The sequence below is a fragment of the Luteibacter pinisoli genome (assembly GCF_006385595.1).
In the GTDB taxonomy this organism is placed as follows: Bacteria; Pseudomonadota; Gammaproteobacteria; order Xanthomonadales; family Rhodanobacteraceae; genus Luteibacter; species Luteibacter pinisoli.
Genome location: NZ_CP041046.1, coordinates 4263194 through 4320864, shown reverse-complemented (window position 1 = coordinate 4320864; position 57671 = coordinate 4263194). Strand labels below are relative to the sequence as shown.

Genomic DNA, 57671 nt, shown 5'->3' with positions numbered 1-57671 from the left:
TCGGGCACCACGCCGCGCGCATAGCCTTCCGGCGTCAGGCGCAGGTCCGCGTTGTCCTCGCGCAGGTGCAGGCGGTACTCGGCGCGCGAGGTGAACATGCGGTACGGCTCGATGGTGCCGTTGGTGGTGAGGTCGTCGATCAGCACGCCCACGTAAGCTTCGTCGCGGCGCGGATACCACGGCGCCTCGCCACGCACGGCAAGCGCCGCGTTCATGCCAGCGATGAGGCCTTGCGCGCCCGCTTCCTCGTAGCCGGTGGTGCCGTTGATCTGGCCGGCGAAATACAGGCCCGGCACGCCCTTGGTCTCCAGCCACGGCTGCAGCCCGCGCGGATCGAAATAGTCGTATTCGATCGCGTAGCCGGGCCGGGTGATGTGCGCGTTGGCGAAGCCGGGGATCGAGCGGACCAGGGCGTACTGCACGTCGAACGGCAGCGAGGTGGAGATGCCGTTCGGGTAAATCTCGAACGTATCCAGGCCTTCCGGTTCGACGAAGATCTGGTGCGAGAGCTTGTCGGCGAAGCGCACCACCTTGTCCTCGATGGACGGGCAGTAGCGCGGGCCCACGCCCTCGATCTGGCCGCTGTACAGCGGCGAGCGATCCAGCGAACCACGGATCAGTTCGTGGGTCGCTTCGGTGGTGTGGGTGATCCAGCAGCTCACCTGGCGCGGATGGTCCGCCGCCGAGCCCATGAAGGAGAAGTGCGGCATCGGGTCGTCGCCGGGCTGCTCCTCGAGCACGCTGAAGTCGATGCTGCGGCTGTCGATGCGCGGCGGCGTCCCGGTTTTCAGCCGGTCGGCGGCCACCGGCAGCTCGCGCAGTTTCGCGGCCAGCGTGGACGCCGGCGGATCCCCTGCGCGGCCGCCGGCGTATTGCGCCGGGCCGATATGGATCTTTCCGGCGAGGAAGGTGCCGGCGGTGAGCACGACGGCCGGCGCGTGGAAGTCCAGGCCCATCTGCGTGCGTACGCCGATCACCCGGCCGTTTTCCAGCAGCAGGTCGTCCACGGCCTGCTGGAACAGGCTCAGGTTGGGCTGGGTTTCCACGATGTGGCGGATGGCGGCCTTGTACAGCGCACGGTCCGCCTGGCAGCGCGTGGCGCGCACGGCCGGGCCCTTCGAGGCATTGAGCGTGCGCCACTGGATGCCGGCCAGGTCCGCCGCGCGGCCCATGGCGCCGCCCAGCGCATCGATTTCCTTGACCAGGTGGCCCTTGCCGATGCCGCCGATGGCCGGGTTGCAGCTCATCTGGCCGATGGTTTCGATGTTGTGGCTGAGCAGGAGCGTGCGCGCGCCGACGCGGGCCGCGGCCAGCGCGGCTTCGGTGCCGGCGTGGCCGCCACCGACCACGATCACGTCGTAGGTTTGTTGATGAAGCATGGGAGGGGCCGCGAGCAGGGGACCAGGCTGGTCATTTTAGCGCCAGTTGGGCACGCCGATGCGGCGCATCAATCGCCGCGTATACGCAAGGTTGGCACGGATGCTGCTTGACTTACAGGGCACTTCCACCGGGCAGACGCTGCGCGACATACGCGCGCCGAGATTGAGCGACAGGGGTTCGATCGCGTGCCGGGGGAAGGAAGCAGGATGTGGGCAAGGATGCCCCATTCGGTTCTGCGAATGAGATCTGGCGCCCGGCGGTCTCAGGAACAGGGGGAATCCAGGATGACCGTGCTGCCGGGCGCCAGAAACCGAAGTGATTGGCACGAATAGCCGCGGCCCCTGCCGCGGCTTTTTTCGTTGAAGCCAACACTACACCGATCGGATGAACTGTGTGTGACTTTTTTGTCAAACATCGGCTCTATTTCGGCAATTGGTGACGCTGAGCGTCAGTTTTTGATACCTGCGTCACCCCAGTGCAACTCGGGCCAGGATGTCCGTCAAATCGCGTGACAGGTCCTTGCGCGCGGCGAGTTCTGCGACTACGGCGTGGGCCGCTTCGCGCCGGGTGGCTTCCAGCCGTTTCCAGCCGTTGAACGCGGTCGCCACGCGGGCGGCCACCTGCGGGTTCAACGCATCGATCGCCACCAGGCGATCCCCGAGCCAGCGATACGCCGCGCCGTCCGCGCGATGGAAGCCGGTGGGGTTGGCCCGGGCGAACGTGCCAAGCAGGGCCTGCACCCGGTTCGGATTCTTCAGGGTAAATGCCGGGTCGTCCTCGAGGGCCTGCACACGAGCCAGGGCCGCGTCGCCCGGCAGCTGCGCCTGCGCCGCAAACCACTTGTCCAGCGCCAGCGCATTGCCGTCATAGCGCTGGCGGAAGTGCGCCAGCGGCTGCTCCCCGGCGGCCGCATCGGTGACGGCCAGGGTGGTCAGGGCCGCCAGGCGGTCGGTCATGCTGGGTGCGTCGCTGTACTGCGCGCCAGCCAGGGCCACGGCGCCGCTCGCGTCGACGAGGGCAATCAGGTCCAGAAGGCGGCGCTTGAGCTGGCGCCGCGACTGGCTGGCTGCGTCCAGGCCGTCGCTCGCCGCCTCGCGCAGCGCCGCGTAGCGCGCCTTGAGGGCATCGATGCCAATGGCTTTGGCGAGGGCGCGCAGCATGCCCCGGCGGATGGCGCGGATGCGTTCCGGGTCGCGCTCGGCCTGGCGCTCGACCAGCTCGATCTCGCCCGGCGGCGTCAGCAGTTCGGCCAACAGGGCGTCATCGATCGACGCATCGTGGAACAGGCCCGCCAGCGCGCTGGCCCACGCCACCACCGCGGCGCCTTCCGGCTTGCCGTCGCGGTATTCGTCATAGGCCAGGCCGGCCAGCTGCTGGCCGGCATCCCAGCGGTTGAAGCCGTCGGCGTCATGGCGCAGCAGCAGGGCCAGTTCGGCGGGCGCGTATTCGCATTCCAGCACCACCGGCGCGGAGAAGCCGCGCAGCAGCGACGCCACGGGCGCGGACGCGATGTCCTCGAAGACGAAGGCCTGCTCGGCCTGGGTCAGCACCACGGTGCGCTCACCGGCGTCCGCGGCGGACTCGCCTTCCAGGCGCAGCGGCATCGCACGCCCGTTCGCGTCGAACAACGACAGGCGCACCGGCACCGGCAGGGCCTGCTTGTTCGGCTGGCCCGCACTCGCCGGCGTGCGCTGGCGCAGCAGCAGGCGGTAGCGGTGCTTGTCGGCCTCGTAGCGGCCTTCGGCGCTCAGGCGCGGGGTACCCGCCTGGCCGTACCAGGCGAGGTAAGCGGAGAGATCCACGCCGTTCGCGTCGCCCAGCGCCTTGAGGTAATCCTCGATGGTCGCGGCTTCGCCGTCGTGGCGCTCGAAGTAGAGGTCCATGCCCTTGCGGAAACCGTCGTGGCCCAGGTGGCCCGCGATCATCCGCACCAGCTCGGCGCCTTTTTCGTAGACGGTGGCGGTGTAGAAATTGTTGATCTCGGAGTACTGCGATGGCCGCACGGGATGCGAGAGCGGGCCGGCATCCTCGGGGAACTGCGCACGGCGCAGCAGGGCCACGTCCTCGATGCGCTTGAGCGGCGCGGAATTCATGTCCGCCGAGAAGCTCTGCTCACGGAACACCGTGAGGCCTTCCTTCAGGCTGAGCTGGAACCAGTCGCGACAGGTGACGCGGTTGCCGCTCCAGTTATGGAAGTACTCATGCGCGACCACCGCCTCGACATGGCGGTACTCGTCGTCCGTGCTCGAATCCGGGTCGGCCAGCAGGTACTTCGCATTGAAGATGTTGAGGCCCTTGTTCTCCATCGCGCCCATGTTGAAGTCATGGGTGGCGACCACATGGAACACGTCGAGATCGTAGTTGCGCCCGTAGGCCTGCTCATCCCAGCGCATGGAGCGCACCAGCGAATCCATTGCGTAGTCGCAGCGGTCGATGACATCGGCCTCGGCCCAGATGTGCAGGTCCACCTTACGACCGTCGGCGGTGGTGTAGTCCTGGCTGATCCGTTCCAGCCGGCCGGCAACCAGCGCGAACAGGTAGCTCGGCTTCGGGTGCGGGTCCACGAAGCGCGCCCAGTGGCGGCCATCGGGCAGGTCGCCCGCGCCATCCGGATTGCCGCCGGCAAGCAGTACCGGGAAGCGTGCCTTGTCGGCGCGCAGCGTCACCGTGTACTTCGCCAGCACGTCCGGGCGGTCGGGGTAATAGGTGATGTGGCGGAAGCCCTCGGCTTCGCACTGTGTCAGCAGGAAGCCCTTGTCGCGGCTGCCCGAAAGGTAGAGGCCTTCGAACGCGGTGTTCTCCGCCGGGCGCAGGGCCACGCGCGTGACCAGCGTGCAGCGGTCGCCCTCGACGCCGACTTCCAGCACGCCGTTGGCGAGGATGTATTCCCCCTCGACGAGACGGCGGCCATCGACATGCAGTTCCAGCAGTTCCAGGCCCTCGCCGTTCAGCCGGATGGGCTCGTCCGCCTGGCGCACCAGGTCGAGCGTGGCCAGCACTTCGCTGCGATCGATACCGAGGTCGAACGCCAGGTCCACGTGCTCAACCGTCCACGCGGGCGGGCGGTAATCGGCGAGACGGATGACGGCGGTGGGGGTATCGGAACGGTCGCTCATGGCGTCAGAAACTTCTTGGTGCGGGCTCTGGCAGGCTAACATGCGGGCAGATCCGTCAAAAGGAACCCTCCGATGTCCCGTTTCAGCGTGACGCGCTCTTCCCTGGGCGCCCAGGAAGTGGTCATCCTTCGCGATAGCGAAGGCCTCCGTGAGGTACATATCGCCCGGCGTGGCGCCACGGTACTGGTGATTGGCGTGCCGCTGGACGGCGCTTTGCACAACATCGCCGACGCCTTCCTTAACGAAAAGGAACTGCTGCCGCACAAGGGGTCGCGTTTCGCGATCATGACCCCCTTCGCCAACCGCATCGATAACGCGCGTTACACGTTTGAAGGAAAACCTTACGACTTGCAGCCAGGTGCCGTCGGCGCCGATCGCGCGATCCGCCACGGGTTCCTTCGCGCCGAACTTTTTGACGTCACGAATGAACAGGACGGCGCCGAGCGTGCGAGCGCGACGTTCTCCACGCAGGCCATCCGCCCGGGCGTGCATCCCGGCTACCCGTTCGCGCTCGACTTCAGCGTGACCTTCACGCTGGATGCGCGGGGCCTCTCGCTGGAAACGCAGACGCGCAACGTCGGCGACCACGCCGCGCCCACCTTCTTTGGCTGGCATCCGTACTTCCGCCTCTCCGACAGCCCGATCGACAGCTGGGAACTGCAGATTCCGGCGCAGGGCGTGATCGCCGCGCGCGAAGATTTCATCCCGCTGCCGGGTGCGAAGGCGTGGCAGTCACTGGATGACGCTGACGCGTCGCTGGATTTCCGGCAGAGGCGCAGTGTCGGCGCCGTGCCCTTGAACAACACGTTTACCGACCTCCAGGTGGACGACGACGGCAAGGCGCGCACGCACCTGCGCGATCCACACACCGGTATCGGTATCGCGCTGTGGCAGGAGAGCGGCGTGATGCTGGCGTTCACCTCGGACACCAACGAGCGTGACCCGCGCAAATCCGTGGCGCTGGAGCCGATGGAATCCATTCCTGACGCGTTCAACCGCGAGGATTGCGCGGCCGCCATCACGCTGGCGCCCGGGGCCACGCGCCGTTTCGTCTGCGGAGTGGAATTCACCTCGTGATGCTGCCTTCGTTCTCCGACGTCCGCGATGCCGCTGCCCGCATCGCGCCTTACGCGGTGGTGACACCGGTGCTGCGTAGCGAGCTCGTCGATGCGCGTGTCGGCACGTCGGTGTGGTTCAAGTGCGAGAACCTGCAGCGCGGTGGGGCCTTCAAGTTCCGCGGCGCCACTAACGCCGTGTGGTCGCTGAGCGACGAAGACGCCGTGCGTGGCGTGGTTACGCACTCATCAGGAAACCACGGCAACGCGCTGGCGATGGCGGCACGCACGCGCGGCATTCCGGCCCATGTCGTCGTCCCCGAGGGCGCGGTCAAGGCCAAGGTGGATGCGATCATCGCCGCGGGCGCCACGATCCATCGTTGTGCCGCGACCACCGCGGCACGCGAAGCGGCCGCGGCCGACGTGATGGCCGCGACCGGTGCCAACCTCGTGCATCCCTATGCCGATGCGCGCGTGATGGCCGGGCAGGGCACGTTGGTGCCGGAGCTGCTCCGCCAGGCACCGGGCATCGACACGCTGTTGTTTCCCGTCGGTGGGGGTGGCCTTGCCTCGGGCTGTTCCATTGCGGCGCATGGCATCGATCCGGGCATCGTGCTGTTCGGTGCCGAGCCCGAAGGCGCGGATGACGCCGCGCGTTCGCTCGAAGCCGACGAGCGCGTGGGGCCGTTCACGCCGCAAACGATCTGCGATGGCCTGCGCACGCTCATCGGTGAGCCCAACTTCCACGCGTTGCGCGACCACCAGGTGCACGTGTTGCGGGTCAGCGATGCCGAGGTCGTGTCCGCCATGCGGCTGCTGTGGTCCGAGCTGCGCGTGGTGGTTGAGCCCTCCAGCGCCACGACGCTGGCGGCGCTGCTGCGCTATCCGGAACGTTTCGCAGGGCGCAGCGTGGGTGTCGTCATCACCGGCGGCAACGTCGATCTCGACGCATTACCCTGGTAGGCAAGGGCGCCGCCCACGGGTATTGCAGGGCGCGCCGGACAGATAGATCGCTGGCGTCTTCTTATCCTTGTTGTCCCTTCCGTGACGACGAGGCGGATCATGCGCTGTTCCTGGGCAGATCGAAGCGACATCGAACGCAGCTGGCACGACAACGAATGGGGCCGGGCCGTCCACGACGACCGGCGCCTGTTCGAGTTGCTGGTACTCAAGGGTGCACAGGCGGGCCTGGCCTGGCGCACGGTGCTCGGCAAGCGTTGCGCTTACCGGCAACTGTTCCACGAGTACGACGTGGCGCGCATTGCGCAGATGGACGATGACGAGCTCGCCCGCGCATCGGTCGACAAGGGCATCATCCGGCACCGCCTGAAGGTCGCCTCGGTGCGGGCGAACGCACGTGTCGTGGCGGCGATGGAAGCGCGCGGCGAATCCCTGTCCGCGTTGCTGTGGTCGTTCACTGACGGGCGGCCCATCGTCAACGCGTGGGCCGAGCCGGCAGACGTGCCCATGCGTTCGGATATCTCGGACGCCATGAGCCTCGAACTACAGCGCCGCGGCTTCCAGTTTGCCGGTACGGCCATCTGTTACGGCCTTATGCAGTCGGCGGGGATGGTCGACGACCACCTCGCCAGCTGCGACTGCCACGGTGCGTTGCGCGTTAGCTGAAAGGCGTCTTGCGCCGTGAGCCGCGCAGCTTGTCGATCGAGAAGCTGGCGATCTCGCCCGAACCCTCGCGGCGCGACTGGCCTTCGGGCGGGCCCCATGCATGCGCCGTCACCACTTCCCAGGTTGAAGGAATGGTGCCGTCGGTGCGCATGGCTTCGTACGCGTCGAGCATGCGCCTGTAGTGCTGCTTGCCGGTCAGGCCGCGCTGGCGGTCGGCGTCGGCGTTGTTCGCGCCGAGGCCGCGCAGTTCGTCGAGCACGGCGCGCGGGGTCGGGTAGGTCAGCGTGTAGCGCTCGGTGAAGAGCACCGGGTCTTTCAGGCCCTGGGCCAGCATCGCGTCGCCGATATCGTGGATGTCGAGGAAGCGAGCGACGTGCGCCTGCTCATCGGCCGTGGCCCACGCGGCGCGCAGTTCCTGCAGCGTGTCCGGGCCCAGCGAGGAGAAGGTCAGCAGGCCGCCGGGCTTGAGCACGCGCGCGCATTCGGCGAACAGCCGCGAGAGGTCTTCGCACCACTGGAAGCACAGGTTGGAGAACAGCACGTCCACGCTGTGGTCCGGCACCGGCAGCGTGTAGGCATCGGCCACGACACGCGAGAACGGCTTTAGCCACGCCGCGTTCTGTTTGGCCTGCTTCAGCATCGGCAGCGCGATATCCATCGCGATGACCTTGGCCTTCGGGTATTTCTTCTTGAGCGCGGCGGTGCCGCGACCGGTGCCCGCGCCGACGTCGAGCACCACCTCGGGTACCTGCGGAAACACATCGAGGCGTTCGATCAGGGTGGACTGCACTTCGCGCTGGAGCGCGTCATGCTTTTCGTACGTGCCCGCGGCGCGGCCGAAGTTGCGGCGCACCTGGCGGCGGTCGAAGTGGAAATCGCTCATGCGTCGGCACCGATAAACGGAAGCAGGACCTCCGCCAGTTCGGCGGCGTGTCCAATGAAAGGGGCGTGGCCGGCATGCGCCAGTTCCACGAAACGGCCGCCCGCGGCCTCGGCGGACCAGCGCATGGCGGCGGGATGCACGATGCGGTCGAGCCGCCCCGCGATCCACACACTCGGCACGGTGAGTTCGTGCAGGCGCGAACGCAGGTCCGTGTCTTCGAGGACGCGCAGGCCCTCCAGCAGCACGCGCGGATCGGGTTCGCCCCGGCTGTAGGCTTCGGCCTTCAGCTGGCGGGTTTCGGCGTTCGGATCCTTGCTGCCCAGCGCTTCCAGCGCAATGAAGCGGTCGACGGTCGCCTTGTAATCCGCTTCGAGATCGGCAGCCAGCCGGCGCACCATGGCGGGCGGATTGCCTTGCGGCCAGTCGTCGCCCTGCACGAACTTCGGCGTGGCGCTGATGGTGGCGAGCCGCTGCACGGCTTCGGGGTGCTCCAGTGCGGCGGTCATCGCGACCAGGCCGCCCAGCGACCAGCCCAGCCATGCCGCCGGCGGCGTTTCCCGAAGGATCGCCTCGACGCACGCGCGCGGCTCCAGCGGAATCGATGAATCCCGCGAGTGGCCGTGGCCGGGCAGGTCCACGAGGTACATGTCGCAGTGCGCGGCCAGTGCATCGGCCAGCGGATGCAGGATGCCGCCGTGCATCGCCCAGCCGTGGATCATCACCAGCGGGATGCGGCCGTTGCCACGGCGTTCGATGTAGAGGTCGCTCACGCGTCGTCGCCTGGGGCGTCGCTGGGGGCGAGCGCGGGATCGACGGCGCCACGGCCGTCGAAGACGAAGCAGTCGCCACGCCAGTGCGCGCCGCCCACTTCCTCGAAATACTTCAGGATGCCGCCTTCGAGCTGGTACACGTGGTCGATGCCGATATCACGCATGTGGATCGCGGCCTTCTCGCAACGGATGCCACCGGTGCAGAACGAGACCACCGTCTTGCCTTCGAAGCGCGCGCGATCCGCGGCCACCGCTTCGGGAAAGCCGGTGAAGCTGGCGAGGCCGTAGTCCACGGTGTTCTCAAACGTCCCGGCGGCCACTTCGTAATCGTTGCGCGTATCCAGCAGCACCACGGCGCGGCCGTCGTCGTCATGGCCCTGGTCGAGCCAGCGGCGCAGGTCGCGCGCGGGCACGTGCGGCGCGCGGCCGGCCTCGGGGCGAATGGACGGGGCATGCATGGTGATGATTTCTTTCTTCAGGCGCACGCGCATGCGGCCGAACGGCACGTCCTCGGACCAGCTCTCTTTCGGCGCGATGTCGGCGAACCGCGGATCCTCGTGCAGCCACGCCATGAACGCATCCACCGCCTCGCGCGGTGCGGCAAGGAACAGGTTGATGCCCTCGGGTGCCAGCAGGATCGTTCCCTTCAGTGCCAGCGCCTCGCAGCGCGCCACGATCCGCTCGCGCAAGGCGGCGAGGTCGTCGAGGCCGACGAACTTGTAGGCGGAAATATTGAGGATCGACATGGGCATGGGGTGAGGCGCGGGGCCGCCCATTATACGGCGAGGGCCTGCACCGGCAGGTGTATCCGGGCCAGGGCGGCCAGCAGGGCATCGATCCGCTCGGCCGTATGGGTGGCGGAGAGGGTGATGCGCAGGCGGGCGCCGCCCCGGGGCACGGTGGGCGGGCGGATGGCGACAACCAGGAAGCCGGCCCGCTCGAGCGCCCGCGCGGCGGCCAGGGCCGTGCCGGTCTCGCCCAGCAGCACAGGCTGGATGGCGGTGTCGGAGGGCATCAGCGGCAGGCCGAGCTGGGTCGCGCCGGCCCGGAACCGGGCGATATTGGCGGCCAGCCGCTCGCGGCGGCCTTCCGTGTCCTCGCGGACCAGGCGCAGTGCGGCCCGGGTGGCCGCGGCCATCGCGGCCGGCATCGCCGTCGTATAGATGTAGGGGCGGGCGAACTGGACGATCGCGTCCATCAGGTCGGCGTCGCCGGCCACGAAGGCACCGGCACAGCCCAGGGCCTTGCCCAGCGTGCCCATCAGCACGTGCGCCTCGCCGCTGCCCAGGCCTGCCGCCGCCACGGCGCCGGCGCCCTGCGGTCCGACGACGCCCAGCCCGTGGGCATCGTCGACATAGAGCAGCGCGTTGCGCTCACGGCACAGGGCGGCGAGCGCCGGCAGCCGGGCGATGTCACCGTCCATGCTGAACACGCCATCGGTGGCGAGCAGGGCCGGGAGGTCCGGACGCGCCTCGAGCTGGCGTGCCGCACCGGCCACGTCGGCATGCGGATAGCGGCGCAGCTCGGCGCCGGCCAGCTGCGCGCCGTCGATCAGGCTGGCGTGGTTGAGCTTGTCCTGCACGCAGAGCGCGGTGTCGCGCGCCGGCATGGCGCCCGCGCCCAGCAAGGCCTGCAGCGCCCCCAGGTTGGCCATCACGCCGGTGGAGAACAGCACGGCGCGCTGGCGGCCGGTCCAGTCGGCCAGCTCTTCCTCGAGGGCGGCATGTTCGCCGCGGTGGCCGGAGACCAGGTGCGCCGCTCCTGTGCCCACGCCCTCGGACGCCGCGGCACGGGTCAGTGCTGCCACCAGCTCGCGATGGCTGGCCAGCCCGAGGTAGTCGTTGCCGCAGAAGTCCGCGAGGACCCGGCCGCCGACCATGCGCCGGCCGCCGGGCAGCATCTCGCAGGTGCGCACGCGGCGCAGCAGCCCCTCGCGCTCGCGCTGGGCGTGCGCGGCGGCAAGGCGCAGGCGCAGGTCCGGCCGGGCGCTCACGCCGCGTCGGCGGGTTCGACGATGTCGGCGTGCACCGTGCCCGGCTCGAACTCGACTTCCATGGGCTTCAGGCCCAGGCGCTCGAACAGGCGACGGTCGTGCTCGACGTCCGGGTTGCCGGTGGTCAGCAACTTCTCGCCGTAGAAGATGGAGTTGGCGCCGGCGGCGAAGCACAGGGCCTGCAGCGCGTCGTCCATGGTCTCGCGGCCGGCCGAGAGGCGCACCACGGAGGCCGGCATCAGGATGCGCGCCACGGCAATGCTGCGCACGAACTCGAACGGATCCAGCGCCTCGGTGCCATGCAGCGGCGTACCGGCCACCTGGACCAGGCGGTTGATCGGCACCGACTCCGGGTGTTCCGGCAGGTTGGCCAGGGTCTTCAGCAGGCCCGCGCGCTGCGAGCGCGATTCACCCATGCCGACGATGCCGCCGCAGCAGGTCTTCATGCCGGCGTGGCGCACGTTTTCCAGGGTGTCCAGGCGGTCCTGGTAATCGCGGGTGTGGATAATCTCGCCGTAGAAATCCGGCGAGGTGTCGAGATTGTGGTTGTAGAAGTCGAGGCCGGCCGACTTCAGCGTGTCCGCCTGGGGGCCGGTGAGCATGCCCAGCGTCGCGCAGGTCTGCAGGCCCAGGCCCTTCACCGCGCTGACGATCTCGGCCACCTTGGCGACATCGCGGTCTTTCGGTGCACGCCAGGCGGCGCCCATGCAGAAGCGGCTGGCGCCGGCATCCTTGGCCGCCTGGGCCCGGGCGAGCACGGCTTCCACGCTCATCAGCTTCTCGGCCTTCACCCCCGTGGCGTAGCGGGCGGCCTGCGGGCAGTAGGCGCAATCCTCCGGGCAGCCGCCGGTCTTGATCGACAGCAAGGTGGAAACCTGCACGGCATTGGGGTCGTGGTACTGCCGGTGCGCCGTCTGGGCCTGGAACAACAGGTCGTTGAACGGCAAGGCGAACAGGTGTTCTACCTCGGCGAGGGTCCAGTCGTGGCGAAGGGCTGCGGTCATGGAGGGCTCCTGGCGAAGCGGCGAAGTGTCGGCGCCCGCCCCGGCACTGTCAACCTTAACGGTATGCCGTGAGTTTACCGTCGAATTCCCCGCCCTGCCGTACGATGGAGCCGTTCCCCCCAAGGAGTGTTCCCCATGAGTGCAGCAGGACAGGGCAGTGCCGGCAACGTCATCGCCGCGGTGTGCAGCTTCTTCATCCCCGGCCTGGGCCAGCTGGTGCAGGGCCGCGTCTTCAAGGCGCTGATCATGTTTGTCCTCGCCGCCGTGCTGTGGATCGTGTGGCTGGGCTGGATCATCCACCTGTGGTCGATCGTCGACGCGGCGATGTACCGCCCGAATAACTGACTCCCCACTGGATCGGATGCATGGACGCATTCCCCTGGCTGGCCCGCCTGGGCCAGTTCCTCATGCCACCCCGCTGCCTCCTGTGCGGCAGTGCCGGCCACGATGGCATCGAGCTCTGCGCGGGCTGCGCAGCGTCACTGGCGCCCAACACCTATCACTGCCGCGGTTGCGCGCTGCCCCTGGCGCGCACGGCCGAGCTATGCGGTGAATGCATGAAAGGCCCGCGGCCCTGGCGATCGGTGTGGGTGCCGTTCCGCTACGCGTGGCCGCTGGACCTTCTTGAAACACGCTTCAAGTTCGGCGGCAACCTGGTGGCGGGCAAGGTGCTGGCGCGTCGGTGGATCGCCGCGGGGCCGCCGCCGGCGTTACCGGACCTGATCGTGCCCGTGCCGTTGCATGCGGCGCGCCTGCGCGAGCGTGGCTTCAACCAGTCGCTGGAACTCGCCCGGCCGCTGGCGCGACACCTCGGCGTCGCGTTGCAGCCGCGGCTGCTGGAGCGCACGCGGGTGACCGAGGCGCAGAGCGAGCTGGATGCCGAGGAGCGCGCGAGGAACGTGCGTGGCGCGTTCGTCGTGCGTGGCGTGCCGGCGGCACGCCACGTCGCGGTGGTGGACGATGTGATGACCACCGGCGCGACGCTTGAAGCCTGCACGCTGGCATTGCTTGAAGCCGGCGTGGAGCGCGTGGATGTCTGGGCACTGGCCCGCACGCCCAAGCCCGGCTTCAAGGCGGCCGCGCCGTAGAACCTTACGGGCCGACGTAGACGGGATTGCCGAGAAGGAGCAGCTTGCCGTCAGCGGCGCGTACATCGATGCGTAGCCAATGCTGCGCGGTGTCCGCCTTCCAGTCGAAGGCGGCTGCGCCATCGGTGCCGAGGGGCTGGGTCGCCTTGCGCTTTCCATCGACGGTCATCACGACCTGCGCGCCGGCCACGCCCGCGGTGCTGACGGCCACGTGCACCTTGCCGCCCTTCGCGGTCTTCAGCGCATCGCCCATGTGTGCCGACGCATCACCCGTCGTCGCCGTGACATCCAGCATGCGGTCCTTCGTGCCTTCCGCATCGACGAACACGTGCCCGGCGCGGATGCCGTCGAGGATGCCTTCCATCGATAGCTCGCGCGCATGCACCACGGTGGTCGGCGTGCCGATCACCCCGGCGAACTCGTCACGCGCACCGTCGCTGCCGTCGTGGCTGTCGCCGCCGCCGATGCCGGTGATGTGCACGCCCTGGTTGAGCTGCGCTTCCCAGAAGGGAATGCCGGTGTCCTTGCGTTCGGTATCGCGGCCGTTGATCGCTTCGATCGCCTGGAAGCCGTGCATATCCACGGGCTTCTTCGGCGTGAAGCCGCAGCCCATGCAGGTCTCGTCGTTCGGGCGCCGCGGGTGGTTGATCGAGATCAGGCCGTGTGCGCTGGCGACATCGGCCGTCAGCGCGTTCCAGTCCGGCACCGTGGCGCTGCCAACGCGGAAATCGAGCGGCCGCGCGACGCCGAACAGGTTGGCGTGGCCCTCGAACGTGGTGATCTCGCGCGCGGGGATCATCAGCATGGTGTCGTAGTAAGGCTGGAGCTCACGCATCTCCGACACCTGCGACATGGTGTTGTGTTCGGAGATGGCGATGAAATCCAGCCCGCGCTTCGCGGCCGATTCGGTGGTGAGGAACAACGGGCAGGGCACCTTGGCCGTGCCGCCGTGGTTGAGGCAGCCGCCATCGCTGTGCGCGGTGTGCATGTGCAGGTCGCCGCGGTACCAGCCATCGGCCACCTTCAGCGGCGGGGAAAGGCCGTGCTCCGGGCCGAAGCCTTCGTCATCGCCCGAGAACCACACATCGGCGGTGAACTCGGCTGTCGACGTCGGCCGGATATTCGGGATGCCGAGCAGGAGCTTCCAGCGCCCCGCGTGGATCGCGCCAGGCAGGAAGGAGGCCGTGGCATCCGTGGCCGACACGGTGAAGCGACGCTTGCTGCCGCCGCTCCAGCCACGGAAGCCGTCCTGTTCCGCGAATCCATCCGGGCCGAGCAGGCCCAGGTCGATCGTGGTGCGCTGTTCGCGCCCGGTGTAGGTCACGTCGATGGTGATGCGCCGGGTCCCAGCCGGGACGTCGAACGGCACCTCGCGGTAGGTGTGGATGTCCTTGCCGGTGAGGTCGCCGTGCAGGACGACGTCCGGTGCGCGCTCCGTGGCCAGCGTGGCCGCGGAGGTGCAGGCAAGGAGCAGGGCGGTGATCAGCCCGCGCATCAGAAACGGTACATCGCGGCAGCGCGGAACGAACGGCCCAGGATCGGGCGCGCGATAAAGGTGGTGGCGCCGACGTCCGAGCTGGCCAGCTCACCCGCGCGCGGGTTGCCCTCGGTGAGGCCCAGCGAGTTGAACAGGTTGTCGGCATACAGGTACAGCGACAGCTGCTGGGTGGCGTCGTAGCGGGCGCTGAAGTTCACCACGTGGTAAGCCGGCAGGCGCACCGAGTTGGCGGTGTCGACATAACGCTGGCCTTCGTGCTCATACGAGACCTGCAGGCGCAGGCGGTTATCCAGCAGGTTCACGCCCGGCACGATGCGGTAGCTCACCTTCGGTACGCGGATCAGCTGGTTGTCCTCGTAGTCACGCAGCACCGGGGCGTTGTTGACCACTTCCGTGTAGCGCAGGCCCTTGTACTTCGGATCCTGCAGCGTAGCGTTGAACTGCACGTCGAACCACTTGCTCGGGTACGCCGTGCCTTCAAGCTCCAGGCCCGTGGTCTTGGTGTCGGCATAGCCGGTCTGCGGCGTGGAGGTATTCGTGTCGCGGTTGAACACGTAGTTCGAGAAGCTGACGTTGTTGTACTTGGTATAGAACGCAGTGGCGTACAGGTCGAGGAAGCGATCGCTGTACTTCCAGCCGGCTTCGCCCAGGTCCATCGTCTGGATGATCGGCGTGGCCGTGGGGCTGGTGATGTAGCTGCTGAGGTTGGGCAGGCGGAAGGTGGACGTCCATCGGGCAAACAGGCCCTGGCGCGCCGAAAACTGCCAGTTGGCGCCCAGCGTCCAGCCGGTCTTGTCGAAGCTCTGGTCGTAGTGCGCGTACTGGCCGTTGCCGGTGAGCACCTTGGCCGCGGCCGGCGAGCCGCCCAGGTCCACGGTGGCCTTGCCTTCCGTGTAGCCCTGCACGGACACCTTCTCCCAGCGCGCGCCGCCGTCGATGCGCAGTTCCGGGGTCACTTGCCATTCGTCCGAGAGGTAGACGGCATTGGTGTTCGACTTGCCGCTGGCGTGTTCCCACTCGTAGCCGTAGCCGTAGAAGCCGTGGTCGGTCAGCGAGCCAACCACGTTGCCGTTGGCGTCGACACCCACCAGGTCAAGCAGGCGGGCGTTGTCGCGCACATCCATCAGCACGGTAGAGGAATAACGGTCGAAGTCCTGTTCGAAGTTCGCGTGGTAATAACCCAGCGTCACGTCGTGGCTCTGGTCGCCGAACTCGAACTTGCGCAGCAGGCGCGTGTCATTGATGAACTCGTTCACCGGCATGGTCACGCCGCGGATGCCACCGGTAACGACCAGGCCGTTGCCGTTCTGGCCGTTGGTGTTGAACACCTGGCTGGGCTGGTCGACGTATTGCAGCTGCAAGGCGGTGGCGCCCGGGATGAGCGCGAGGCGCTTGGCGCTGTCCTGCTGGATCAGCGAGGCGCCGGTCTGCACCGCGTTCGGGAATACGCCGTTACGCTGTGTATCCGTGGTGCTGTAGCGCATGGCTTCCGCCAGCTTCCAGTCGTCGCCCAGGTCGTGGTCAAACTTGAAGGACACCTGGGTGCGCTTCACGTGCGTGCCTTCGCTGTTGTCGAAGTGGTATGTGCCACCACCGGCCTCGCGCATGTCGAGGTTCTGGGTTTCCGGGCCGGCGAGGGTGCCGTAGTTGCCGTTGAAGCCCGGCGCCGGGCGGATGTCGCCGTGCGGGTCGGTGTACATCGGGATGCCGAGGTACAGCGCCACCTTGTCGTCCATGTGCTTCACGTCGAAGCTGATGTCGCCATGCTCGAGCTGCTTGGACAGCGTCGCGCGCAGCTGGCCGCCGTCGTCGGCGTGGAACTGCGGGCGGCGGATGCCGTCGTCCACGCGCCAGAAACCGCCGACGCCGAGCTTCCAGCCCGAGCCGATCGGCGTGCCGTACCAGAAGTCCAGGCGGTTGAGCGAATAGTTGCCCACCGTGTACTTCACCAGGCCTTCGGGCGTATCGCCGGCCTGGCGCGGAATGAAGTTGATCGCGCCGGCTGGCGCGTTGGAATAGAAGATGGACGACGGGCCGCCGCGCACCACTTCCACGCGCTCGATGGTTTCATCCAGGCGGAAGGCCTGGTCCGCGTTGAGGTAACCGAGCGCCGGGTCGTGCTGCACCGGGATGCCATCTTCCAGCAGGTTGACCGAGCCGTAGCCGTCCACCGGGATGCCGCGGGCGCGGATGTTGCCCGAGGCTTCGCCACCGGAGGATTCCACCCAGAAGCCGGGCACGGACTTCACCGCTTCGGTGACGCTGGTCGGCGCCTGCATGCGCAGGCGGTCCTCGTCGATCGTGGTGATCGAATAGCTGGTTTCCGCTTTCGTGCGGGTCTCCGTGCCGGAGCGGGCGGTGACCACGACGTTGTCGAGATCCGTGGCTTTCTTCTCCGGTGCCGTGTCCTGGGCGTGGGCCGCGGCGGAAAAAACGAACGCGCTGACGAGCGCCGCGCGAAGGGCGCGGCTGAGCAGGGTGGTACGCATGTGGGGGTCGAACTCCGGGGATGGGCTTGAACGTGCCCACCCCGTCGGCCGGCAGGGGTTTGCCAGCACGCCGGCCTCTCCCTGGGCACGCGATCCCCTGAAACTTATGCGTCAGCAATGACGGACATGTTCATGCGACATGTCCGTGGGATGTCACGATGACAGCAAACTTTTCCGAATGGTGACGAACGTGATGCCCGTCACAGGGCCAGCGCCACCACGATGCCGACCCACAACGCGAGGCCCACCCAGTTGTTGTGGCGGAACGCGGAAAGACAGGCATCACGCGCGCGATCGCGGATCATCCATTGCTGGTAGCCGAACAGGCCCGCCGCCGCCGCCACGCCCAGCCAGTACGGCCAGCCCAGCGCGGCGCGCGTCCCGACCAGCAGCATCGTCAGCAGGAAGGTGCCCATCAGCACGCCGATGATCACCAGGTCCGCATCGGCGAAGAGGATGGCGGTGGATTTTGCACCCGCCTTCAGGTCTTCCTCGCGGTCGACCATCGCGTATTCGGTGTCGTAGATCACCGACCACAGGATGTTGGCGATGAACAACAGCCATGCCACGGGCGGCACGGTGTTGGTGACCGCCGCGAAGGCCATGGGGATGGACCAGCCGAAGGCGGCGCCGAGGACGACCTGGGCCAGGTGGGTGTAGCGCTTGCTGAAGGGATACGCGGCCGCCAGCGCAGCGCCGATAAACGAGAGCAGGATCGTGAGCGTGTTGGTGAACAGCACCAGCACGAAGGCGAACGCCAGTAGCGCGGCGAAGGTGATCAGCGCCTCGCGCGGGGTGATGCGGCCGCTCGCGATGGGACGCCCCGCCGTTCGCGCGACCTGCGGGTCGAGCTTGCGGTCCGCGTAGTCATTGATCGCGCAGCCGGCCGAGCGCATGGCGAACACGCCCAGGGTGAAGATCACCAGCGGGCCCGCCGGCGGGAAGTCCTTCGCGGCCAGCCACAGCGCCCACCACGTCGGCCAGAGCAGGAGCAGGGCGCCGATGGGGCGATCCATGCGGGTGAGCTGCAGGAACGCGTAGATGCGTTCGCGCCGTGCCTTGGGCGCGCCACGCAGCAGGAAGGCGATGACCCGCTCGGCCGTGGTCGAGGCATCCGCCGGGCGCACGGGCGCGGCGGCAGGGGCGGGCTTGCGCGCCATGGTGGGCGCCGGACGGCGCGGCGTCGGTTTGCGGGGGGCGGGACTCATGGGGGAAGTCTAACCGCGCGGCCCCGCGCGCCACAGGCCCCCGGGCGCAGGATCTTGCCCTAGACTTCCCCGATTCCCAAGGATGCGACGCGCGCCTCGATGACGGACCCGATACCTTACCGGCGCCTTTTCCTGGTCCTGTGCGTGGCGTGGCTCGTGCTCAATGGCAGTGTGTTGCTGGGCGGCCGCGTGCTTCCGTGGGATGCGCTGGACCAGTTCTACCCGACGGTGTACTTCAACGCGCACATGATCCGCTCGGGCATCGCGCCCTGGTGGAATCCCTACATCTACGGTGGCTACGCCCAGGCAGGTGACCCGCAGGGCATGCTGTTCTCGCCACTGCTCATGGCCTGGATGCTGGTGCCGGCCCAACCCGGTGCGGGCTGGTTCGCCTGGGGCGTGCTGCTCCACATGTTGATGGGCGCCGCGGCCATGCTCGCGCTGTTGCGTCGGCATGGGGCGAACGCATTTGGCGCCCTCGTCGGCGCCCTCGTGTTCATGGGGGGCGGCGTGGCTGCGTCGCGCCTGGAACACGTGCCCATTGTCATTGCCTATGCCTACGTGCCCGTCGTGCTGCTGGCGCTTCGCCACTTCCTGGCCGAACCACGGTTGGCGCGCGGCGCGCTGCTGGGCCTGGCGGCCGGCGCCATGGCGACACAGCTGGTGCAGGTCACGTATCTGTTCGTGCTGATGGTGGTGGCCTATGCGTGTCTCGCCATCGTGCGTGCGTGGCCGGCGTTTGACACGGCGGCGCGGCGGCGGACGGTGGGTGGGCTTCTCGTCGCCTGCATGGTCTCCATCGTGCTCGCGCTGCCCCAGCTCGCGTTCACCTGGGCGAGCCTGCAACTGTCCAACCGCAAGGACATGGCGCTGTCATTGGCAGAGGCCGGGTCGCTCGACCTGCGCTCGCTGCTCTTCCTTGTCTATCCCAATGCGTACGACGCCTTGCGCGATCTGCACGGTGCACCCGTGGATCCGATCCAGGCGTTTCTCTACGTCGGCACGCTTCCCGTGCTGGCGCTCGCGGGACTGGGCCGCGCGTGGCGTGCCCGGACGCCGCGCACCCTCATCGTGTGCTCGTTGGTGCTCGCGCTACTCGCCGGCCTGTGCATGTTCGGCACGCACACGCCGGTGTACGGCTGGCTGTACACGTGGATGCCGGGGCTGACCCACTTCCGCCGCCCGTCGGATGCCGCCTACCTACTGAACTTTGCGCTGGCATGTCTCTCCGCAGTCGGCGCCAGCACGCTCGACCTGCGCTCGCGTCGCGATACCGCCTTTGTACTTGGCGTCGCCGCGGTGTGGCTGCTGGCCATCAGCGCCATCGCGCGCCTCGCGGCACCGCTGTTCGCCGTGGCCGTGGCCGTGGCCGCGTTGTGGTTCGTGCGCAGGCCGCGGACGGCATGGGCGGTCGCCCTGTGGCTGGTCGCCTTGCTGGTGGCGGATTACCGCAGCTTCAATTTCAACGGTGTGTTCAACGGTACCGGCGACGGCGCCGCGCGCTTCAGGGCACAGGCCGCAGTGCGTTACGTGAAAAGCGTCGTGGCGAGCGAAGGCGCGGTGGCCACGCAGCGCATGACGACACAGGGCACGACCACCCAGTGGGACAACATGGGCGTGCTGACGGAGATCGCCTCGACGCAGGGCTACAACCCCCTGCGCTACGCACTATACGAGGCGTGGTACCAACCGCGCGAAAACGCGAACGCGACCGTGTCCGAGGCGCCGTACAACGCGTGGCCGGCATCACGGCTCGACGACCTGCTCGGCGTGCGCTACCTCGTCGTGGGCCATGCGGGCACGGGCGCGGCATTCACCCCGCCACCCGACTACCGGAAGCTTCAGGCGTTCAAGAACGTGGACGTGTGGCGCAACGACGGCGCCTATCCCCGCTTCCTGAATCCGGTGACGGTGCATGCCCTGGGCGTGGGCGACATGCCCGACATCGCGGCGTTCATCGCCACGGACTTTGCGACGACGCTATGGCTCACGCCCCGCGATGCCGACGACCTGCTGCAAAGCCGATCGGAAAGCGGCACGTGTGCGGGCGTCGTCCACATGGAGGTCCTGCACAACGCGCCGTCGGGGATCCGGATCGCCACGCACTCGACGACGGGTGGCTGGCTTGCCGCGGGCGAACTCGACCACCCTGGCTGGGGCGCGGACATCGACGGCCGCCCGGTATCCATCCATCGCGCCAATGGGATGTTCCGGGCGGTGTGCATCCCGGCGGGCGACCATGAACTCACGTTCCGCTTCAGCCCCTGGCGCATGGTGGCCTATGCGTGGCGGCATCGCGGGGATGCGCCGATCGCTTACTTCGGCTCAAGCGGCTCGACAGGGTCGTTGTCTTCCGGCGGTTCCGGATCGGCATCGCGCTCGGGCCTGTAACTGCCCGGCTGGCGGATCTCATCTTCCGGGCGATTCTTGCCAGGCTCGGCGAACGGCGGCTGGGGATTGGTCGGGGTGTAGGGCATGGGGGGCTCCACTCGGTTGCGTCGATGACCAACGTAGGTTCGGTGGGGTGAAGCCCCCGGCTACGGGCCATGAAACCGCGGTGGACACGCGGTACCCTTGCCCGTTCGCCATTCCCCCGGAGACATCATCATGAAGATCCTCATTGTTGGCGCCAGCGGCACACTGGGCCAGGCCGTGGCGGCTGAACTCGGCCAGCGCCACGAGATCATTCGCGCGGGCCGGCACGGTGGCGACGTGCGCGTGGACGTGCGTGACGCTGCCAGCGTGGAGGCCATGTACGCCTCGGTCGGTGAACTCGATGCGGTGGTGTGTGCCGCCGGCAAGGTGCCGTTCGCCCCGCTGGCGGAACTCACCGAAGCGAAATACCTGGAAGGCCTGAACGACAAGCTGCTCGGCCAGGTGCGCCTGGTGCAGGCGGGCATGAACCATCTGCGCGACCGCGGCTCGTTCACCCTGATCACCGGCATTCTTACCGAGCAGCCCATCCTCGCCGGTGCCTGCGCCAGCATGGCCAACGGCGCGGTGGAAGCGTACGTGCGTGCGGCCGCCATCGAGCTGCCGCGCGGCCTGCGTATCAACGTGGTGAGCCCGAACGTGCTGACCGAAGCGATGGACGCCTACGGGCCCTTCTTCCGCGGCTTCGAACCGGTGAGTGCGGCGCGTGCCGCGCTGGCCTTCTCACGCTCGGTGGAAGGCCTGCAGACGGGCCAGGTCTACAAGGTCTGGTAACCCTCAGGCGGTAACGAGGGGGCGCTCGATGGCGGCGATGCCGCTGCGCGCGTGGTCGGCGACATCGCCGGCGGCGCGCAGGGCATCGAGGAAGCGATCCACGGCGTCGGCACTGCCGGTGTACTCGACGACCGACTGCGGGCCTTCTCGCTGCAACAGCCTGGCGCTGAACCGGTCGAGACACGCATCGATGGCCGCCTCGTCGCCCTCCACGCGGGCGACAAGCAGTTCGCGCTCCACGTGCTCCTTGCGGGTGAGCTCGCCGATTTCGATCACGTCAACGAGCTTGGCGGATTGCTTGATGATCTGCTCCACCGTCGCGTCGTCGCCGAACACCACAAGGGTGAGTCGTGAGACGTCGTCGTCCGGCGTCGCGGCGACGGTGAGGGATTCGATGTTGTAACCGCGCGAGGCGAACAGGCCGGCGACGCGGGCCAGCGCGCCCGCCTCGTTCTGCAGCAGGATCGATATCGTGTGGCGCATGGTCAGAACATCCCCGTCGGCTGGCCCGTGGCCTCCACCGGTGTGTCGCGGCTGGGAATCCAGTCGCCGGTGATCATCTGCGCGTATGTCGCGCCGGGGCCCACCATCGGATACACGCCGGCATCCGGATCGATCACCACTTCGAGGAACGCCGGGCCGTCGAAGGCGAGGAAGTCGGCAATGGTGGCGTCGATGGCGCGAGGGTCGTCGAGGCGTTGCGCCCATTCAAAGCCATCGGCCTGCGCTGCCTTGATGAAGTCCTTCTTGTGCAGGCTCTTGTCCGAGGCCGAGAAGCGGCCCTTGAAGAAGAGTTTCTGCCACTGCCGCACCATGCCGTCGCCGCTGTTGTTCAGCACGACGACTTTCACCGGCAAGCCGTAGGTGGTGACGGTTTCCAGCTCGCCGATGTTCATGCGGATGCTGGCGTCGCCATCGATGTCGATGACGGTGAGGTCGGGCCTGGCGAACTGCGCGCCGATCGCCGCGGGCAGGCCAAAGCCCATCGTGCCCATGGAGCCGGAGGTGAGCCAGTGGCGCGGCTCGCGGAAGTCGAAGTATTGCGCTGCCCACATCTGGTGCTGGCCGACACCGGTGCTGATGATGGCGCGGCCGTTGGTGATGCGGTTGATCGCTTCGATGACGGCGCAGGGCTGGATGCTGTCGCTGTCGCGCGAGAAGTTCATGGCGTGGTGGCGTTTCAGGCCCGCGACATGGGCATGCCAGGCTGAGAGGTCGCGGCGGAAACCGATGCGCGCACCATAAGCCAGCAGGCGGTCCAGGGCCTGGTCGAGTGAACCGACGTGGTGCCAGTCGACAGCCTTGACCTTGCCGATCTCGGCCGGGTCGATGTCCACCTGGGCGATGGCGCGGGCGCGCGGCGCGAACTGGTCGGGCACGCCGACGACGCGGTCGTCGAAGCGCGCGCCCAGTGCGAAGACGAAGTCGCAGTCATCCATGGCGTAGTTGGCGTACGCGGCGCCGTGCATGCCCAGCATGTGCAGGGCCAGCGGGTCGGTGGTGTCGAAGCCACCGATGCCCATCAGCGTGGTAACCACGGGGATGCCGAACGCATGCGCGAAGTCGCGCAGCGGTCCGGAGGCGCCAGCGGAGACGATGCCGCCACCGGCATAAATCAGCGGACGCTCGGACGCGCCCAGCGTGGCGAAGAAGGCGGCGCAGGCGGCGTCGGTGAGCGTAGCCGACTCGACGGCGTGCAGGCGCGAGCGATAGCCGCGCACGGGCAGTTCGCGGCTGCCCTCGAAGATGAGCGGTGCGTTCTGCACATCCTTGGGGATATCGATGACGACGGGGCCGGGCCGGCCACTGCGGGCGATATGGAACGCCGTGCGCAGCGTGGCCTCCAGCGTCGAGGCGTCGGTGACGAGGAACACGTGCTTGGCGCAGGCGCCCATGATCTGGCTGACCGGCGCCTCCTGGAAGGCGTCGGTGCCGATGGCGCCGGTGGGCACCTGGCCGCAGACGACCACCAGCGGAATGGAATCGGCCATGGAATCGCGCACCGGCGTCACCGCGTTGGTGGCACCGGGGCCCGAGGTGACCAGCGCGACGCCGACGCGGCCAGAAGCCCGCGCGTAGCCCGCGGCCATGAAACATGCGCCCTGCTCATTGGCCGGGACGATAAGCGGCAACGGTTCGTTGCCGTCATCGCGCGGGTGCTCGGCGTTGAAACGGAATACGGCGTCGTAGACGGGGAGGATCGCGCCACCGGAGTAACCGAAAAGCACATCAAGGCCTTCGTCCGCGAGGATCTGCACGACGATGTCGGCACCGGTCATGGCATGGCCGGCGAGGGGATGCTTCGCAGTAGGGCGGCTAATGTCGCCGACGGTATCCAGTTGCGCGTTCACGTAGAGATTCCTTAAATCCGGGACGTTGTAGAAGCGCACGGGGTGCGCTCCTACAAGGAGAGGAGAGGCTTACGAGGTCTTGGTAGCTTCTTCCGCCGCAGGCTTCGGCTGGTTGGTCGCCAGCCACGGCATGCGCGCACGCAGCTGCGCACCCACCTTCTCGATCGGATGCTCGAGATCGCGCTGCTTGAACGCCTTGTAGTTCGGCAGGCCAGCCTTGTACTCGGCGGTCCACTCGCGCGCGAACGTGCCGTCCTGGATCTCGGTGAGCACGGCCTTCATGCGCTCCTTGGTGCCGGCATCGACGATGCGCGGGCCGCGGGTGTAGTCGCCGTACTGCGCGGTCTCGGAGATGAACTCCAGCATGCGTGCGATGCCACCTTCGTAGAACAGGTCGACGATCAGCTTCAGCTCGTGCATCACCTCGTAGTAGGCGATCTCGGGGCGGTAGCCCGCTTCCACCAGCGTTTCAAAGCTCTTGATCACCAGCTCCGAGGCACCGCCGCAGAGCACGGCCTGCTCACCGAACAGATCGGTCTCGGTCTCTTCCTTGAAGTCGGTTTCGATCAGCATGGCGCGGGCGCCGCCGATGCCTGCCGCATAGGCCCTGGCACGTTCGGCCGCGTGGCCGGTGGCGTCCTGGTGCACCGCGAACAGACAGGGCACGCCGCGGCCGATTTCATACTCGCGACGGACCAGCGCGCCCGGGCCCTTCGGTGCCACCAGCACGACGTCGATGTCGGCGCGCGGGGTGATCTGGCCGAAGTGCACGTTGAAGCCGTGCGCGAACAGCAGCGTCGCGCCCGGCTTGATGTTGGCTTCGATGGCGTCCTTGTAGATGCCCGGCTGGGTCATGTCCGGGGTGAGCACGGCGACCAGGTCGGCGCCGCGTACGGCATCCGCCGGTTCGGCCACGGCGAAGCCATCGACATACGCGCGGCTCCAGGACGGGCCGCCCGGACGCAGGCCGACGACCACGTCGAGGCCGGAATCCTTCAGGTTCAGGGCGTGCGCGCGGCCCTGGCTGCCGTAGCCGAGCACGGCGATACGGGCGTTCTGCAGTGGGGCAGTGGTGGCTTGCTTCTCGGTCATGTCAGTTCCTTGGGATCAATAGGTACGCGAAAGCGATAGGGGTTAGTTGCCGATCAGTTCCTGGGTGTAGGTCTCGTCTTCTATTTCGCGGCGTACGCGATGGTCGGTGGCGGGTGCGTCGTCGAAGGCCTGGGTGACGGCGCCTTCTGCGGCGGAGCCGACCAGGCGCGCGTACTTCGCCAGTACGCCGCGGGTGACCTTGGGCGGGGAGGGCTGCCACGTGCCGCGACGCGAGGCGAGGTCGGCGTCGGTGCGCAGCTCACGCGTGCTCGCATCGATGAAGATGGCATCGCCTTCGCGGAGCAGGCCGATGGGGCCGCCGCGCGCGGCTTCCGGTGCGATGTGGCCGACCATGAAGCCGTGCGTCGCGCCGCTGAAACGGCCATCGGTGATCAGGGCCACGTCATTGCCGAGGCCGCGGCCGACCAGGGCGGCGGTGACGGCCAGCATCTCGCGCATGCCGGGACCGCCTGCGGGGCCTTCGTTGCGGATGACCATCACGTCGCCGGCCCGGATGCGCCCGGCCTGCACGGCGGCGAACGCGTCTTCCTCGCTTTCGAACACGCGCGCGGGGCCGGCGTGGCTGGTACGGCCGTGGCCGGCCAGTTTCAGGATGCAGCCTTCCGGCGAGAGGTTGCCGTAGAGGATGCTGTAGCCACCGCGTGGCTTGAACGCATTCGACACCGGGCGAACGACCACCTGGCCGTCCGTCGCCGCGGGCGCGGCATCGAGTTCGTCGAACATCGTGCGGCCGGTGACGGTATCCGTGTTCTTCAGCATCCCGGCCGTGCGCAGTTCGCGGGCCACGACGGCGACGCCGCCGGCGGCGGACATTTCCACGGCGCTGAAACGGCCGCCGGGCATCAGGTCGGCGATCACCGGGGTGTTTTTCGAGGCAGGCTCGAAGTCTTCGATGGACAGGGGCACGCGTGCTTCGTTGGCGATGGCCAGCAGGTGCAGCACGGCGTTGGTCGAACCGGCGGTGGCCGCGACGACGCGGGTGGCGTTGTCGAAGGCATCGCGGGTCATCACGTCGCGCGGCTTGCGGTTGGCCACCAGGTTGGCCATCGCCAGCTCGCCGCAGCGGAACGCCGCGTCGCGCTTGTCGGGATGCGTGGCCGGGATGTCGTTCAGGCCCATCGGGGTGAGGCCGAGCATGGTCAGCACCATCGCCATGGTATTGGCGGTGTACTGGCCACCACAGGCACCGGCACCGGGGCAGGCATGCCGTTCGACGTCGTCCAGCTCGGCATCGTTGATCTTGCCGGCGCCATGCGCGCCGACGGCCTCGAACACGTTCTGCACGGTGATGGCGCAGCCGTTGCGGCTGCCGTGGTCGATGCTGCCGCCATACAGCGCCACGCCCGGGATGTTCAGGCGGGCCAGCGCCATCGCGGCGGCGGGGATGGTCTTGTCGCAGCCGCACAGCACCACCATCGCGTCGAGGCAATGGCCATCGACGGCCAGCTCGATCGAGTCGGTGATGACTTCGCGGCTGACCAGCGACGAGCGCATGCCGGTGGTGCCCATCGCGATGCCGTCGGTGACGGCGATGGTGTTGAACTCCACCGGCGTACCGCCCGCGGCACGCACGCCGTCGGCGGCTGCTTCGGCCAGGTCACGCAGGTTGAGGTTGCAGGGCGAGACGTTGGACCAGCTGTGCACGATGGCGACCATCGGCCGCGCAATGGCGTCGTCGTCCAGCCCCGTGGCGCGGAGCATGGCCCGTGCAGGCGCACGGTCCGGTCCGGTCTTGATCGCGTCGCTGCGCAGCGTACGGATGGGAATCTTGCGATCGTTCATGCGGCCTCCGCCTTGCTTTGGATAGCGTCCAGGACAGCGCGGGTGACGGCATGCGTCGTCGCGGTGCCGCCGAGATCGCGGGTGAGGGTGGCGTGCTCCAGCACGTGGTCGACCGCGGCTTCCACAGTCGCGGCTTCGTCGGCCAGGCCCAGCGAATGGCGCAGCAGCATCGCCGCGGACAGGATCGTGCCCAGTGGGTTGGCGATGGACTGGCCGGCGATGTCGGGGGCGGAGCCGTGGATCGGCTCGTACACACCGGCGCCGGGGCCGCCGATGGAGGCCGACGGCGACAGGCCCAGCGAGCCGGCCAGCACCGACGCTTCGTCGGTGAGGATGTCGCCGAACATGTTCTCGGTCACGATCACGTCGTAGTCGGCCGGGTGCGTGAGCAGGTGCATGGCCATCGAATCGACCAGCTGGTGCTCCAGCGCCACATCCGGGTAGTCGGCAGCGACGCGCGTGGCCACCGAACGCCACAGGCGCGAGGTCTCCAGCACGTTGGCCTTGTCCACCGAGGTGACCTTCCGGCGCCGCGTACGCGCCAGCTCGAAGGCGTGGCGGACGACGCGCTCGACTTCCTCGACGCTGTAGCGGCATTCGTCGGTGGCGTCGGTCTCGCTGCGGGTCTTCGCGCCGAAGTAGATCCCGCCGGTCAATTCGCGAATGAACACCAGGTCCACGCCCGCGGTACGGTCCGGCTTCAGCGGCGACAAGGCCGCGGTGCGCGGATGCAGCTTCAGCGGACGCACGTTGGCGAACACGCCGAGCAGCTTGCGCATCGCCAGCAGGCCCTGCTCCGGGCGGACCTTCGCGGCCGGGTCGGACCACTTCGGGCCACCCACGGCGCCGAGCAGGATGGCGTCGCAGGCCAGCAGCGCGTCGCGCGTCTGCGGCGGCAGGGGATCGCCAAAGCGATCGATCGCGTCACCACCGATGGCATGCTCGGTAAAGGTAAACGCGTGACCGAATCGCTCGGCTACCGCACGCAAGACGGCGACGCCCGCGGACGCGACTTCAGGGCCAATGCCGTCACCAGGCAGGACGACGATGTGGGCCTTCTTCATGCTGCATTCTCCGTACGCTGTTCATAGGCCCCGATGGCGTTTTCCTGCTGCAGCAGGAAACCCATCTGGTCCACGCCGTTGAGCAGGCAGTGGCGGGCAAAGGGTTCGAGGTCGAAATGGATGGAGCCGCCGTCGGGCAGGCGGATCGTGCTGCTGGCGATATCGATGCGCAGCTCCACGCCCGGGTTATCCAGCAGCCAGCGGTGCTCGGCATCGGAAAGCACGATGGCGAGCAGGCCGTTCTTCAGCGCGTTGCCGCGGAAGATGTCGGCAATCTCATTGGAGATCACCGCCTTGATGCCGTAATCCAGCAGGGCCCACGGCGCGTGCTCGCGCGACGAACCGCAGCCGAAATTGCGGCCGGCGACGAGGATGGCGCTGCCACGCGCCTGCGGCTGGTTCAGCGGGAACGCCGGGTTATCCGAGCCATCGGCGGCATAGCGCCAGTCTTCGAAGCAGTGCTTGCCCAGGCCGGTGCGCTCGGTGGTGGTGAGGAACCGCGCCGGGATGATCCGGTCGGTATCGATGTTTTCATCGCGCAGCACCGCGGTACGCGAATGCACGTAGGTCAGCGGGCGGGTGGTGGCGCTCATGCGGCGGCCTCCTGGGTCAGGTAGTCGCGTGGGTCGGCGACGCGGCCGGCCACGGCGGAGGCAGCGGCGACGAGCGGGCTGGCCAGCACCGTGCGGGCACCCTTGCCCTGGCGGCCCTCGAAGTTACGGTTGCTGGTGGCGACGACGAGCTGGCCTGGCTGGGCCATGTCGCCGTTCATCGCGATGCACATGGAGCAGCCCGGCTGGCGCCACTCGGCACCGGCGTTGCGGAACACTTCGTCCAGGCCTTCGCGCTCGGCATCACGGCGGACCTGCTCCGAGCCCGGCACCACCAACATGCGGACACCGTCGGCGACGCGGCGGCCACGCAGGATCTCCGCGGCGGCGCGCAGGTCGGAGAGGCGGCCATTGGTGCAGCTGCCGATGAAGACGACATCGACGGCTTCGCCCGCGATCGGCTTGCCGGCGGTCACCTTCATGTAATCCAGTGCGCGCTGTTCCAGCGCGTCGGCGGCGGCAGGCACCGGTGCGTGGATGGACACGACCATGCCCGGATGCGTGCCGTAGGTGACCGAGGGCTGGATCGTGGAGGCATCGATGCGTACCTCGCGGTCGTACGTGGCGCCTTCGTCGGTAGTCAGCGTGCGCCAGCCAGCGACAGCCGCATCCCATGCCGCGCCCTGGGGTGCACGCTCGCGGCCCTTGAGCCAGTCGAAGGTGGTCTCGTCCGGCGCGACCAGGCCGGCGCGGGCACCGGCTTCGATCGACATGTTGCAGACGGTCATGCGCTCTTCCATCGACAGCGCGCGGATGGCTTCGCCGGTGTACTCCAGCACATGGCCCGTACCGCCGCCGATGCCGATGGTCCCGATGATGTGCAGGATCAGGTCCTTCGCGGTGACGCCCGGCTGCAGCCGGCCATCCACGTGGATGGCAAACGACTTCGGCTTGCGCTGGAGCAGGCACTGCGTGGCAAGTACATGGCCGACCTCGGTGGTGCCGATGCCGAAGGCCAGCGCACCGAACGCGCCGTGCGTGGCGGTGTGGCTGTCACCACAGACGATGGTCATGCCCGGATGCGTGGCGCCCACTTCGGGGCCGGCCACGTGGACGACGCCGCGATGCGGGCTGTCCCAGCCCATCAGGTCGATGCCGAACTCGCGCACGTTGCTTTCCAGCGCGGCGACCTGGGCCTCGGCTTCCTTCGTCACGTACGGGCGCTTGCCATCGGCGCCGGCCGGCAGGGTAGGCGTGGAATGGTCCAGCGTGGCCAGCGTACGATCGGGGCGGCGCACCTTCAGGCCGCGCGAACGCAGTTCATCGAAGGCCTGCGGCGAGGTGACTTCATGGACGAGATGCAGGTCGATGTACAGCACGCCCGGCGTGCTATCGGTTTCGGCCTGTACCTGGTGGGCATCCCACAGCTTGTCGAACAGGGTGCGCGCGCTCATGCGGCGACCCTCCCGGCATTGGCTTCTTCCACCGGCGTGAGCCAGCCCCAGCGATCTTCGGTGCGGCCGTCGAACAGGCCAAAGAAGGCATCCTGCAGCGCACGCGTGATCGGGCCCGGGCGACCGCTGCCGACCGGCTTGCGGTCGACGGAGCGCACGGCGGTGACTTCGGCGGCGGTGCCGGTCATGAACACCTCGTCGGCGAAATACAGCATCTCGCGCGGCAACGGCTGCTCGACCACTTCGTAGCCCAGGTCCTTCGCCAGCGTGAGAACGGAATCGCGGGTGATACCGCACAGGATGGAAGCGGCGGCGGGCGGCGTGTAGATCACGCCCTTGCGCACCACGAACAGGTTCTCGCCCGCGCCTTCGCTCAGCAGGCCGTCGGTGCCCAGCGCGATGCCTTCGGCATAGCCGCCATTGATGGCTTCGCGCGCGATCAGCTGGCTGTTGAGGTAATTGCCGCCGGCCTTCGCGCCCGAGGGGAACGTATTCGGTGCCGCGCGGTTCCACGAGGAAACGCAGACATCGACGCCTTTCTCGATGGCATCGGCGCCATGGTAGGCACCCCAGGGCAGGGCGATGATCGCCACGTCGATGGCGGTATCCAGCGACGGCGCCAGGCTGAAGGTGAAGCCACTGCGGAAGACGATGGGGCGCACGTAGGCCGACTTCAGGCCATTGGCGACGATGACTTCGCGGCAGGCGCGATTCAGCGTCGCGGCGTCGTACGGCATCACCAGGTCGTACACGCGCGCGGAGTGGAACAGCCGCTCGGTGTGCTCTTCCAGGCGGAAGTAACGCGGGCCATCCGGCGTGCTGTACACGCGGATGCCTTCAAATACCGAGGAACCGTAGTGCAGCGCATGCGCGCCGACATGGCAGGTGGCGTCGGCCCAGGCCTTGATGCGGCCGTTGTGCCAGAGATGGGTCGGGGCTTCCATGGTTCCTCCTCAGGACTGGACCGCGACAGCGGCGGTCTCGTTGTCAGCCTCGTAGGCGCCCATCAGGGCCACGAGGTCATCGTTGGTGACGGAGCGCTGGCGGTCGGCGACGGCCTTGAAGCGCTCGAAGACGGTGTCCAGCGTGGTCTCGTCGATGTCGTAATCCAGTTCGACGAGGCGCTGGCGCAAGGCATGGCGGCCCGAATGCTTGCCGAGGACCAGCGAGGTCTTCGCGCCAACATCCTGCGGGCTCATGATTTCGTAGGTGCCGCGGTGCTTGAGCATGCCGTGCTGGTGGATGCCCGATTCATGCGCGAAGGCGTTGTCGCCGACGATGGCCTTGTTGCGCGGCACGGCCTGGCCGGTGACTTCGGCCAGCAGGCGCGAGGTCGGATACAGGTGCTGGGTGACGATGCCGGTGTCCAGCTTGAACAGCGGGCGGCGCGTGTGCAGCGCCATGACGATTTCTTCCAGTGCCGCGTTGCCGGCGCGCTCGCCGATACCATTGATGGTGCATTCCACCTGGCGTGCGCCTGCGCTGATCGCGGCCAGGCTGTTGGCCACCGCCATGCCCAGGTCGTCGTGGCAATGCGCGGAGAAGATGGCCTTGTCCACGCCGCGCACGTTGGCGCGCAGGTAGCGGAACATCTCGATGATTTCGGCGGGAGTGGTGTAACCGACGGTGTCGGGGGCGTTGAGCACCGTGGCGCCGGCTTCAACGGCGACCGAGAAGATCTCGGCGAGGTAGTCCGGCTCGGTGCGCAGGGCATCTTCGGCGGAGAATTCAACTTCGTGGGCCAGGGCCTTTGCCCGGTAGATCGCCTCGGCGGCGATGTCGATCACTTGCTGCTTGCTCTTGCCCAGCTTGTGCTCGCGATGCAGCGGCGAGGTGGACAGGAACAGGTGGATCCGTGAGTGTCGCGCGCCTTCCAGTGCCTTGCCCGCGGCATCGATATCACCTGCCTGACATCGTGCCAGGGCAGCCACCGTGGGCGCTTTCAGTGTTCGCGCGATCTCGGCCACGGCGGCGAAATCGTCGGGTGAAGCCTGTGGGAAGCCGGCTTCGATAATGTCGACACCCAGGTCTTCCAGGGCGTGCGCCATGCGCATCTTGGCGCGCCGGTCCATGGAAAACCCAGGGGCCTGCTCGCCGTCGCGCAAGGTGGTGTCGAAGATACGCACGCGGCCTACGTCGCTTTCGACGTCGCCGTGTGTACTGCCCTGGTGTGCTGGATTCATGTCTGGCTCCGCTCGTTGTCGAGGCGGGCCGGGCAATAAAAAACCCCGCATCCGTTTCCGGGTGCGGGGTTCTTCAGGAGTCTTCAGGTTATTTTTGCTTCACCTGGACACTTGCCCTTAGCCCGCACCTCCGCAGGTAATAAGTACAAGGTTAATAAGAAGGAGGCCGCCGCCGAGACGCAGCGTGCCGTCGACCTTGGTAAGTCGATTCAGGGCAAAGCGGCCATGGGTGTTGCGCTGCGTCATGTGATCGAACGTACGTCACCCGTTTGACGCGTGTCAACAGTTTCAGGTGTAAGAATTTTCCTAGGACCGTTTAGACGGCCAGACGTCCGAGTAGTGGTTCGGCACCGGACACCGCATAAGAATCCCGCTTCAGATCAAGTGGTATGCACGCTTTTGTATGAGAAAAATCCGAAAACGGACGGAGTGTGATGCAGGTCCCATTCGGCGCGTTGACCCACCCGCAAATGCCTACCTAGACTTGCCGCCGTTCCGCTCGGAACCACAACCCAAAGGATGAATCATGGCCAGTCTCCGGAAGGCCGGGGCGCGCATTCCTGCGCGGCTCGCGGCTGCTTTTTGCCTCGTTTTCCCGCTGCTCTCGTTCGCCGCCGAAACGGCCGCGCCCTTTGCCGAGTACGACGGCGATGACCGCTGGTCGACCATTCCGGCCCAGGCCGCGCAATGGCAGATGGCGGCCCACTGCGCCTGGGAGCGCTATGTCGGCTGCGAGCTGGGCAGCGTGCAGACCACCACGACGGGCTATGCCTACCGCTTCGTCCACGCCGTGTCGCGGCCCGGCGGTGGTGTGGTGCTGGAAGAACTCGATGGCCACGGCAACGGGGCGTGGTCCTGCCCGGCCGGGTTCGCCGTCTATAGCGAGTTCATGGGCGTGGACGTGGGCCCGTACCCCAACCGGATGATGGACCTGGGCACGGGCTTCCCGACCAAGTGCAAACCCATCGGGGCGAAGGCTGCCGACGCGGTGGCTGCCGAGGCGGGCAGCGCGCCCGAGGTAAGCGAGGACTTTGAACAGGGGAGGCTGGTCGAGCGGCATGTCGGGGGTGGGGACCCCGCGACGTGGTCGGTGGCATGGGACGCCACCGGCGCCGACGTGTCCGGGCGTGGGGAGCGCGAGGGCATCCAGGCACGCATCGAGCAGGGGAGGGCGGTGTCGTTGGGGAAGGGGCTACGGCTCGACTACGACGCCGAGGGTGCGCTGGACACCGTGCGGGGTAACGGGGGCACGGTGTTCTCGCGGGCCTGGGTCAACGATCCCGAGGGCCGGCTTGTCGCTGCCCTCCGCGATGCCAGGCATCGTCTTCCGACCGGCCCAGCCTCGGCGCCTGTCGACACGCTGGTCCGCCTGGGCGAGTCCATCGACGCGCTGCTGGATGGCCGCCGCGATCCGCACGCGCGTCCGCGCTGACCGGCCAGGAGACTTGAATGACTGCCTCATTCCTCGGCCGACTCATGGCGTCGGCCGCGCTGTTCCTTTGCGCTGCGAGCGCCCAGGCCGGATCCCATCTGGTCGCCACGCTGCGTGACAGCACCCCGCCGGGAACACACGACCGGGTGCTCGTCACCCTGGTGCTCACCAACGACGGCGACCAGCCTGTGCACGTGTTCGGGCCCGCTACACCCTTTATCGCGGCGGGCGGCCGTCTCGCCCGCGACCAGTTCGAGGCGGCCAATGCCTTCGGCCGCAAGGCGCCGTACCGCGGCCGATGGGTGAACTGGGGCGGCACCGTCATGGCCGTGTTCCGCCTGATCCAACCCGGCGAAGTCCTCGAGGCCACGGTGGACCTCACGAACGAATACGACTTCGGAACCGGCGGCCCGTTCACCCTCCGCTACGTCCTGTCGATGGACTGGACGCCTGACCCCGAGCGCAACACGACGGCGGAACTCGCGGCGTTCACTCCCGGCGGGCAACGGGTTGTCCAGTCGAACAGCGTGACGGTTATGGCACCGGCGTATCGGGAGCCGGTGGGGCGTGTGGCTTCGAAACGATCAGTCGCTATGCCAGCCGCGTAACCACTCCGCAAAAACACGATGGTCGGCCGCCAGCGGTTCGGCCGTCGCGTCGCGGGCAAGCATGGCGGCGAGGGCTTCGGGGACTTCCACTTCGCGGCCGATCAGGGGCTCGACGACGGTGTCGAATTTCGCGGGATGGGCGGTGGCGGCCATCGTCCATGCGCGGGTGTCGCCGGCGAGGCGGCGTTGTTCGAACACGCGGATGGCGGTGGCGGTGTGCGGGCAGAACAGTTCGCCGTCGCTGGCGGCGTGACGGCGGATGACGTCACGGATGGTGGCGTCGTCCACCGCGTGCGCGCTGCCATTAAGACGCGCGGCTTCGTCGCTGCCGAACAGGTGGCGCAGGCGTTCGAAGTTGCTGGGCGCGCCGACGTCCATGGCGTTGGCGATGGTCGCCACGGCATCACGCGCACGGTAGGGCTGGCCGCCGAAGAACTCGGGCAGCGTGTCGTTGGCGTTGCAGGCGAACACCACCTCCCCGATCGGCAGGCCGATTTCGCGTGCCCACAGGCAGGCCACCGCGTTGCCGAGGTTGCCGGTGGGGACGATGACGTTCATGGGCGGATTCTCGGCATTCAATGCCGCATGGCCGAAGTACGCCATCTGCGGCAGCAGGCGGCCGAGGCTGATGCTGTTGGCCGACGACAGCGGGACGTCGGCCTGCAGGGCGGGATCGCCGAAGGCGCCTTTCACGAGTCGCTGGCAGTCATCGAAGCTGCCTTCGACGCGCAGCGCGCGGACGTTGCCACCGAAGCTGCCCAGCTGGTGGGCCTGGCGCGGCGACACGCGGTTGTCGGGATAGAGGATGGCCACGCGCACGCCCGGCAGGCCGTGGAAAGCGGCGCCGACGGCGGCCCCCGTGTCGCCGGACGTCGCGACCAGGATGGTCAGCGGATCAGGATCGCCGGCACGCAGGCGCGAGATGCATGCCGCGAGAAAGCGCGCCCCGAAATCCTTGAACGCTGCGGTAGGCCCATGGAACAGCTCAAGCACATGCGCACCGGCAATGCGCAGCTCGCGGCGTGGCGCGGGATGGGCAAAGGCCTCGGCGCAGATGGCTTCGAGCTCGCTGGCTAGCGGATCCCCGGCAAAGAAGGGCTCCAGCATGGCTGCCGCGGTGCTGGCGAGATAACCGCCGGCCGGCAACGTGCCGACACGCGGCATGGTCTCGGGCACGTAGAGCCCACCATCCGGTGCAAGCCCGGTGGCGATCGCCGCGGAGAGGGACACTGGCGCGGCACCGCCGCGCGTACTCACATAACGCATCGTCACACCACCCGCGCGGCGGGGCCGTCGATGGGCGCGACCAGGGCATCGCTGGCGTGGCCGGCATGGCGGAACGCCGCCTGCATGTCGTGCGCGGCGGCCACCGCCGCCGCGCGATCTTCGAACCAGCCAAACACACTCGGGCCCGCACCGGAAATGCTGGCCCCGAACGCGCCATGGTCCAACGCGGCCTGTTTCACCGCGTAGAAACCCGGGATCAGCGGGGCGCGGCGCGGCTCGACCAGCACATCGGACAGGCCTTCGCGGACGAGATCGGCATCGCCGCGGTAGCAGCCCGCCAGCACCAGCGCGAGGTTGGCGCTCTGCGCCACGAACTCGCCGAGGGCGTAGTGGCCGGCCAGCGCGGCGCGCGCCTTGCGCGTTTCCAGCACCACGTGTGGATGGACCAGCGCGCAATGCCACTGCGCGGGAACCGGAATCCGCACCAGGCGCGACTCGGTGGCGAGCACCAGGCCACCCAGCAGCATGGGGCCGAGGTTGTCGCCATGGCGGCTGCCGCTGGCCACCACTTCGCCGTCCATCGCGAAGGGGTACAGCGCCTCGCGCGGCAGCGGCGTATCGAGCAGGGCATTCGCGGCCACCACGGCGGCCACGCACGACGCGGCCGAACCGCCCATGCCGGAGCCCAGCGCGATGCCCTTGTGCAGGGTGAGTTCGAAGCCGAAGGGCAGGTCCAGCGCGCGCAGCATGGAGAGCAGGGCGGCGCCTGCGGTGTTGTCTTCGGGCTTCAGTGGCAGGTCGCTGACTACGCCGTCGATCGCGGCGATGCGTACCTCGCGCTCGGGAATCCGGCGCACCTCGGCACGGTCGCCGGCGCCCTCGACGCAATGGCCGAGGATGTCGAAACCAATGCCGACGTTGCCGACGCTGGCGTAAGCCTCGGCGATGGCGACATCGGTGCGGGCGAGGGGCGAGGTGTCTTCTTTCAGCATGCGCATCGTTTTACTCCCATGGCGCCGGCCACGCGCAGCAGGTCGGTGAAGACCGCCGCGGCGGTGACCTCGGGGCCGGCACCCGGCCCCTGGACAACCAGGGCATTGTCGCAGTATCGGCGGGTGGCGAAACGCACCACGTTATCGGTGAGCTGGCCATGGGCGAAGGCGTGGCCGCGCTCAAGCACCTGCACGCCCACCGAGGCGCCGTCGCGGTCGAGGCGGGCGACGTGGCGTAGCACCCCGCCGGCGGCCTGGGCCCGGGCCAGCAGCTCGGCCATCGGCGCATCCATCGCCGGCAGGACTTCCATGAAGTCCTCGCGGGCGAGCCCGGCCAGGGCGGCCGGCACCAGGCTGTTCACCGCCACGTCGTCGAGCGAGAGCGGCAACCCGGCCTCGCGGGCCAGGATCACCAGCTTGCGGGCCACGTCCATGCCGGAAAGGTCGTCACGCGGGTCCGGCTCCGTGTAGCCGAGGTCATGGGCCTCGCGGACCAGCTGGGAGAACGGGATCGAGCCGTCGAAGCGGTTGAACAGCCACGCCAGGGTCCCGGAAAGCATGCCCTCGACGGCCGTCAGCTCGTCGCCGGTATCGATCAGGTCGCGCAGGGTCTGCACCACCGGCAGGCCCGCCCCCACCGTGCCTTCGTAGTGCAGGCGGGCGCCGCTGGCATCGGACGCGCGGGCGATGGCATGCCAGCGATCCAGGCAACCACTGGCCGCGCGCTTGTTGGGGGTGACTACGTGGATGCCGGCCGTGAGCCAGCCCGCATAGTGGTCGGCCACCGCGTCGCTGGCCGTACAGTCAGCGAGGACGGCGGCTTCCCCGTGCGGGCCGGCGACGTAGGCCGCGAACTCGTCCAGCGCGGCCGGGCGCCAGGTCTGCGCGCCGCCCATGCGGCCGTTCAGGGCCTCATCGTCGCAGTCCAGCCACATGTGCCGGCTGTCGCTGACCGCGCGCAGCCGCAGTTCCAGCCGGCATTCCCGCAGGAGCCGGGGTGCGGCGTGGCGCAGCTGGTGCAGGAAGGCGGTGCCGACCTTGCCGGGCCCGATGACGCCGACGTTGACGACAAGCGGGGGGAGCGCCGCGCGGACGGGCGCGGCGCGTAAGAGGGAACGGTGCAGATCGACAGCGATGGACACGAGCTAAGCCTCCGGTAGAGGCCCGTCACATCACGTAGGAGGGATTGCGGCTGAGATTCCTGGCGCCGGTCCCGTCCTGCGGGAGGTCGGGGCCGGCAGCGACATGGAACCTAAATGCGCGCGGACTCCGATCCTCCGACCGTAGTGGTCGTGGTGGTCGTAGTCGTGGTGGTGGTCATGGACGCAGCCGCGCCGGCCACGAAGGTGGCCAGGGTGGAACGCAGCGCGGGCGTCATGGGATGCATGGCCCGACGTTAGGCCCGCGTTGTGCACCGTGTCAAGCAGCAAAAAGTCATAGACCCACGCCTATTTCTTGCTGAGATCGATGGCGTAGGTGGCCGTGCCGTCGCCGTTGTCCTTCAGCTGGGTGATGTGCAGGCCAAGCGATTTGGCGAGGTCTTCCTTGCCGACGGCACCGGTAAAGGTCACCGGGCCTTTCACCTTCACCGGGACGAAGGTCCACGAGCGCTTGTCGACCAGCTTGCTGGTGATGGTCTTGTGCGCCTCGACCCACTTGATGACGACTTCGCGGTTGCCATCCGGCGCGTTGAGCACCACCGAATCACCGTTCATGCCCGGGAACTCGCCGCCGCCGTTGGCGCGGTAGCTGTTGGTCACCACGACGAACGCCTGGCCGTCCTTCACCGGCTTGCCTTTGTAGCGCAGGTTGCCGATGCGCTGGCCTTCCGGCTTGGTGACGTCGATGGTGTAGGTGATGCCGCCCTGGGCCTGGTCGAAGTTGTAGCCGGGCATCTTGCCGATCAGCGCCTGCTCGCCGTCCTTCGACGGATCGATCTGGTTGAAGCGCGTCGCCGACTTCTCCAGCCATGCCTTCACCGCGCTGCCATCGATCTTCACCGCGGCCAGCGTGTTCGGATAGAAGTACAGGTCGGCGGCGTTGCGGATCGTCAGCGGACCCTTCGCCACATCGGTGTAGTCATCCGGGCCGCCGAAGCCCGTGCGGAAGGCCGACGCGGTGGAGATCACCGGCACGTCCTTCAGGTCCGGGCGCGAGCGCGACAGCTCGTCACGCACGTAGTCGATCTGCGCGGCGTTGACGACGGCGAGGGCCGTCATGTTGCCTTCGTCGGCAAAGTAGCTGCTGAGGTCGTGGTCGGTCGCACCGATCGGCGTGTTCACGTAAGCGACCGCCGCCTCGTGCGCCTCCTTCACGATCGGCTCGATGGCCGGATCCGCATCGACGCACTGGCTCTTCTTCACGCAGATGGGGCGCACTTCGCTGTGGCTCTTGTCCTTCTCCACCACCCAGCGGCCACCCTCGCGCTTCATGCTGAGGTTGATAACGCCGAGGTCCTTGCCGAAGAAACCACCCATCACGGCCGGCACGCCACGGACGATGCCGCGCTTGGCGTCCACGTCCTTCATGCCGTCGTAGCGGGGCCCCGGGAACTCGGTGTGCGAGTGGCCCAGCAGCAGCGCGTCGATGCCCGGCACGCCGGCGAGGTACCAGCCACCGTTTTCCATCTGCGGCGTGTAAGGCGCGGTATTCAGGCCGCCGTGCAGGATCGCCACGACGAGGTCCGGATGCTGCGCCTGGATCTCGGGCATGTACTTCTGCGCCGCTTCCACCACGCCGGTGACGGTGACCTTGCCCTGCAGGTTGCGCTTGTCCCAGTCGAGGATCGGCGGCGGGGTGAAGCCGATGATGGCGATGCGGACATCCGTGGCGACATCCTTGCCGGCCGCGTTCTTCGCGTGCACCGTCTTGGTGACGATGGTCCACGGCTTGAAGATCGGCTGGCTGTCGCGCGCGCTGAACACGTTGGAGAGCACCAGCGGGAACTTCGGCCCCGCGCACGGCTTCGCCGTCACGCCGTCCACGTTCATCGCGGTGTTGGTCACCTGGGCGAGGAACGGCAGGCCATAGTTGAATTCGTGGTTGCCGGCGGTGCCGCCGTCGTAACCCACGCTGTCCATCGCCTTGTAGATGGCCAGCTCGCTGTCGCAGCCCACCGGCTTCACCAGCGCCTGGTAGTCGGCGAGGACGCTGCCCTGGATGGTGTCGCCGCTGTCGAACAGCACCGTGTTGGGGAATTCCTTGCGGGCCTGGTGGATCAGCGTGGCCACGCGCTCGTAGCCAAACGACGCGTCGTCTTTCTGCTTGTAGTAGTCGTACGAAAGGATGTTCGAGTGGACGTCGGTGGTCTCGAGGATCGCGAGGTCCAGCGTCGCGCCGTCGCCCAGGGTGGCCGGCTTGCCGGGTTTATCGGCGGGAGTGCTGGCGCAGGCGGCGAGCAGGGCGGCCGAAAGCGAGGCCAGCGCGAGGTGCTTGAACATCCGGGGGGTCCGTTTATCGATGGATCAGGGGGCGGAAACTAGCAGAATCCCGCGACAGGCGCCCACGCGTGGCGCCGTCGTGCCGCGGGTCACGGGCCGCGCTCGGCCCGGGCCTGGTCGAAGTAGGTGTAGACCTTGCCGTTATCGTCCAGCTGCTTCGTTTTCAGGATGAAGCGATAGGTGCTGCGGCCCATGGGCGTGCCGTCGACGCGGCGTACGTCCAGCCTGGTGGCGCTATCCGTGGTGACGTCGGCGGCCTTCACGGAAAGGCCCGCGCCGTCGCGGCCTTCCACGCCTTCGCGCAGCACGCGGCCGTCGGCCTTGCCCAGGTCGATGCCGAGCACGGCGGCCAGCGTCGGCGCCACGTCGACATTGCCGCTGGGCAGCTCGCTGCGCAGGTTTTTGCGGAAGTCGGGGCCGGTCATCAGCAGGGTGTTGTGCACGTCCACCGGGCTGAAGCTGCCGTGCATGCCGCGCTCGTTGCTCATGCTGGTGTACACCGTGCCGGGGAAGCCCTGGATCACGGCGTTCGCGTCGAAGTCGTAGCTGGCGATGATGTCCGGTGCGCGCTTGTTGGCCAGATGCACGGTGGCCAGCGGCAGGGTGCCGGGGATCTTGCCGTAGCGCGCATCGACGAAGATGGCGCCGAACATCTCGCGCGACTGCAGGAAGCGCACCGCCTTCTCCACCTGGGCGCGATCGTGCGACGGCAGGTAGAGGTATTCGCTGCCACCGTTCGGGGCGATGACGAAGGCGTCCTTCGGCAGGTCCGCTGGCACTTTGTACGCGGGCGTAGTGTACGGGCCGGGCTTGCCGCAGACGCGACCATCGTCGTCGAAGCGCGTGGGGTGCAGGGGCTTGCCGTTGGCGAGGACGCCGGACATCACCGGTGCGTAGATGCAGCCGAAGCCATCGAACGCGGTGAAACCGGCCTGGGTCATCTCGTCGGCGAGGCGGATGGCGCCCGAGCTGGAGAAGCCCCATTCGTTATCGACGCGGCCGACGCGGCCATCGGCGATCTGGCGCAGGGGGAACAGGTCGCGCGGGCCTGCCACGTTGCTGTGCGCGTGGTCGGAGACGATCACCAGGTCGGTGTCGCCGTCCATGCCCAGCGCTTTCAGCTTGGCCTGCAGCTGGCCGAGCAGCTCGTCCTGCGCGCGCAGGGCAAGGTGGAAATTCGGCGAGCCCACGCCGTACTGGTGCTCGGTGGAATCCGGGTTGCGCAGCCAGACGAAGCTGACGTCGGGCTTCTCCACCGGCAGGATGTACTCGAGGAAGGCCTTCATCAGGTACGCGTTCGACGCGGTCGGCGGGGCGCCGGCGCCATCGGAGGCATCCGAGGTGCTGCCGTCTTTCAGCGTCACCAGCGGGAGCTGGGCCGTGGGCGTGCCGTTGTCGGGTTCAAGCTGGAAGTGGTCCGCGTCGTACGCATGCACGATGTTGGCCGGCAGCGGGAAGCCGGCCTTTGAGAGCTTCTTGGCGAAGGCCAGCGGCAGGGCCACGTTCTCGTCGAGGATCGTGCCGCCTTCGTGGATATCCTGCAGGAACGCTGGGCCCGACTTGCCGACCACGGCCGTTTTCAGGCCCTTCTTCCGCGCGCGTTCCAGCAGGGTGGGCGCCTGCAGCAGCTCGTGGTGCCAGTGGTCGTCCAGCGCGCGGAGCACCGCATAGTCTTCCGTATACACCGGCGCGGCGAAGTCGCTGGGCACGCCCTTGGCATCGAAGCCGCTGGCGCCCGGGGCCCAGAAGCGGTTGCCGAAGAAGCCGATGGTGCCAGGGAACGAACCGGTGGCGAAGCTCGATGCATTGACCATGGTGAAGGTCGGGTACGTCGCGTGGTTATCCGCGAAGAACGTGCCTTCCTTCACCAGCGCCGCGAGATGCGGCGTGTCGTCTTCGCTGATCGCGTCCGGCCGCATGCCGTCCCAGACGAAGACGATGACACGATGAGCAGCGGAAGCCTCGGCGGCAAAAGCCAGGAGGAGCAGGGCAGCGAGGCGTTGGCGGAGTGACATGGGCCGGTCCGTCTGGGGGTGCGCCATTGTTCGGATGGAGTGTTGCAGTTTTGCGCGACTGCCACAAATGCGACGTGTGTCACCAAACCGGCGTCCGTCGAAAAGCCGTAAACAAACGTAAATACATGCGCTCCACGCTCGTCGGCTTCCTTCGTGTTGAGTTCGATCTTGATGAAGCCCATGCGCTCCGCCCTGTTCCTCGCCCTTGCCGCCGCGTTCGCCGTCCCCGTCCATGCCGAGGATGCCCCGCCGCCGAAAACCCAGGACCTGGAAGCGGTGTCGGTCATTGGCCAGGGCGAAACCCGCCAGGTGCAGCGCATCGTCCCGCAGGACCAGAAAGTGCTGCCGCCGGGCACGAGCCCTCAGAAGATTCTCAACCGCCTGCCCGGCGTGAACGTGGAATCGAATGACGCCTTCGGTGCCAACGAAGAGTCACAGACCATCACCCTGCGTGGCTTCAACACCACGCGCCTGGGCTACACGGTGGACGGCCTGCCGCTGGGCGACAACGCGTATGGCAACTACAACGGCCTGAACATCTCGCGTGCGCTGATCGCCGAGAACATGTCCACCGTGGAACTCTCCGAAGGCATCGGCGCCCTGGGCACCGCCTCCACCAGCAACCTCGGCGGTACCATCCAGTACTTCTCCGCCGATCCGTCAAAGAAGTTCGGCGGCAAGGTCGCGCAGACCTTCGGCAGCGACCACAACCGTCGCACCTATGCGCGCATCGACACCGGTGATTACAAGGGCTTCTCCATGTACCTCTCCGGCGTCAAGGCAGACGCGGACATGTGGGCCCAGCCGAACTCGAAGACCGATACCAAGCAGTTCAACGGCAAGGCCGTGTACGAGTTTGGCGACGGCAACCGCATCACCGGCTTCGCCGATACCTCGCGCACCAGCCAGGCGGATTACGCGTACCTCTCCAAGAGCGGCATGCAGCGTGGCCTGGGCTGGGACTGGAATCTCTATGCACCGGACTGGAACCGTGCGCTGGCCGCGGCGTACTGCGCACCCGCGTACACCATCGGTGGCGTGAAGGATGCGCGCTGCGGCTTCTCGGGCGGCGTGGACAACATCGACGATGCGTACTACCAGAGCCGCGCCCTGCGTCGTGACGACCTCTACTACGTGGCGGGCGACTTCACGGTGGCCGACGGCGGCACGCTGCACACGCAGGTGTACCACCATGAAAATGCGGGCCAGGGCCACTGGTGGTCGCCGGGGCAGAAGTCGTTCCCCGGTACGGCGGAGGAACTGCCGATCAGCATCCGCAGCACCAACTACACCATCAACCGCAATGGCGCGATCGCCTCGCTGGGCTGGGACTTGGGTGCGCATCACGTCGAAGGCGGCGTGTGGTACGAGCAGAACGACCACCACGTGGAACGCAACTTCTACTGGATCGACGGGCCGGTCAGCGATAACTACTACCTGCAGGGGCCGAACCGTCGCCTGTTTGCGCAGGACTACACCATCACCACCAAGCAGGCCTACCTGCAGGACAGCTTCAAGGCCTTCGATGATCGCCTGTCCGTGGACATCGGCGTGAAGAGCCCGCACACCACGATGAAGGCGGTGGAACTGCCGGGCGTGGAAAGCCCGTACGCCACGGGCACGCTCAAGGCCCAGAAGGCGCTGCTGCCGCAGGCGGGCCTCGCGTGGCAGCTGTCACCCGGGCAGGAGCTGTTCCTCTCCTACGCCAAGAACATCGCCTCCTTCCAGGGTGGTGGCGCCGGTGGCCCGCAGTCGGTGTCGCAGGCTGCCTTCGATGGCACCAAGAGCAGCCTGAAGCCGGAGCAGTCGCGCAGCATCGACGGCGGCTTCCGCAGCGTGGGCTCATTCTACGAAGCCTCCGTGGCGCTGTATGACGTGAAATTCGACAACCGCCTGCTCTCGCTCAATCCGTGCCCCAGCATCGAGGTGGGCACGCGCCCCGAGTGCAACACGGCCTTCGTCAACGTCGGTTCGGTGAGCAGCCGCGGCGCGGAGTTCACCTTCATCTGGAAGCCGGTGCAGGGCTTCCAGTGGTACAACTCGGCCTCGTTCAACCGTTCGAAGTACGATGACAACTACGTGGCCAATGGCGTGGTGGTGCCGGTGAAGGACAAGACGACCGTGGATACGCCCAAGCGCATGTTCGCCAGCGAGGTGAGCTACACCACCGGCCCGTGGACGGCGAGCCTGCGCGGCAAGTACACCGGCAAGCGCTACTACACCTATACCAATGACCAGAGCGTCGCCGGTGCCACCTCGTTTGATGCGGGCGCCAGCTACGACTTCGGAGCGATCGGCGAGCTGAAGGCCCTTACCCTGGCGCTGAACGTCACCAACCTGACCGACCACCGCTACGCCAGTAACCTCACCGCCTTCGCCGCCACGGACCCGCAGGGCCGCGCCCTGGCCTTCCACGCCAGCGCGCCCCGGCAGAGCTTCGTCACCCTGTCGGCGGACTTCTGATGAAGGCGACGGCGCTATCCTTCGCTCTCCTTGCCCTGATGAGCGGAGCCCTGCCGATGACTGCCCATGCCGTGGATGCCCGGCCCATCGCCGCGAAAGTCCTGGTGATCGGCCACCGCGGGGCCAGCGCCCTGCGGCCCGAGCACACGCTGGCGTCCTACGCCGTGGCCATTCGTGATGGCGCGGACTTCGTCGAGCCGGACCTGGTGTCGACGAAGGATGGCGTGCTCGTCATCCGCCACGAGAATGAGATCAGCGGTACCACCGATGTGGCGAACCACCCCGAGTTCGCCAGCCGGCGCACCACGAAAACCGTGGATGGCGTGCAGATCACCGGCTGGTTCACCGAGGATTTCACGCTGGCGGAGCTGAAGACGCTACGGGCCCGCGAGCGCCTGGCGGACATCCGCAAGGCGAATACCGCGTTCGACGGCCAGTTCAGCGTGCCCACCTTCGACGAGATGATCGAGTTCGTCGCGGCGGAAGCGTCGGCGCGCGGCAAGGTGCTGGGGATCATTCCCGAGATCAAGCACTCGACGTATTTCCGCGGCATCGGCCTGCCCATGGAAGACGCCGTGCTGGCGACCCTCGCCGCCCATGCGTACACCCGCACGGCGCCGGTGGAGATCCAGTCGTTCGAGGTGGGCAACCTGAAGTATCTGCGCGGGAAGCTCGGCACGAGCCATCCGAATATCCGCCTGCTCCAGCTGATGGAGGGGGCGGACGAGCACCCGGCGGACCTGCCCTCGCTCACCTACGGGCAGATGATGACCCCCGCCGGGCTGAAGGCCGTCCGTGGCTACGCCGACGCGATCGGCCCCTCCACGCGCAGCATCATCCCGCTGGCGAAGGACGGCCGGCTGGCCCCCGTGGCGCCGCTGGTCCATGACGCCCACGCGGCCGGCCTGGAGGTCCACCCGTACACCTTCCGCCCGGAAAACCACTTCCTCGCCGCGGATTTCCGCGACGGGGCGGGGGATGCGGCGCGCAACGAGGCGGGCTCCGTGGCGGAAATCCGCGCCTACCTGGCCACCGGCATCGATGCCTTTTTCACTGATGACCCCGCCCTGGGCCGGAAGGCCGTGGACGGCCGCTGAGGCCTTCCCCCACACGGGATTGCTGCGGGCGCTCGGCGACAGGGGGTCCCACGCCCGCTATGATCCGCGGTCACTCGTCATACCGTGGATTCCCCCATGTCGCTAGCCAGGTTCCTCCGCCACAAGTCCGTTGAGCAGTTGCAGGCGGAAGTCGGCAGCCGCACGGATTTCCGCCGGGTGCTGGGCCTGTGGCAGCTCACCGCCATCGGCATCGGCGGCATCATCGGCGTGGGCATCTTCGTCCTGGCCGGCCAGCAGGCCGCCATGAACGCCGGCCCGGCGGTGGCGCTCAGCTTCATCATCGCGGGCCTGGGCAGTGCCTGCGCCGCCCTGTGCTACGCCGAATTCGCCGGGCTCATCCCGGTCACCGGCAGCGCCTATACCTACGGCTACGCGGTACTGGGCGAAGGCGCGGCCTGGATCATCGGCTGGGATCTCCTGCTCGAATACGCCCTGGTGGTGGCGGTGGTGGCCATCGGCTGGTCGGGCTACGTGCAGGTGTTGCTGGCGACGGCAGGCGTGCACCTGCCGGAGTGGGCGCAGAAGAGCATGAGCGCCGACACCATGGCCTATTACTGGCAGCAGGGGATGGGCTCGCTGGGCGTGTCGTTCGCGCATCCCGTGAGCGCGCCCACCGACGGACACCGCTTCAACATCATCGCCGCGGGTATTTCCCTGTTCGTGGCCATCCTGCTTTCCATGCGCACCGAGTGGGGCGCGCGCCTGAACACGCTGATCGTAGCGATCAAGGTGCTGGGCGTGGCGCTGGTGATCGGCGTGGGCGCGTTCTACATCAACACGGCCAACTGGCACCCGTTCATCCCCGAGCGCGTGCTCGACGCCAAGGGCGCGGCGCACTTTGGCTGGCACGGCGTGCTCACCGGCGCCTCCGTGGTGTTCTTCGCGGTGTTCGGTTACGACACGCTGACCACCGCCGCCGAGGAAGCGAAGAACCCGCAGCGTGACCTGCCGCGTGCGGTGCTTCTCTCGCTGGCCGTCGCGATGGTGCTGTATATCGCCGTCTCGCTGGTGCTCACCGGCATCGTTCCTTATTCGACGCTGGGTGGCGAAGCCTCGGTGTCCGACGCGTTCAACGCCATCGGCCTGCCGTGGATCAGCAACATCATCGCCGTCGCCGCCGTCATCGGCGTGGTCAGCGTGCTGTTCGCCTTCATGCTCGGCGCGGCGCGCATCTGGTTTGCCCTTTCTCGTGACGGCCTGCTGCCGGCCTGGTTCGCCAAGGTGCATCCGCGCTACGGCACGCCGGCGCGTCCGACCATGATCCTCGGCCTCTTCACCGCCCTCGTCGCGGGCCTGCTGCCGATCGGCGAGGTGGCGGAGCTGGTGAACATCGGCACGCTCAGCGCGTTCATCCTGATCTGCGCCTCGGTGCTCGTGCTGCGCGTGCGCAAGCCGGAGCTGCACCGCAATTTCAAGACGCCGGCTGTGTGGTTCGTCGCGCCGCTGGGCATCCTGTTTTCGCTGGCGCTGATCTATGGCCTGCCGTGGATCACGTTCGAGCGGTTTGCGATCTGGATGATCATCGGGCTCATCGTGTACTTCACGTATGGCGTGCGGCATAGCAAGCTCAACAAGGAATAATCTCACTCACTCCTAGGGTTTCCCCTACGGGCGTCGGGCAAAAATCCGACTCATTTTTCAGAATCCTTCTACAGGCAACACCCCGGCAGCACCCATAACATTCTCCGGCACGGAAGCACTTCGACCCGAAGTGACCACGACCAGGGACGTTATGATGAACAGGCGCCACATGGCCAACACCCGATGCGGTCTCGCATCGATGGCCTGTGCCGTGGCGGTGCTCGCCGGCGCACCCTCCGCTGTCGGCGCCGTGGCGCTGGAGGACATCGACACGCAGGAGCGCCGCGCGCGCAGCCAGCGTGAAGCGAAGTGGCGCGACGACCAGCGCGCCCAGCCGTCGGTTCGGCTGGGCAGTGCGCCACCCGCGGACTTCCACCGCACCGACCTGCCTGCCGAAGGCGACTGCTTTCCCATCACCGGCATCGTGCTGGATGGTGCCCCGGGCCACGGGTTCGACTTCGCGCGTCGCTATCTGCGGTCCTACGTGGGCCGCTGCATGGGGCACGACGGGGTCAACCTGGTCGTACGCCGCGTCTCTGACCTGATCATCGACCGTGGGTTTGTCACCACGCGTGTCGGGCTCGCACCGCAGGATATTCACACCGGCGTCCTGAGGCTCACGCTCGTACCCGGTACCGTGCGCGCGATTCGCTTCGCGCCCGGCTCGGCGAGCGGGTTCTGGCGGACGGCGCTGCCGTCGCGGGCCGGCGGGTTGCTCAACCTGCGCGATATCGAACAAGGGCTCGAGCAGTTCAAGCGCGTGCCGTCGCAGGACGTCACCATTGATATCGCGCCGGGCGACCTGCCCGGCGAGTCCGACCTTGTGGTGTCCATCAGCCGCACACGGCCCTGGCATGTCGTCGCATCCCTGGACGACACCGGGTCACGGTCCACAGGCCGCCTGCAGGGTGGCGTCCAGCTCGGGCTGGATAATCCCCTGCGCATCAACGATGTCCTTACGCTGGGCTACAACCACGCTGTCAGCCCAGGTCGCGGGCGCGGCACGCGCGGCAACAGCGCGAATTACACCGTGCCGCTTGGCAACGGGTCGGCCACTGTCAGCCTCTACGATTACCACTACCACCAGACGGTGGTGGGCTCGCAGCAGATCTTCGTATCAAGCGGCAAGTCGCGTTCCGTGGATCTCACGCTGCAACGGCTGCTGCACCGCACGGCGTACGGCAAGACCTCGCTGGAGTTTCGCGTCGGCAAGCGCCTCGCGCATAACTTCATCGAAGGCACCGAACTGGCGAGCCAGAAGCGCCACGTTACGACGGCCGAACTCGCGTTGGTACAGCGGCAGTACGTGGGGCGTGCGCAGGTCGACCTGCGCGTAGCGCGCCGCCAGGGCGTGAGTGCGCTTGGCGGGCAGCGCGATGCAGCGAACCTCCCGGCCGGCGTTCCGACCTTCCAGTACCGCATGGGCATCCTTGATGCCTCGCTCACGCTGCCCTTCAGCGTGGGCGGCGCGCCGCTGCAGTGGACCAGCGAATTCCGGGCGCAGCACAGTGGTGATGTGCTGTACGCGTCGGAGTTCATCACCGTCGGGGGTCGCTACAGCGTTAGAGGCTTCGACGGTGAGCAGAACCTGGCCGGCGAGAAGGGCTGGTACTGGCGCAACACGCTCAGCGCCCCACTGGGTGCATTGCCCGCGGCGGCCTACATCGGCATCGATGGCGGCCATGTCGGCGGCCCCAGCATCAAGGCCCTCCCGGACAAGACCCTTCGCGGCGCCTTCGTCGGCGTACGTGGTGCCGCGGGCCCTTTGAACTTCGATGTATTTGCCGGGTGGGCAGGCAAGGGCGGTCGCGCCTTGCAGACCGCGCGGCCAGCGACGGGCTTCCAGCTCGTCTATCAGTACTGAACGGATCGGCACATCCCATGAAGAGCCTCTCTTTTCCCCACGGCACGGCCCAGTCGCTTGCGCTTGCCATCCTCGTTGCCCTGGCTGGTGGCCCCGTCGCCGCGCAGGCGCAGGTCGCTCCTGCGGCGGGCTCGCCCCACGCCCCGGGCGTGGACCCCGCCGCCAATGGCACGCCTGTCGTCAACATCGTGGCGCCCAACCAGCGCGGCGTGTCGCACAACCAGTACCACGACTTCAACGTCGACTCGCGCGGCCTGGTGCTCAACAACAGCGGTGCGGTAAGCCAGGCCCAGCAGGCGGGCTACATCGTGGGCAACCCGAATCTTGCGAACGGTGCGTCCGCCCGGATCATCGTCAACGAAGTGACGTCCCGAAACGCGTCGCAGCTGCGCGGGTTCACCGAAGTCGCGGGCCAGCGCGCCGAAGTGGTCATCGCCAACCCCAACGGCATCAGCTGCGATGGCTGCGGCTTCATCAATACCTCGCGCGGCACGATGGTGACCGGTACGCCGCTGTTCGGCGGCGACGGCAGCCTCGCGGCCTTCCGCGTCACGCGGGGCCATCTCGCAATTGACGGCGCCGGGTTGAATGCCGCCGGTACCGATCGTCTCGATCTCATCGCACGCACCGTGGCCGCCAACGCGAAGGCATGGGCCAACGAACTCAACGTCGTCACGGGCGCCAACGAGGTGGACTACGCCAGCCTCAACGCCAGGGCCATCGCCGGCGAAGGCGCGGCGGGCGTCAGCCTCGACGTGGCCGCATTGGGTGGCATGTATGCCAACAAGATCCGCCTGGTGGGAACGGAAGCCGGCGTCGGCGTGCGTAATGCGGGCGAACTGGCGACGCAGGGCGGTGACTTCACCATCACCCAGGCCGGCCGTCTCGAACTGACCGGCAAAACGTCCTCAACGGGACAGCTCGGTATCCAGGCCGCGGCCCTGGCCAATAGCGGGACCCTGGCGGCGGGTGGCAACGTAACTATCGCCACAGCGGGGGCCATCGATAACACCGGCACGATCTACGCGGCAAACGACGCGGCGCTTCGCGCTGGCGGGTCGCTGGACAACCGCGGCAAGCTTTACGCGGTGGGTGGTTCGCTCGACATCCACGCCGCCGGGTTCGGCAATGCAGCCGCCGGCGATGTGTATGCAGGAAAGCAGTTAGCCCTGCGTGCGGGCGATATCACCAACGAGGCCGGCATCGAGTCGGGCGCCGGACTGTTGCTGCAGGCAAGTGGCACGATGCAGAACGCCGGCACGGTCATCGCCGGTGCTGCCGCCCGGCTCGAAGGTGGCGACATCGAAAACAGCGGTCGTCTCAGCCTGGCAGGCGCGGCTACGTTGTGGGCCACGCGCACGCTGCTCAACCGCGGCACCCTCGTCTCCGGTGGAGACACATCGGCGCATGCCGCCGGCATCACGAATCACGGCCACTGGCAGTCCGGTGGCGACATGGCCGTTTCCGCCACCTCGTTCTCCCTCGGTGCGGAAGGCGTGCTGTATGCGGAGCGTGGCTTGGCGCTCGATGTCGACGGTGTCATGGACAACGCCGGCCAGGTCTACGCGGCGGGCAACCTGGGCGTGCGGGCCGGGGCGCTCGACAACGTCAACACGCTGCGCGCCGGGGGCGACCTCGCCGTCGATGTGGCTGGCGACCTTCGCAACAGCGGCAAGCTGCTTTCCGACGCGGGCAACGTGACCCTGGCCGCTGCGGACAGGCTCACCAACACGGGTACGACGGCCGCAAGGGGTAACCTGATGCTCAACGCCGGGACGCTTGTGTCGTCGGGCGTGCTGGGCGCGGGCATCCAGGCAGACGGCAGTCTTGGCTCGGCGGGCATCATTGACGCGGCCGTCGCGGGTGCGCTCTCGGTCCACGGCGACACGCTGGCGGCAAGCGGGCTCACGCTCACGGCCGCGTCGCTGGACCTGACCGAGGCCCGCCTTCGCACGGCGGGCGATATCTCGCTTACCGCACGCGAGGGCGGCATCGATACCGGGAGCGCGAACGTGGCGACCGCGGGTGCGCTGGCGCTCCAGGCCGCCGGCGCCATCAGCAATCGTGGTGGCGCATTGCAGGGTGGCACGATGGCCATCACTGCTGGGAGCCTCGATAACACGGACGGCACGATCACCCAGACGGGCTCGGCCGATCAGGTGCTTTCTGTCGCGGGTGGCCTCGACAACAGCCGCGGCCGCATCACCTCGAACGGCAAGCATGTCACCGTGCGCGCGTCGTCTATCGTCAATAACGAGGGGGCTATCGAGCACGCCGGCGATGGCGTGCTTACGATGCGCAGCGATGCTGGCATCGCCAACCGCCTCGGCCGGATCGTCGGAAACGGCGCATTGGATCTTGACGCGCAAGGCGCGCTCGATTCGACCGGGGGCACGATCAGCCTGGCGAAGGACATCACGCTCAAGGCGGCGAGCATCGCCAACGATGGCGGTACGCTTGTCGGCAGCATGCTGGCGGTGACTTCCGCGGGTACGCTGTCCAACGACGCGGGCGTGATCCAGTCCGGCGGCGCGCTCACCCTCGATGCCGGCTCACTCGCCAACGGCAGTGGCCAGATCAAGGGAGTCTCGGGCGACATGATCCGGTTGGGCATCGCCAACGCGCTGAGCAATGGCGGCGGTGGCTTCATCGGCGGCAACGGCGGCCTGTGGGTACGCGCCGGTGCCCTGGAAAATGCGGGCCAGCTCTATGCCGGCACCAGCGCCACCGTCGCCGCTGCCGGCCACCTCGTCAACCGGGGCGCCATCCAGGCGATGGGAACCCTGTCGGTCGCTGCCGGCACCGTACTGGACAACGACGGCGGTCGCATCGAGGGTGGCAGCGGCGATGCCGCTGCGGAGCTGACCGTGAGCAGCGGCTGGCTGACGAATGTCGGGGGCCGCATCGCCAACGGTGGCGCGGGGCAGACACGTCTCAACATCGGGGGTGCCATCGACAATCGTGATGGCACCCTGGGCGGCCAGGGTAACGTGACGGTCAGCGGCGCATCGATCGACAACGGCGGCGGCCGCCTGGTCGCGGGTAGCGATCTCGCATTAAGCACGGGGAACATTCTCAACACCGGTGGCAACGTGTATGCCGCGGGTACGCTCGACTGGCACAACGGCGGTGCCGTCCTTACCAACATCCGCGGCGAGTTCGGTGCGGGCGCTCGCCTGGCACTCACGCTGGCGTGGCTGGAGAATCTCGAGGGCAACGCGTCGTCCAACGGCGACGTGGCACTCTCGCTCTCCGGCGGCATCCGTGGCGGTGGCCGCGTGATCGCCGGTCGCGACCTCGATATCAGCTTGCCTGGCGATTTCGTCAACGGCGCCGGCAGCCAGTACAAGGCGAATCGCCATTTCGGCCTGCATCTGGGCGGCGCGTTCTACAACAGCGATGGCGCCACGCTGGAAAGCGTGGGTGCGCTGACCATCGATGCGGCGTCCATCGACAATGGTGCCGGCGCGCGGGTCAGTAGCGCCGCCACCACGCTTAATTCGCGCGGGCGCGTCACCAACCGCGGTCGCCTTGAAGGCGACAGCCTTGCCGTCAACGGTACCGATATCGACAACACCGGCTCGATGATCGGTGACACCATCACCGTCCGCGCCAACAACCTCACCAACGGTGCAGACCTTGGCGATGCCACGGACAACGCGGCCTATCAGTCCGCGCTGATCGCCGCAACGCAGGATGTCCGCCTGCTGGTCGGTGGCACGTTCCTCAATCGCGACGCCATGGTGTTCGCGCTCGGCGATATCTTCATCGCCGCCGATGACGCGGGCAGCCGCACGCAGGCCATCATCAACCGATCCGGAAGCATCGAAGCCGACCAGCGCGTGACGCTGGCCGCGAACCAGATCACGAATGAGCGACGCGTCTTCGAGACCGAGACCGTGCACCTCGCCGACGGCGCGGTGAGCCAGTCGAGTGGTCCCGTGGTGCGCTACGCGTATAACGATCCGGATCCGAACCACCGGCCGCCGAACATCGACCCTTCACAGGTCGTCTCCGCGGAAGAGGTCGAACTCGCCCGCGCGTATTGCGAGAGCAATGGCTACGACAACCACCGTTGCATCGGCTTTCGCAAGGATGGCGGCATTCCTACATCGTTCGAAGGCAGCTTCGTCGATACGCTGGTGTCGTACGAGCGACTGAAGCGCACCAGCGCGGAGGGCCGCATCGTCGGCGGCACCGACATCGTGATGTCCGGCTCGGTGACCAACGACAAGTCCACCGTCGCCGCCGGCAACAACCTCGTTATCAACGGCGCCGGCCAGGGTGCCGTGGGCCCGGGTGACACCGCCATCGGCGGCGAGATCATCCGCAATATCGCCTGGGCGCCCACGGGCACGGTGCGGACGGTCTCGTCATACGGCGTGGGCTGGGAGGCCCTCGTACACGATCCGCGCCGCTGGGTGCCCGATGGTTTCCGCATCTACGGCAAGGGCAGCAGCACCTCGACCATTGCCCTGGGTGATGGCCAGCGCCCGGCGTGGATCACGATCGATCCGGGCCAGGGCCTGGCCTCGCGGATGACGGCAGGCGGCGCCCTGGAATTCCACGGCGAGGCGATCGAGAACACCACCGTCGGCGCCGATGGCAAGCCAATCATCGGCGTGCAGCTGGGCGCCAACGCCGGCGGTGGCAACGTGATCGGCAAGGGCCCCGGCGCGGTCGGCCACGCGGGCGGCGACGTCGACCTTGGCGGCCTGGGCGACGACTCCGGCAACAGCCACGCGGGCCCACGTCCCGGCTCGCAGAGTATTGGCAGCCCGGACGCGCCGGCAGGCCAGATCCGCCTGCCGGCCAGCGGCCTGTACACCACGCACCCAGGCAGCGGCAGCCCCTACCTCATCGAGACCGACCCACGCTTCGCCAGCAAAGCGGGCTTCCTCGGCAGTGACTACCTGATGAGCCGCCTCGGTTTCGACGGCACGCGCTTCATGAAGCGCCTGGGTGACGGCTTCTACGAACAGCGCATGGTGCTCGACCAGATCACCTCGCTTACCGGCCGCCGTTACCTGACCGACAACACCGACGCGATGGCCCAGTACCGCGCGCTGATGGATGCCGGCGTGGAGGCGGCCGGTGACGTCCAGCTAGCCGTCGGCGTCGCGCTGACGGCCGAGCAGATGGCCGGCCTCACCCAGGACATCGTCTGGATGGTGAGCCAGGAGGTCAACGGCGAGAAGGTGCTGGTACCCGTGGTGTACCTCTCCGCCGCCCACGCGCAGGAAGTGGCGCAGGGCGGGGCGATCCTGTCGGGTAAGTCGGTGGTGCTGGATGCGTCCGGTGCGCTGACGAACACCGGGACGATTGCAGCGAGCGGTGACGCCAGCCTCAAGGCGGGCACGCTGCTCAATGCGGGCAACCTCACGGCGGGTGGTGATCTAAGTGTTACTGCCGCGCAGGACATCCTGAATGGCGGAGTGATCAAGGGTGGGAATGTCAGTCTTGCGGCGGGTAATGACATTCGGAGTGGTGCGGATATTGGCCGCGTCGACCTGGGCGGACTGAAGCTTGGCGACGCCATCGCGCCGTTCGATGCGGCGCGCCTCGGGCTTGCCTCGGGCGGATCGATCGCAGCGACTGGGGACCTTGCTGCCAGCGCGGGCCGCGATCTTGCGCTCGGTAACGTGCTGGTGACATCGGGTGGCGATATGGTGCTTTCCGCCAAGCGCGACCTCTCGCTCGCCGCGACGTCGGTCAAGGCCGGCGGCGATGCGGCGCTGGCCGCCGGGCGTGACCTCAGCCTCAGTGCCGTTGGCCAGACCGCAGCCGTGCAGGGCGGGACGTACAACAGCGAAAGCACCGTGCATTCCGTGTCGACCGTTGAGGCGGGCGGCAACGCCGTTCTCGCGGCTGGTCGCGATGTCGTGAGCGAGGGCGCGAGGGTCAAAGCGGGCGACCAGCTTGCCGTTAGCGCGGGCCGTGACGTTGTTCTTAACGCCGTCACGGACACGTATCGCAGCGAAAGCCATGGCAAGGACGGCACGAAGGCCGTCCAGACCCGCACGATGGACGAGGCCCTGGCCGGCACGTCCCTGACTAGCAACCGCGGCGTCAGCGTAAGCGCAGGGCACGACATCCGTGCCACGGCGGCAGCGATCACCAGCGACGTGGGTGGTGTGGCTCTGGCTGCGAAAAGTGACATCAGCCTCAATGCAGGTCAGGAGCGACACACCTGGGAGCAGCGCGCCAAGAGCGTCAAGTCCGGCGCCACGTCGAGCACGACCAAGAAGACGTTCGACGCCAGCCTGGACAACCTCGCCGTCGGCACGCTGATCAGTGGCGACACGGTCGCCGTGGCCGCCGGACACGACATCACCACGCATGGCGCCCAGATCGGCGCCACCGGAGACGTGGTGATGGCGGCAGGCAACAACCTGACCATCGGCACGGCCGAGACCACGCACAGCGAAACCCACGACCGTACGGTCAGCAAGTCCGGCGTGATGTCCGGCGGTGGCTTCAGCGTGATGATCGGCGCCTCCAAGGAGCAGACCGGATACGAACAGACAGACAGCACGCCGACCGGAAGCTTCGTTGGTAGCACCGATGGCAATGTGGTGCTGAGCGCGGGGAACCTGGTGCATATCACCGGCAGCGACGTACTGACCACGCGGGACACCGCCATCATCGGCAAGGATGTGACGATCGACGCGGCGCTGGCGACGACCGACACGCACGAAACGTACAAAAAGCAGACGGCAGGCATCCACCTTGGCTTGACCGGAGGCGTGGTCTCGGCGGCACAGGCGGCCTACGGCATGTCAAAGCGCGCAGGCCAGGTCGAAGACAGTCGCCTCAAGGCGCTCTACGCGGCAGGTGCCGCGGCCAGTGCGTACGGTGCGTATGCGGGTGGTGCGCAGGCTGTGGAAGCCGCATCGGCATCGGGTGCCGCTTCAGATGCTGGAGTAAGCCTGAGGATCGGCATCGGCGCCAGTAGCGTGAGCAGCGACAGCAAGACGCACGCCGAAACAGCCGTTGGAAGCAACCTGCGTGCTGGCGGCAACCTTGCCATCGCCGCGACGGGCGGGGACCTGAATATCGTGGGAAGTCATCTCGATGGCTCAAACATTGCCCTCGCTGCGGCCCGTGACCTGAACATTCTTAGCCAGGCAGAAAATCACTCCAACAAAAGCACCAACAAGAACGGCAGCGGCGAGATCGGATTCTCGGTCGGATCGCAGACTGGCATCTATGTCACGGCCGCGACGGGTAAGGGGAAGGCGACCGGCAACGGCGTCACCCATGCCGAGAGCACGATCAATGCCTCGAATACGCTCCAGATCATCAGCGGAAACAACACCACGATTCAGGGCGGCCTGTTGGCCGCAAACCAAGTGGTCGGCGTCGTGGGCGGAAACCTCACCCTGCGCAGTGAGCAGGATACGGATGACTATGCCAGCAAGCAGAAGCAGATGGGTGGCACGTTCGTCTATGGCTACGGCGGAAGCGCGAACTTCTCGAGCAACAAAGCGAAAGGCCACCTTGAAAGTGTGAACGAGGTAACCGGCATCCGCACTGGAGACGGTGGATTCCAGCTCGCGGTCGGTGGCAATACCCACCTCGCCGGCGCCGTCCTCGACAGCGCCGCGGATGCATCGAAGAACGTGCTCAACACGGGATCGCTTTCCTACGAGTCAATCAAGAACAAGTCGAGCTACGAATCCTCAGGCGTCACGGTAGCCGGGAGCTACAACGGCAACGCGCGCGGCGAGCAAAAGGTGAGCATGGGTGGCACCAGCCTGCAGATGCCAATGGATAAGTCGCGCGAAGGCACCACGAAAAGCGCCATCGCCCAGGGCGCCCTTGTGATCCGCGACGGCAGCGTCAGTGACATCAGCCGCGACCCGTCCTCGGTAGGCGGCCAGGTCGTCGCCTACGATCCCAAGAAGATGGCCGAGAAAAAGGAGCTCATCGGCGCGGTGCTTGGCACGGCTAACGCCGTGACCGACGCAGTCTACGATGCTCGCGAGGCCCAAAAGAACAAGGAAATTGCTGATCTCAACAATCGAGCGCGCGAAGCCGAGGCAGCTGGCAAGGATGCTGATGGCCAGGCTCTCCGCATGGCGGCATTCGCAAAAGCTAGAGAGCGTGATAATCCGAGCTGGAGCCCTTCGACGGTAAAGACCGTCAATGCCCTGGGAGCATCAGTACTTTCCGGGAACGTCGACCTCAAGTACCTCGCCACGACGGGTGCGATCGCTCGCGTTGGCGATGCATGGACCAGTGCGGGCAAGGGATTCAATGAGACTCAGGCGGTCAAGGTGACCTGCACGCGTCCAGTTTCCGATTGTGCCGGCGGTAACCCGAAGCTGGGTGCTTGGTCGGAGGATAATCTCGAAGGCGACTGGGAGTTGCCCACAGGACAGGGTGTGGGATCTGAGGAGCGTATTGCCGCGCTGAAGAAACATGGCTACACGATTGAGTTAGTCGATACCATTCCTTCCGACGCACGCAATCTCGCGACAAATGGAATCCTCAATGACCTTGCCAGGGCATCACAGCTTTTCGTGGGCTACACGGAACGCGCGGATCCCGACGTAGAGAATACGACGTTCTATCTTCAGTACAATCAGACACATGGCGGACTGTCTGATTTGATGCAGGCAGGATGGGACAAATTCATCTCGCCGCTCAACGGCGAATACTCCGCTACGTCCACTGCACTGGCATCTGCGATCGTCGCCCGTGGCAGCGGTGCGTTTAACGTGCTTGGTCATAGCTTGGGAAGTATCACAACCCGGAACGCGCTATTCCAGTCAGTTGACGCGGGATACATCAATCCTAAACTTAGTGTCGCTGTCTTCGGGGCAGCAGTGCGTCCCACGCCGCTTGTCGATTCGATGAAGACCATCACAGGTAAGGAGATTTATGACCTGATTGGCAGAGAGAACATTTCGCATGCGCAGCTGACGTTCCTTGATCATCCGAATGATCCTGTGTCTTCTCTTGTCGGAATGAACGTGTTTCCGTCGCCCTACTTGGATCCAACTAGCTCCATCCACATCCCGGGTGCCTCGCAGAGTAACTTCTGGGGCGCGATCAAGGGGCTTGCTGATGTGTTCGGCGGCTCCGTAAATCCTCATAGCTGTCAAGGTTTG

Annotated in this window: 37 protein-coding genes and 1 pseudogene (2 of these 38 running past the window's edge); 14 read left to right on the top strand and 24 right to left on the bottom strand. The window is 67.3% G+C overall.

The annotated features are described in order from the left end of the window. Both mnmG and pepN read right to left on the bottom strand, forming a co-directional pair. A protein-coding gene (gene mnmG, locus FIV34_RS19600; protein ID WP_139985167.1) for a tRNA uridine-5-carboxymethylaminomethyl(34) synthesis enzyme MnmG crosses the window boundary here: on the bottom strand, positions 1-1379 show its 5' portion. Its footprint begins 496 nt before the window's first position; 1379 of the gene's 1875 nt are visible here — the first part of the coding sequence; it begins with the start codon at positions 1377-1379; its stop codon lies beyond the left edge, outside the window. A gap of 468 nt (positions 1380-1847) precedes the next feature. Next, positions 1848-4496, bottom strand: coding sequence for an aminopeptidase N (gene pepN / locus FIV34_RS19595; protein WP_139985166.1), 2649 nt, complete (start codon positions 4494-4496; stop codon positions 1848-1850). 72 nt (positions 4497-4568) lie between these two features. Here pepN and FIV34_RS19590 point away from each other — a divergent pair, with 72 nt between their 5' ends. The 3 genes from FIV34_RS19590 (at position 4569) to FIV34_RS19580 (ending at position 7177) form a co-directional block, all read left to right on the top strand. Further along, positions 4569-5573: an aldose 1-epimerase gene (locus tag FIV34_RS19590; protein ID WP_139985165.1), complete on the top strand. Its 1005-nt coding sequence runs from the start codon at positions 4569-4571 to the stop codon at positions 5571-5573. Continuing rightward, positions 5573-6514 (top strand): threonine ammonia-lyase, encoded by a 942-nt coding sequence (locus FIV34_RS19585; RefSeq protein WP_139985164.1) that lies wholly within the window; start codon positions 5573-5575, stop codon positions 6512-6514. The genes FIV34_RS19590 and FIV34_RS19585 overlap by 1 nt, the downstream gene beginning before the upstream one ends. 99 nt (positions 6515-6613) lie before the next feature. Further along, the gene (locus FIV34_RS19580) at positions 6614-7177 is read left to right on the top strand and encodes a DNA-3-methyladenine glycosylase I (protein ID WP_139985163.1); all 564 of its coding nucleotides are present in this window, start codon (positions 6614-6616) and stop codon (positions 7175-7177) included. On the opposite strand, the gene bioC is transcribed toward FIV34_RS19580, so the two are convergent. From bioC to bioB, 5 genes are read right to left on the bottom strand one after another with little or no spacing between them, the layout of a single operon-like run. Then, on the bottom strand, positions 7170-8060 hold the full coding sequence (bioC, locus tag FIV34_RS19575) for a malonyl-ACP O-methyltransferase BioC (protein WP_139985162.1): 891 nt from the start codon (positions 8058-8060) through the stop codon (positions 7170-7172). The two genes, FIV34_RS19580 and bioC, sit on opposite strands and share 8 nt — an antisense overlap. Next, entirely contained in the window at positions 8057-8830 is a 774-nt protein-coding gene (bioH, locus tag FIV34_RS19570) for a pimeloyl-ACP methyl ester esterase BioH (RefSeq protein ID WP_139985161.1), read from the bottom strand. The genes bioC and bioH overlap by 4 nt, the downstream gene beginning before the upstream one ends. Continuing rightward, a complete protein-coding gene (locus FIV34_RS19565; RefSeq protein WP_139986128.1) occupies positions 8827-9576 on the bottom strand; it encodes a sulfurtransferase in 750 nt (249 codons plus the stop codon). The genes bioH and FIV34_RS19565 overlap by 4 nt, the downstream gene beginning before the upstream one ends. 29 nt (positions 9577-9605) lie before the next feature. Continuing rightward, positions 9606-10823 (bottom strand): 8-amino-7-oxononanoate synthase, encoded by a 1218-nt coding sequence (gene bioF, locus FIV34_RS19560; protein WP_246058693.1) that lies wholly within the window; start codon positions 10821-10823, stop codon positions 9606-9608. Then, positions 10820-11827, bottom strand: coding sequence for a biotin synthase BioB (bioB, locus tag FIV34_RS19555; RefSeq protein ID WP_139985160.1), 1008 nt, complete (start codon positions 11825-11827; stop codon positions 10820-10822). Before bioB ends, bioF begins: the two co-directional genes overlap by 4 nt. A 135-nt stretch (positions 11828-11962) precedes the next feature. Between bioB and FIV34_RS19550 the strand changes: the two genes are divergently transcribed. Both FIV34_RS19550 and FIV34_RS19545 read left to right on the top strand, forming a co-directional pair. Further along, complete coding sequence (locus FIV34_RS19550) at positions 11963-12172, top strand: hypothetical protein (RefSeq protein ID WP_139985159.1); 210 nt, start codon at positions 11963-11965, stop codon at positions 12170-12172. 20 nt (positions 12173-12192) lie between these two features. Next, positions 12193-12915 carry a ComF family protein gene (locus FIV34_RS19545; RefSeq protein ID WP_139985158.1) on the top strand — a complete coding sequence of 241 codons (723 nt, stop codon included), beginning with the start codon at positions 12193-12195 and terminating at the stop codon, positions 12913-12915. A gap of 4 nt (positions 12916-12919) precedes the next feature. Here FIV34_RS19545 and FIV34_RS19540 read toward each other — a convergent pair whose 3' ends face one another. From FIV34_RS19540 to ubiA, 3 genes are all read right to left on the bottom strand, one after another. After that, a complete protein-coding gene (locus tag FIV34_RS19540; protein WP_170207666.1) occupies positions 12920-14410 on the bottom strand; it encodes a CehA/McbA family metallohydrolase in 1491 nt (496 codons plus the stop codon). Next, positions 14410-16902, bottom strand: a complete 2493-nt coding sequence (locus FIV34_RS19535; RefSeq protein WP_139985157.1) for a TonB-dependent receptor — start codon at positions 16900-16902, stop codon at positions 14410-14412. Before FIV34_RS19535 ends, FIV34_RS19540 begins: the two co-directional genes overlap by 1 nt. Positions 16903-17102: 200 nt before the next feature. Beyond that, positions 17103-18029, bottom strand: coding sequence for a 4-hydroxybenzoate octaprenyltransferase (ubiA, locus tag FIV34_RS19530; RefSeq protein ID WP_246058849.1), 927 nt, complete (start codon positions 18027-18029; stop codon positions 17103-17105). Positions 18030-18209: 180 nt separating this feature from the next. Here ubiA and FIV34_RS19525 point away from each other — a divergent pair, with 180 nt between their 5' ends. After that, positions 18210-20501: a YfhO family protein gene (locus tag FIV34_RS19525; protein ID WP_139985155.1), complete on the top strand. Its 2292-nt coding sequence runs from the start codon at positions 18210-18212 to the stop codon at positions 20499-20501. A 216-nt stretch (positions 20502-20717) separates the two neighbouring features. Continuing rightward, positions 20718-21317 (top strand): short chain dehydrogenase, encoded by a 600-nt coding sequence (locus tag FIV34_RS19520; RefSeq protein WP_139985154.1) that lies wholly within the window; start codon positions 20718-20720, stop codon positions 21315-21317. Positions 21318-21320: 3 nt separating this feature from the next. On the opposite strand, the gene ilvN is transcribed toward FIV34_RS19520, so the two are convergent. From ilvN to FIV34_RS19475, 9 genes and pseudogenes are all read right to left on the bottom strand, one after another. Then, entirely contained in the window at positions 21321-21800 is a 480-nt protein-coding gene (gene ilvN, locus FIV34_RS19515) for an acetolactate synthase small subunit (protein ID WP_139985153.1), read from the bottom strand. 2 nt (positions 21801-21802) lie between these two features. After that, on the bottom strand, positions 21803-23596 hold the full coding sequence (gene ilvB / locus FIV34_RS19510; RefSeq protein ID WP_139986125.1) for a biosynthetic-type acetolactate synthase large subunit: 1794 nt from the start codon (positions 23594-23596) through the stop codon (positions 21803-21805). Between the two features lie 141 nt (positions 23597-23737). Continuing rightward, positions 23738-24760: a ketol-acid reductoisomerase gene (gene ilvC, locus FIV34_RS19505; RefSeq protein WP_139985152.1), complete on the bottom strand. Its 1023-nt coding sequence runs from the start codon at positions 24758-24760 to the stop codon at positions 23738-23740. A gap of 42 nt (positions 24761-24802) precedes the next feature. Beyond that, a complete protein-coding gene (ilvD, locus tag FIV34_RS19500) occupies positions 24803-26563 on the bottom strand; it encodes a dihydroxy-acid dehydratase (RefSeq protein WP_246058692.1) in 1761 nt (586 codons plus the stop codon). Continuing rightward, positions 26560-27627: a 3-isopropylmalate dehydrogenase gene (leuB, locus tag FIV34_RS19495; RefSeq protein WP_139985151.1), complete on the bottom strand. Its 1068-nt coding sequence runs from the start codon at positions 27625-27627 to the stop codon at positions 26560-26562. The genes ilvD and leuB overlap by 4 nt, the downstream gene beginning before the upstream one ends. Then, positions 27624-28220: a 3-isopropylmalate dehydratase small subunit gene (leuD, locus tag FIV34_RS19490; protein WP_139985150.1), complete on the bottom strand. Its 597-nt coding sequence runs from the start codon at positions 28218-28220 to the stop codon at positions 27624-27626. Before leuD ends, leuB begins: the two co-directional genes overlap by 4 nt. Next, complete coding sequence (leuC, locus tag FIV34_RS19485; RefSeq protein WP_139985149.1) at positions 28217-29632, bottom strand: 3-isopropylmalate dehydratase large subunit; 1416 nt, start codon at positions 29630-29632, stop codon at positions 28217-28219. Before leuC ends, leuD begins: the two co-directional genes overlap by 4 nt. After that, positions 29629-30576 carry a branched-chain amino acid transaminase gene (locus FIV34_RS19480; RefSeq protein ID WP_139985148.1) on the bottom strand — a complete coding sequence of 316 codons (948 nt, stop codon included), beginning with the start codon at positions 30574-30576 and terminating at the stop codon, positions 29629-29631. The genes leuC and FIV34_RS19480 overlap by 4 nt, the downstream gene beginning before the upstream one ends. Before the next feature lie 63 nt (positions 30577-30639). After that, positions 30640-31815: pseudogene (locus tag FIV34_RS19475) on the bottom strand (2-isopropylmalate synthase); the annotation flags it as partial. A gap of 526 nt (positions 31816-32341) precedes the next feature. Between FIV34_RS19475 and FIV34_RS19470 the strand changes: the two are divergent. After that, positions 32342-33247, top strand: coding sequence for a hypothetical protein (locus tag FIV34_RS19470; protein ID WP_139985146.1), 906 nt, complete (start codon positions 32342-32344; stop codon positions 33245-33247). Positions 33248-33264: 17 nt separating this feature from the next. Next, entirely contained in the window at positions 33265-33855 is a 591-nt protein-coding gene (locus FIV34_RS19465) for a hypothetical protein (protein WP_139985145.1), read from the top strand. Here the strand turns inward: FIV34_RS19465 and thrC are convergent. The 5 genes from thrC to FIV34_RS19440 form a co-directional block, all read right to left on the bottom strand. Next, the gene (gene thrC / locus FIV34_RS19460) at positions 33832-35121 is read right to left on the bottom strand and encodes a threonine synthase (RefSeq protein WP_139985144.1); all 1290 of its coding nucleotides are present in this window, start codon (positions 35119-35121) and stop codon (positions 33832-33834) included. The two genes, FIV34_RS19465 and thrC, sit on opposite strands and share 24 nt — an antisense overlap. Positions 35122-35123: 2 nt before the next feature. Then, a complete protein-coding gene (locus FIV34_RS19455; protein WP_139985143.1) occupies positions 35124-36080 on the bottom strand; it encodes a homoserine kinase in 957 nt (318 codons plus the stop codon). Then, on the bottom strand, positions 36068-37216 hold the full coding sequence (locus FIV34_RS19450) for a homoserine dehydrogenase family protein (protein WP_139985142.1): 1149 nt from the start codon (positions 37214-37216) through the stop codon (positions 36068-36070). The genes FIV34_RS19455 and FIV34_RS19450 overlap by 13 nt, the downstream gene beginning before the upstream one ends. A 306-nt stretch (positions 37217-37522) precedes the next feature. Next, complete coding sequence (locus FIV34_RS19445; RefSeq protein WP_139985141.1) at positions 37523-39514, bottom strand: bifunctional 2',3'-cyclic-nucleotide 2'-phosphodiesterase/3'-nucleotidase; 1992 nt, start codon at positions 39512-39514, stop codon at positions 37523-37525. An 89-nt stretch (positions 39515-39603) separates the two neighbouring features. Beyond that, entirely contained in the window at positions 39604-41529 is a 1926-nt protein-coding gene (locus FIV34_RS19440; RefSeq protein ID WP_170207665.1) for an alkaline phosphatase family protein, read from the bottom strand. Positions 41530-41700: 171 nt separating this feature from the next. On the opposite strand from FIV34_RS19440, the gene FIV34_RS19435 reads away from it, so the two are divergent. From FIV34_RS19435 to FIV34_RS19415, 5 genes are all read left to right on the top strand, one after another. After that, positions 41701-43992 (top strand): TonB-dependent receptor, encoded by a 2292-nt coding sequence (locus tag FIV34_RS19435; RefSeq protein ID WP_139985139.1) that lies wholly within the window; start codon positions 41701-41703, stop codon positions 43990-43992. Between the two features lie 56 nt (positions 43993-44048). Then, positions 44049-45089 (top strand): glycerophosphodiester phosphodiesterase, encoded by a 1041-nt coding sequence (locus tag FIV34_RS19430; RefSeq protein ID WP_246058691.1) that lies wholly within the window; start codon positions 44049-44051, stop codon positions 45087-45089. 96 nt (positions 45090-45185) lie between these two features. Next, a complete protein-coding gene (locus FIV34_RS19425; RefSeq protein ID WP_139985138.1) occupies positions 45186-46691 on the top strand; it encodes an amino acid permease in 1506 nt (501 codons plus the stop codon). A 169-nt stretch (positions 46692-46860) separates the two neighbouring features. Further along, positions 46861-48555 (top strand): ShlB/FhaC/HecB family hemolysin secretion/activation protein, encoded by a 1695-nt coding sequence (locus tag FIV34_RS19420; protein ID WP_170207664.1) that lies wholly within the window; start codon positions 46861-46863, stop codon positions 48553-48555. A 17-nt stretch (positions 48556-48572) separates the two neighbouring features. Further along, positions 48573-57671: the 5' portion of a hemagglutinin repeat-containing protein gene (locus FIV34_RS19415; RefSeq protein ID WP_139985136.1), read on the top strand. Its footprint extends 84 nt past the window's final position; the window shows 9099 of its 9183 coding nt (coding positions 1-9099); the start codon lies at positions 48573-48575; its stop codon lies off the right edge, out of view.

Coding starts and splice junctions, on each gene's coding strand:
- FIV34_RS19540 (WP_170207666.1), bottom strand. CDS start 14,410: ATGCGCGGGCTGATCACCGCCCTGCTCCTTGCCTGCACCTCCGCGGCC.
- FIV34_RS19420 (WP_170207664.1), top strand. CDS start 46,861: ATGGCCAACACCCGATGCGGTCTCGCATCGATGGCCTGTGCCGTGGCG.
- FIV34_RS19440 (WP_170207665.1), bottom strand. CDS start 41,529: ATGTCACTCCGCCAACGCCTCGCTGCCCTGCTCCTCCTGGCTTTTGCC.
- ilvB (WP_139986125.1), bottom strand. CDS start 23,596: ATGACCGGTGCCGACATCGTCGTGCAGATCCTCGCGGACGAAGGCCTT.
- leuC (WP_139985149.1), bottom strand. CDS start 29,632: ATGAGCGCGCGCACCCTGTTCGACAAGCTGTGGGATGCCCACCAGGTA.
- leuD (WP_139985150.1), bottom strand. CDS start 28,220: ATGAGCGCCACCACCCGCCCGCTGACCTACGTGCATTCGCGTACCGCG.
- FIV34_RS19520 (WP_139985154.1), top strand. CDS start 20,718: ATGAAGATCCTCATTGTTGGCGCCAGCGGCACACTGGGCCAGGCCGTG.
- FIV34_RS19525 (WP_139985155.1), top strand. CDS start 18,210: ATGACGGACCCGATACCTTACCGGCGCCTTTTCCTGGTCCTGTGCGTG.
- FIV34_RS19585 (WP_139985164.1), top strand. CDS start 5,573: ATGCTGCCTTCGTTCTCCGACGTCCGCGATGCCGCTGCCCGCATCGCG.
- FIV34_RS19480 (WP_139985148.1), bottom strand. CDS start 30,576: ATGGAAGCCCCGACCCATCTCTGGCACAACGGCCGCATCAAGGCCTGG.
- ilvC (WP_139985152.1), bottom strand. CDS start 24,760: ATGACCGAGAAGCAAGCCACCACTGCCCCACTGCAGAACGCCCGTATC.
- FIV34_RS19445 (WP_139985141.1), bottom strand. CDS start 39,514: ATGTTCAAGCACCTCGCGCTGGCCTCGCTTTCGGCCGCCCTGCTCGCC.
- FIV34_RS19565 (WP_139986128.1), bottom strand. CDS start 9,576: ATGTCGATCCTCAATATTTCCGCCTACAAGTTCGTCGGCCTCGACGAC.
- FIV34_RS19425 (WP_139985138.1), top strand. CDS start 45,186: ATGTCGCTAGCCAGGTTCCTCCGCCACAAGTCCGTTGAGCAGTTGCAG.
- leuB (WP_139985151.1), bottom strand. CDS start 27,627: ATGAAGAAGGCCCACATCGTCGTCCTGCCTGGTGACGGCATTGGCCCT.
- FIV34_RS19455 (WP_139985143.1), bottom strand. CDS start 36,080: ATGCGCATGCTGAAAGAAGACACCTCGCCCCTCGCCCGCACCGATGTC.
- FIV34_RS19545 (WP_139985158.1), top strand. CDS start 12,193: ATGGACGCATTCCCCTGGCTGGCCCGCCTGGGCCAGTTCCTCATGCCA.
- pepN (WP_139985166.1), bottom strand. CDS start 4,496: ATGAGCGACCGTTCCGATACCCCCACCGCCGTCATCCGTCTCGCCGAT.
- bioC (WP_139985162.1), bottom strand. CDS start 8,060: ATGAGCGATTTCCACTTCGACCGCCGCCAGGTGCGCCGCAACTTCGGC.
- FIV34_RS19465 (WP_139985145.1), top strand. CDS start 33,265: ATGACTGCCTCATTCCTCGGCCGACTCATGGCGTCGGCCGCGCTGTTC.
- FIV34_RS19580 (WP_139985163.1), top strand. CDS start 6,614: ATGCGCTGTTCCTGGGCAGATCGAAGCGACATCGAACGCAGCTGGCAC.
- FIV34_RS19535 (WP_139985157.1), bottom strand. CDS start 16,902: ATGCGTACCACCCTGCTCAGCCGCGCCCTTCGCGCGGCGCTCGTCAGC.
- thrC (WP_139985144.1), bottom strand. CDS start 35,121: ATGCGTTATGTGAGTACGCGCGGCGGTGCCGCGCCAGTGTCCCTCTCC.
- ilvN (WP_139985153.1), bottom strand. CDS start 21,800: ATGCGCCACACGATATCGATCCTGCTGCAGAACGAGGCGGGCGCGCTG.
- bioB (WP_139985160.1), bottom strand. CDS start 11,827: ATGACCGCAGCCCTTCGCCACGACTGGACCCTCGCCGAGGTAGAACAC.
- FIV34_RS19470 (WP_139985146.1), top strand. CDS start 32,342: ATGGCCAGTCTCCGGAAGGCCGGGGCGCGCATTCCTGCGCGGCTCGCG.
- FIV34_RS19435 (WP_139985139.1), top strand. CDS start 41,701: ATGAAGCCCATGCGCTCCGCCCTGTTCCTCGCCCTTGCCGCCGCGTTC.
- FIV34_RS19590 (WP_139985165.1), top strand. CDS start 4,569: ATGTCCCGTTTCAGCGTGACGCGCTCTTCCCTGGGCGCCCAGGAAGTG.
- FIV34_RS19430 (WP_246058691.1), top strand. CDS start 44,049: ATGACTGCCCATGCCGTGGATGCCCGGCCCATCGCCGCGAAAGTCCTG.
- FIV34_RS19550 (WP_139985159.1), top strand. CDS start 11,963: ATGAGTGCAGCAGGACAGGGCAGTGCCGGCAACGTCATCGCCGCGGTG.
- ilvD (WP_246058692.1), bottom strand. CDS start 26,563: ATGAACGATCGCAAGATTCCCATCCGTACGCTGCGCAGCGACGCGATC.